Origin of the sequence: Methylobacterium symbioticum (assembly GCF_902141845.1) — a bacterium.
Taxonomy (GTDB): domain Bacteria; phylum Pseudomonadota; class Alphaproteobacteria; order Rhizobiales; family Beijerinckiaceae; genus Methylobacterium; species Methylobacterium symbioticum.
Genome location: NZ_CABFPH010000034.1, coordinates 1 through 52,926, shown reverse-complemented (window position 1 = coordinate 52,926; position 52,926 = coordinate 1). Strand labels below are relative to the sequence as shown.

Below are 52,926 nucleotides of genomic sequence, written 5' to 3'. Positions count from 1 at the left end.
GCCCACGGGCCTCGCGGCGATCCGGCCGGCGCGCGCCGCCGAGCCGGGCGTCCTGCGCATCGGCTACCAGAAGAACGGCATCCTGGTCATCGCCAAGCAGCAGGGCGTGATCGAGACGCGGCTGAAGGCCCTCGGCCACACCGTGAAATGGGTGGAGTTCTCGCTCGGGCCGCCGCTCCTCGAAGCGCTCGGCCTGGGCGGGATCGATCTCGGCCAGACCGGCGACGCGCCGCCGGTCTTCGCCCAGGCCGCGGGCGCCGACCTCGTCTACGCCGCCGCCCAGGAAGGGGCCGGGACGGGCTCCGGCATCCTGCTGCCCAAGGGCTCGCCGATCCGGACCATCGCCGAGCTCAAGGGCAGGCGCGTCGCCTTCGCCAAGGGGACGAGCGCGCACAACCTCCTGGTGGCGACCCTGGAGAAGGCGGGGCTTGCCTACGGTGACATCGAGCCGGTCATCCTGGCCCCCGCCGACGCGGCCGCCGCCTTCGCCCGCGGCAGTTTCGACGCGTGGTCGATCTGGGACCCCTACCTCGCCATCGCCGAAGGTGGCGAGGGCGTGCGCGTCCTCAGTTCCGCCACCGACATCGCGCGCCCGAACACCTTCTTCCTGGCCAACCGCGGCTTCGCGGAGACGCGGCCCGAGGTGCTCACCGCCGCCCTCGACGTGCTCGATGGCGTCGCGCGCTGGGCCGAGGCCAATCGCGGCGAGGTGGCGGCGATCCTCTCGAAGGGCACCGGCGTACCGCTCGCTGCGACGCGCCGCGCGGTCGACCGCGCCAATTACCGGATCGGCCCGCTGACGCCGCAGGTGGTCGCCGAGCAGCAGAGCGTCGCCGACCGCTTCCACGCCCTCAAGCTCATCCCGAAGCCCATCCGCATCGCCGATGCGGTCTGGGTGGCCCCCGCACGCAACGGCTGACGATCGATGACGACCCGCTCGCCCTCCCGCGCCGCCGCACGCGCCGCCTCCGCCCCGACGATCCGCCGCACCCTGCTTGCGGCCGGCCTCGGCCTCGCGACCTGGCTCGGCGCCAAGCCCCTGCGGGCGGCGCCGAAGACACTGCGCATCGGCTACCAGAAATACGGCACCCTGGTGCTCCTGAAGGCCCGCGGAACCCTGGAGAAGGCGCTCGCCGGCCAGGGCGTCGCGGTGGCGTGGTCGGAATTTCCCTCCGGGCCGCCGCTGCTCGAGGCGCTCAATGCCGGGGCCATCGATTTCGGCTCGGCCGGCGAGGCGCCGCCGATCTTCGCCCAGGCCGCGAGCCCGGAGCTGCGCTATGTCGCGGCCGAGCCGCCGGCCCCCCGGGGCGAGGCCATCCTGGTGCCGAAGGACAGCCCGATCCGCACCGTGGCGGATCTGCGGGGCAAGACGATCGCGCTCAACAAGGGCTCGAACGTGCACGCCCTGCTGCTGCGGGCCCTGGAGAAGGCCGGCGTGCCCTACGAGGCCGTCAACACCGCCTTCCTCGCCCCCGCCGATGCCAACGCTGCCTTCGTGCGGGGCTCGGTCGATGCCTGGGCGATCTGGGACCCCTACCAGGCCGCTGCCGAGCGGGCGACGGGCGCGCGCACGCTCACCAGCGCCGAGGGCCTGGCCCCGAACCGGCAGTTCTATCTCGCGAGCCGCACGATCACCGAGACCGCGCCCGGCCTCGTCGTCGCGGTCCTCGACGCGATCGCCGGCGTCGATGCCTGGGCGAAGGACAATACGGCGGCGGTGGCGGCCGAGCTCGCGCCGTCCGTCGGCATCCCTGCCGCCGTCCTCGCGGTGGCGCTGGAGCGGCAATCCTACGGCGTCGCGCCCCTCGATGCGGAGGCGGTCGCCGAGCAGCAGCGCATCGCCGACAGCTTCCACGCCCTCAAGCTCATCCCGAAGCCGATCCGCGTCTCCGACGCGGTCTGGACGCCTCCCGCACGCAACGGCTGAACCCCGATGGCACATCCCTTCCTCGATCAGGCGAGCCGGCGCCTCACCCCCTGGCTGCTGCCGGTGGCGCTGCTCGCCGGCTGGCAGGCCGCAGTCACGGCCGGGCTCGTCTCCAACCGCTTCATGCCCGCGCCCCTCGACGTGGCGCGGGCCGGCATCGCCGCGGCGAGCACGGGTGAGCTCTGGACCAATCTCGGGGTGAGCGCGCTGCGGGCGCTGGCCGGCTTCGCCATCGGCGGCGGCATCGGCTTCACGCTCGGCCTCGCCAACGGGCTCTCGCGGGTCTCCGAACGGCTCACCGACACCAGCGTGCAGATGATCCGCAACATCCCGCACCTCTCGCTGATCCCGCTGGTGATCCTGTGGTTCGGCATCGGAGAGGAGGCGAAGCTCTTCCTCGTGGCGCTCGGCGTGTTCTTCCCGATCTACGCCAACACCCTGCACGGTATCCGCTCGGTCGATCCCGGCCTCGTCGAGATGGGGCGCGTCTACGGCATGTCGCGCTTCGAGCTGTTCCGCCGCGTCGTGCTGCCGGGCGCCTTGCCCTCGATCTTCGTCGGGCTGCGCTACGGCCTCGGCATCATGTGGCTGACGCTCATCGTCGCCGAGACGATCTCGGCCTCCTCGGGCCTCGGCTACATGGCCATGCAGGCGCGCGAGTTCATGCTGGTCGACGTCGTGGTGCTGGCGATCCTGATCTACGCGCTGCTGGGCAAGCTCGCCGACGCCCTGACGCGCCAGCTCGAGCGCGTCACCCTCTCCTGGAACCCCGCCTACAGGACTGCGTGACGATGCTGCTCGACGCCCTCCGCCCCGAATATTTCGGCCTCGACCGCGCGCGGCACGCGGAGGCCGACGACCGCACCGAGACCGTGCCGGACCGCATCGGATCCGGTGCCAGCTCGAAAGACTCGCCGCGCGGCATCGCCGTCACCGTGCGCGACCTGCGCAAGGATTTCGACGGCCACAGCGTGATCGACGGCCTCGACCTGCACATCCCGGCGGGTCAGTTCACCGCGGTGGTCGGCCGCTCGGGCTGCGGCAAGAGCACCCTGCTCCGGCTCATCCTCGGCCTGGAGACGCCGTCCGGCGGGCGCATCGGGCTCGAGGCGCCGGCGGGGACGAGCCGACGGAGCGCCCCACCGAAGCGCATCATGTTCCAGGACCCGCGCCTGCTGCCCTGGGCGCGCGTGGTCGACAACGTCGCGGTCGGCCTGACCGGCCTCGGCTCCAAGGGAGAGCGGCGGGAGCGCGCCCTCGCCGCGCTCGCCGAGGTGGGCTTGGCCGATAAGGCCGGGCAATGGCCGGCGACCCTCTCGGGCGGCCAGCGCCAGCGCGTGGCGCTGGCCCGCGCCCTCGTCAGCGGCCCGGGGCTGCTCGCCCTCGACGAGCCGCTGGGCGCGCTCGATGCGCTGACCCGCATCGGCATGCAGGGGCTGATCGAACGGATCTGGCAGCAACAGGGCTTCACCGCGTTGCTCGTCACCCACGACGTGGCGGAGGCGGTGGCGCTGGCCGACCGCATCCTCGTGATCGATGCCGGCCGCATCGCCCTCGACCTGCGGGTCGACGTGCCCCGGCCGCGCCGCCGTGGCGACCCCGACCTGGCGGCCCTTGAGGGCCGCATCCTCGAACACCTGCTCGGCGAGCAGACCGCCTGAGCCGTCTTCGGAGTTTCGCGATGACCCAACAGACCGACGGGCGCACCGATGTCCTCTGGTTCCTGCCGACCCATGGCGACGGCCGCTATCTCGGCGCCGCGGAGGGCGCGCGCGCCGTCTCCCTCGACTATCTCCGCCAGATCGCGCAGGCCTCGGACGATCTCGGCTATTACGGCGTCCTGCTGCCGACCGGGCGCTCCTGCGAGGATTCCTGGATCGTCGCCTCGGCCCTGGCGCCGCTGACCCGGCGCCTGCGCTTCCTCGTCGCCGTGCGCCCGGGCCTGATGGAGCCCTCGGCCGCCGCCCGCATGGCCTCGACCCTCGACCGGATCTCCGGCGGGCGCCTCCTCATCAACGTGGTCACCGGGGGCGATCCCGTCGAGCTGCGCGGCGACGGCGTCTTCCTCGACCACGACGCGCGCTACGCCGTCACCGACGAGTTCCTGACGATCTGGCGCGGCCTGCTCGCCGGGGACACGGTGAGCTACGAGGGCTCCCATCTGCGCGCCGAGAACGGCCGCCTGATCTTCCCGCCGGTGCAGTCGCCCTACCCGCCGCTCTATTTCGGCGGCTCCTCGCCCGCGGGGATCGCGGTCGCGGCCGAGCATTGCGACGTCTACCTCACCTGGGGCGAGCCGCCGGCCGGCGTCGCCGAGAAGATCGCCCTCGCCCGGGAGGCGGCGGAGCGGAAGGGCAAGACCTTCTCCTACGGCATCCGCCTGCACGTCATCGTGCGCGAGACGGAATCGGAGGCCTGGGAGGCGGCCGAGCGCCTGATCTCGCGCCTCGACGACGCCACCATCGCCCAGGCCCAGGCGACCCTGAAGCGACAGGATTCGGTCGGCCAGAACCGGATGATGGCGCTGCATGGCGGGCGCCGCGACAAGCTCGTGGTCTCGCCGAACCTCTGGGCCGGCGTCGGCCTGGTGCGCGGCGGCGCCGGTACCGCCCTCGTCGGCTCGGCCGATCAGGTGGCCGACCGGATGAAGGAGTATATCGATCTCGGCATCGACCGTTTCATCCTCTCCGGCTACCCGCATCTGGAGGAGGCCTACCGCTTCGCCGAGCTCGTCTTCCCGAAGCTCCCCTTGCGCGCCACCACCGGCAACGGCGATGCCCCCGCCGCCCGCAACAACGGCCCCTTCGGCGAGGTCATCGCCAACGACATCGTGCCGACCCGGCGCGTCGGAGCGCACTGATACGGCCCTGCCGGCCGCACCTCACCGCTCCGGGGAGCGCCGGGCGGAGGGCGGGCGCGGATCGGCGTCGCGGCGCGGGCCGTCTCCGGGCGTGGCACGGTCGAGCGGCGGCGGCCCCGGCGGTAGCGGAATCTCCCGGAACTTCGGCCGGGCCCGCACCGCGAAGGTGCGGGCCGGCGCACGCTCCGGCGCATCGGCCACGGCCCCGCCGCCTCAGCTGGAGAACGAGCCGAAGCCCTCGAAACTGTCGATGGAGATCCGGCTCTCCGGCACGGCCTCGTCCCCGGACGGCGCCTGATCCGTGTCCGGCTCGGTCCGGGCCGCCTCGCCCGGTGCGGTCTCGATCGGGGCGACAGGCCAGATCGGACGATCCTCAAGGACGGGCTTCGGCATCGCATCCCTCCATCCAGGCATCGCAAACAGCGATGCTTGGTGTATGGCATGCCAAAACTTTTTCAAGAGGGCGAGGCGCCCTCCGCGTCCCGCGCCCTCAGGGGCGGGCGGCCAGAAAGGCGAGCACGCCCTCACGGTGCTCGCGCGCGCCGACCGCCGTGCTGTGGTCGCGGCCGGGGATCTCGAGGGCGCGGGCGTTCGGCATCAGGGCGGCGAGCTGCGGCCCGGATCCCGCCACGGTGTCGAGGGTGCCGACCGTGACGAGGACCGGCAACTCGATCTGCGCGATCTCGCCCCGCGACAGGGTCTGGCGCGAGCCGCGCATGCAGGCGGCGAGCGCGCGCAGGTCGCTGCGGGTCTGCTCGGCGAAGGTGCGGAAGGCGGCCGCCGTCGGGTTCGGTGCCGGCGTTCCGGCGGGCGCCTCCAGGGCCTCGGCGATGCCGGCCGGCAGGCCGCGGCCCTCGACGAGATGCATGCCGAGCCCGCCGATCAGTGCCGAGCGCAGGCGGTCGCGGTGGTCGAGGGCGAGATGGGCGGTGATGCGGCCGCCCATCGAGTAGCCCATCACGTCGGCCCGCGCGATGCCGAGATGGTCGAGCAGGCGCACCGCGTCGCCCGCCATGGCCTCCGAGCTGTAGAGGGCGGGATCGTAGAGCTTCTCGCTCTCGCCGTGGCCGCGGTTGTCGAGGGCGATCACCCGGTAGCCGGCCTGGGCCAGGGTGCGCACCCAGAGGGTGTTAACCCAGTTCACCGCGTGGTTCGAGGCGAAGCCGTGGATGAGCAGGATCGGATCGCCGGAGCCGCCCTGGGGCGGCACGTCGATATAGGCGATCCGCACGCCGTCCGAATCGAAGCTCTGCATCCTCACCCCGCCTGCTGGCTGCAGCTCACCGCTTAGAGCGCTCTCCGCCGGAGGGGAAGCCGGTCCGGCGCCGGAGCGTGCGTCGCGCCGCAGGTCGGCCCGAGCATTGCGGAGCATCGTCAAGCAAGGCCAAGCAACGTCGGCGCTTGCAGGAGGCGGGTCCGGCTGTCATCACGCGGCCCGCAATGACAGATGTTCCGCCCTACGGCACCTACGCCCCCGCCGGCCTCGTCGCGGCGATCACCCGGCGCACCGGCCGCATCCCGGCCGAATCCTGGCACGGGCGCCGTCTCGCCCTGTTCCTGCGCCGCCTCGGCATCTCGCTGCTCGCGGGCCGCCCGCTCGACGTGGAGCGCTACGGCGCGCGCATGCGGCTGCACCCCTACAACAACAACTGCGAGAAGAAGGTGCTCTTCACTCCGCAGTTCTTCGATCCGGTCGAGCGCGCGATCCTGAAGGAGCACCTCTCGCCCGGCTGCACCTTCATCGATATCGGCGCGAATATCGGCGCCTATTCCCTGTTCGTGGCCGCCTTCGCCGGCCCGTCCGCCCGCATCGTCGCGGTGGAGCCGCAGCCCGACGTGTTCGACCGCCTGAGCTACAACATCGCCCTCAACCCGTTCCATACGGTGAAGGCTGTGGCCTGTGCGGTGGCCGACAAGGCGGGCGAGCTGACCCTGTTCGTGGACCCGCGCAACCGCGGCGAATCGAGCCTGAAGATCGTGGGCACCAACGAGGGCGCGCAGATCCGGGTGCCGGCGGTGACCCTGCTCGACCTCGTGCGCAGCGAGGGTCTGGCCCGCATCGACGCGATCAAGCTCGACGTGGAGGGCGCCGAGGACCTGATCCTGGAGCCCTTCCTCCGCGAGGCGCCCGTGAGCCTGCGGCCCGGCCTCATCCTGGTCGAGAACGGGGTCGACCAGTGGCAGCTCGACCTGCCGAAGCTGCTCGAGAGCCACGGCTACCGCGAGCGCACCCGCACCCGGCTGAACCTCATCTTCGAGCGGGTCTGAACGCCCTCAGGCCGGCGTGACCACCGGGATCTCCTGCGCGATCCGCACGCCGCCGGGGCCGACCGCGCAGCGATAGGCATGCGTTTCGACGCCGCGGGTCCGGGCCTCGCGGAAGGCGGCGTCGAAGGCCGGATCGAGGTCGCGGGCGACGTCGAAGGCGTCCGCATCCATCTGCACCACCACGATCACCACGGCGCGCCCGCCCGCTGCCACCACCGCAGCGAGCTCGCGCATGTGGCGGGCGCTGCGGGCGGCGACGCAGTCGGGAAACTCGGCCAGGCGAGGCTGCCGCATCAGGTGGCAGTTCTTCACCTCCACATGGCAGGGCGGCAGGCCGGGGCCGGTGGCCACGAAGTCGACCCGGCTCGCCGCGCCGTAGCGCACCTCCGGCCGCAGCGCGTCGTAGCCGGAGAGCGGCGCCAGGGCGCCGTCGCGGAAGGCCTCGGCCACCAGCGCGTTCGGCCGCATCGTGTTGATGCCGACCCATTGCAGGCCGCCGGGCAGCGCGGCCTCGACCAGCTCCCAGGAATGGCGCAGCTTGCGCGCCGGGTTGTCCGAGACGGAGAGCAGCACGCGGGCGCCCGGCGCGGCGAGCCCGAGCATCGCGCCGGGATTGGCGCAGTGGGCCGTGACCTCGCTGCCGTCGGGCAGGGCGATGTCGGCGAGGAAGCGCTTGTAGCGCCGCAGCAGGCGGCCCTCGACGAGGTCGGTCGGGAATTCCATGCGCCCGCTTTACGCAGAGGCGGCCCCTGAGCGGAAGGCGTGGCGCCGGGCCGGTCCCGCGCTATCTGCGCTGGGATTCCTCCGGACAGGCCTCGCATGAGCACCGAAACGACCGACGTCACCGCCGCCATCCTCGTCATCGGCGACGAGATCCTGTCCGGGCGGACCAAGGACAAGAACATCGGCACCATCGCCGACTACCTCACCGCCATCGGCATCGGCCTGCGCGAGGTGCGCATCGTGCCGGACGTGGAGGCGGCGATCGTCGAGGCGGTGAACGCGCTCCGCGCCCGCTACACCTACCTGTTCACCACCGGCGGCATCGGCCCGACCCACGACGACATCACGGCCGATTGCGTGGCCAAGGCCTTCGGCGTCGGCATCGACGTGGATCCGCGCGCCAAGGCCATGCTGCTGGAGCGGCACAAGCCCGAGGACCTCAACGCGGCGCGGCTGCGCATGGCCCGCATCCCGGACGGGGCGGCGCTCATCCCCAACCCGATCTCGAAGGCTCCTGGCTTCCACCTCGGCAACGTCTTCGTCATGGCGGGCGTGCCCGCGATCATGCAGGCGATGCTCGACCAGATCGGTCCCGGCCTTGCCCGCGGCGCGCCCGTCCTGTCCGAGACGATCCTCGCCCGGAACCTGCCGGAGGGCACCTATGCCACGCCGCTCGCGGAGATCGCGAAGCGCCATCCGGACCTCTCGATCGGCTCCTACCCGTCGATGACGCAATCGGGATTCGAGAACCGGATCGTGGTGCGCGGCCAGGATCCGGCGGCGCTCGCCCGGGGGCGGGCCGAGATCGAGGCGCTGGTCGCCGAGCTGTCGGCCTGAGGCGCTGGCCATGGCGGAGCCGCAGGACAGGGCGCAGGAGCGCGAGGAGCTCGAGGAGATCGTCCGCTCGATCGGGCGGCCGGACGCCTTCGTGCTGCACGAGGTCATCCGCCGCACCGGCAACGAGGAGTTGCGCCGGCACGGGGGCGCGCTGTTCCTCTCCGCCTTCGCGGCGGGGCTCAGCATCGCCCTGTCGCTGATCGTGCCGGGTGTCCTCAAGCGCTACCTGCCGGCCGCGGACTGGGCCGAGGTGCTGGTCCGGATGGGCTACGCGGTGGGCTTCCTCGTCGTGGTGCTGGGGCGCCAGCAATTGTTCACCGAGAACACCATCACGCCGGTCCTGCCGCTCCTGCACGACCGCACCCTGAAGGCCGCCTGGCGCCTCGCCCGGCTCTGGGCGATCGTGCTCGCCGGGAACATCCTGGCGACCGCGGCCATCGCCGCGGTGATCGCCCATTCCGGCGCCTTCCCGCCGGAGATCCAGCGCGCCTTCGCCGAGATCAGCCACCAGACCATCGCCTTCGGCTTCTGGGCGACGGTGGTGAAGGCGGTCTTCGCGGGCTGGATCATCGCCCTGATGGTCTGGATCCTGCCGGCGACGGGCGCGGCGGCGACCTTCGTCATCCTGCTGATGACCTGGCTGGTGGCGCTGCTCGGCCTCGCCCATGTGGTGGCCGGCTCGGTCGAGGCCTTCTACCTCGTGCTGACCGGAGAGGCCTCGCTCCACGACTACCTCTGGCGTTTCTTCCTGCCGACCCTCCTCGGCAACGTCTTCGGCGGGGTCGCGCTGGTGGCCGCACTCAATTTCGGTCAGGTCGCGCCCGAGGTTGAGGAGAAGAAGGACGCGGACGGCACGGGCTGAATCCGCGCTGGGGCCGAGCCTCCGCCGATCACGCATCGAGGCCGTGCGGGTCGCATTCATGCCGCACCGGTCTCCCCTTCGGCGGCCTGCGCGCTAGACTGGTCCGTGGCGGGCACGCGGCCCGCCGGAGGCCGGGGAGGACTTGCCATGACCCTGCTGCGCCGCGAGGCCCTTGCCGTGATCGCCGCGGCTCTCAGCCTGCCGGCCCGTGCGGCGGAGACGCGCGCCACGAGCTTCGCCTTCGAGACGCCCGAGGGCGGCCCGATGCCGCTCGGACTCTATGCCGGCCGGCCGATCCTCGTCGTCAACACCGCTACCGCCTGCGGCTATGCCGGCCAGCTCGCCGGGCTGCAGACCCTGTGGACGCGCTTCCAGGACCGGGGCCTCGCCGTGATCGGCGTGCCCTCGCCGGATTTCGGCAACCAGGAGCCCCTCGACGGCCCGGCCATCGCCGAGGCGGCGCGGCGGAATCACGGCGTCACCTTCCCGCTCACCGCCAAGACCCATGTGCGGATGCCGCGCGCCCACCCGTTCTACGCCTGGGCGGCGGAGCGGAAGCCGGGCGAGACCCCGCGCTGGAACTTCCACAAGTACCTCGTCGCGCGCGACGGCAGCCTCGCCGCCGCCTTCGCCACCCAGGTCGAGCCGAACGATCCGCGGATGATCGCGGCGATCGCCGCCGAGCTCGACCGGCCGGCCTGAGAGCTCATTCGAGCGGATCGAGCAGGGTCTCACGCCGCCAAATCCCTCTCGACCTCAGGATGAGGGGGGTGGGTGGGACGGGCCGGATCTCCGCATGACGATCGCTCGATCCCGCTCTGAGGCTAACCTTTCCCGTCGAGGCCCGCGAACCACGCCGCGTAGCGCGTGTTGCGGGCCAGGCGACGCGTCTCGTCCGGCGTGCCGTCGTCCCACCAGACCGGCCCGCGCTCGCCGAGCGCCTCCTTGGCCGCCTGGACCGCCTCCCGCGCCGCGGCGAGCGCCGTGGAGGCGCCCGGCTGCGCCTCGCGTTCCGCCTTCAGGGCTGCCCGGACGGCGCGCCGGCCCGTCATCAGCGCCGAGACCGCCGCCGCCCGCTCTGCCGGCCCGAGAGAGGGGTCGGCCCGCCGCCAGAGCCGCCCGCGCACCACGATGTAGCGCCCGTCCGGCGTGGTCGGCGGCGCCTTGACAAGCCGCTCACGCATCCGTGAGCCGGGCGCGCGCGAGAGGGAGTATTAAGCATTGGTGTCCAACTATGCGTGCCCGAGTCCGCCGCGGCCCGAGAACCTGCATGCATATCGTCATCGTCGATTCCAGCCGCGTCGTCCTCAAGATCGTCTCCGGCCTCCTCGAACCGCGTGGGCACGTGGTTCACAGCTTCACTGATTCCGCCGAGGCCCTGGCCTTCCTCTCGAACCAGCCCGAAGTTCGGGTGCTGATCACCAGCCTGCAGGTGCGCCCCCTGAGCGGCCTGGAGCTGTGCTGGTCGGCCCGCCTGCTGGCCGAGGAGCGGCGGCCCCTCTACGTCATCACCATGTCCTCGGCCCGCAACGAGCGGAACCTCGCCGAGGCGCTGGATAGCGGCGCCGACGACTTCATCGACAAGCCGCCGGGTGCCGAGGAGTTGCACGCCCGCCTGCGTGCCGCCGAGCGCCTGACCACGCTCCAGGAGAACCTGATCCGGCTCGCCGAGACGGATCCCCTGAGCGGCATCCTCAACCGCCGCGCCTTCTTCGCGCAGGCGAATACCGGGGCCGACCGGGCGGGCAATCACGGCCGCCTCTCGATGGTGCTGGCCGACATCGACCACTTCAAGCGGATCAACGACGAGCACGGCCACGATGTCGGCGACCTCGCCATCCAGGCGGTGGCGAAGCTGATCGCCACGGAAGGCAAGGCCGGCCGGCTCGGCGGCGAGGAATTCGCGCTGCTCCTGCCGGAGACGGGGCTGGAGGCGGCCGAGGCGGTGGCGCGCCGTCTGTGCCTGCGCGTGCGCGACCTGCGCATCCGCGGCGCCCGCGGGCCCGTCACCCTCACCTGCAGCTTCGGCGTGAGCACCTGGGTCGAGGGCGATTCGGTCGAGGCGCTGATGAAGCGCGCCGACATCGCGCTCTACGAGGCCAAGACCGGCGGCCGCGACCGCGTGGTCTCGGCGGCCACCGACCTGATCCTCGCCCGCACGGCCTGAGGCCGGCCACCGGCGGCTCGGCGCCGCCGGCGCACGACCGCATCGTTCCAAAGCCCACCCCGGCCCGGTATCGACCGCACGGGAGAGGGCTGCAGCGCGCCTGCACGGTCCCGTGCCAGGCCTTGCAGGGGGCGGGCCAAGATCGGCACAGATGTGAAGAAATAAACTGAATCAGTTTGTGCCGTCCTGGCACAGATCTGGTCGGTCGATCCCGTGTCTACCTTGGCGCAGGGTCTGCATAAACCATAATCGAGCCAGATCGGGCCTGGAACAAACTTTGGAACCTCATACCCGCAGCCGGTGAAGACGTTTCAAACCGGGAACAGAGGGTGCGGGGTCATGAGTGATGCGGTTGGCGTGCTGATCCTGGATGAGCCCCAGGAACTGTGTCCGACCTTCCGAGCGACCCTGGAGCATCTGCCGGCGCTTCAGACGGTGACGGAGGCCGATCTCAACGCGGGTTGGGCGGGTCCGGCGGTCGCCGTGGTGTTCTTGGACGAGAGCCGGCTCGGCGACGGCCTCGCGCGCATCGTGGCTCTCCGCGACCGTCAGCCGGAGCTGCGTATCCTCGCGGCCTTCCAGGCGCTGACGAGCAAGGATCTCCGGGCGGTGCTCACGGCCGGTATCGACGCGGTGATGGCGCGCTCCGCCGCCCCGCGCGAGATCTGCGCGGCGGTGCTGGCGCTGGCGGACGGCGCGGCCTGCCTCGTGGCGGACCGGGAGGAGGCGCCGGAATCCGGCGAGGCCCTCGGCCTGACCCCACGCGAGGCCGAGGTGCTGCGCTTCCTCAGCGCCGGCTTCAGCAACAAGGAGGTGGCCCGCCGCCTCGCCCTGAGCGTCCGCACGGTGGAGACGCACCGGCTCAACCTGCGTCGCAAGACCCAGACGGGCCGGCTCAAGGACCTCGTCACCCTGGCCCGCCAGCTCGGCCTCGCGCCGGTGGTCGAGGGCGAGCGCGGCCGCAACTCGCGCCACTGACGGGGAATCGGCGCGGGTCCCGCCTCGGCGGGACCGCCGAGGGCCATCGTCAGGGCGCGGCGTGCAGCGCCGCCTGCGCCGGCCGGCGCGCGGCAGGCTTCGCGGATCTCCGGCCCTTCGCCACTTGCACTCTCGCCTCACGCTCTTTTGCCGTCTTGCGGGCCGGCTTCGCCGTCACCGCCACATCGCCCCCCTCCAGCCGCTTTCGCAGCAGCGTCAGCACCGCCGCCTCCTCCGGCCGGAGCGCCGCGAGCCCGCGCAGCTCGTCGTCCACCGCCTCCTTGACCTGCAGCAGAAGGCTGCCCTCGAGATAGCAGTCGAGCACCTGCGGGTGGATGTAGCACTTGCGGCAGATGGTCGGCGTATTGCCGAGCCGCGCCGCCACGCTCTCGATCGCGGCGCGCACGTTGGTCTTGGCCTTGGCTTGGTTGTCGAAGGCCTCGAATTCCTGCAGCGCCAGCGCGGCGAGCACCGTGCCGGCCCAGGTGCGGAAATCCTTGGCCGTGAAATCCTCGCCCGCGATCTCGCGCAGATACGCGTTCACGTCCGAGGAGGTCACGTCGCGTCGCTCGCCGGCCGCGTCGAGATACTGGAACAGCTCCTGGCCCGGCAGGTCCTGGCAGGCCTTGACGATGCGGGCCACGCGCCGGTCCTCCAACGCGATGTCCCAGGTCTTGCCGCTCTTGCCCTTGAAACGGAACGTCATCGCCGCGCCCTCCACCTTGACGTGCGGGTCGCGCAGGGTGGTGAGGCCGTAGCTCTTGTTGGTGCGGGCATAGTCGTCGTTGCCGACGCGGATCAGCGTGGTCTCAAGGAGATGCACCACGGTGGCGAGCACCTTCTCCCGCGGCAGGCCGCGCAGCGCCATGTCGGCGTCGACCCGCGCGCGGATGCCGGGCAGCGCGTCGGCGAAGGCCATGATCCGGCTGAACTTGGTCGATTCCCGCGCCTCGCGGAAATCGGGATGGTAGCGGTACTGCTTGCGCCCCTTGGCGTCGCGGCCGGTGGCCTGGATGTGGCCGTTCTTCCTCGGGCAGATCCAGACATCGGTATAGGCCGGCGGGATCGCGAGCTTGCGGATGCGCGCGAGCGTGGCCGCGTCGCGCACCGGCTCGCCCTTGGCATCCAGGTAGCGGAAGCCCTTGCCGCTCTTCCGGCGGGTCAGGCCGGGGCGGCCGTCATCCATGTAGACGAGCCCGGCCTCGGCCGCGGCCTCGCGCGGATCGACGACGCTGCTCTCGGCCGATTCGGGCATGGCACGCACCTTCCTGATCCACTCGCCTCGTCACCGCCGGACAACCGCGGGCCGCGCATCGGCGTTCCGGGCGGCTCCGATCCGTCGCAGAGTCCCCGCGCGTGCCGGATCCGCCCGTGCTACAGCCGCCGCATGGACGCCCCGCTGCCCGCACCGATGGCCCGCCTCGTCTACGTGGTGACCGAGGACTGGTTCTTCGCCTCGCATTTCCTGCCCTTCGCCCGCGCGGCGGTCGCGATGGGGCTGTCGGTCACGGTGGTCACCCGCGTGCGCGACCACCGCGCCGCGATCGAGGCGACGGGCGCGCGGGTGGTGCCGCTGGAGGCGGAGCGCTCCAGCCTCAACCCGATGGCGGCGGGCTACGCGGCGGGCCAGCTCGCGGCGATCCTGAAGGCGCTCAAGGCCGACATCGTCCACTGCATCGCACTGCGCGGCATCCTCGTCGGCGGCACCGCGGCCACGATGGCGGGCGTGCCGGCCCGGGTCTACGCGCTCACCGGCCTCGGCCTGATCGGCGCCCGCCAGGACGCGGCCGGACGCATGGCGCGCACGGCCTTGCGCCACCTGATCCGCGGGGCGCTGGCCTCGCGCCGGACGCGCTTCCTCCTGGAGAACCCGGACGACGCGCGGGCGCTCGGCCTCGACCCCGCCGACACCGCGGTCACCATCGTCGGCGGCGCTGGCGTCGACCCGGAGGCGTTCCGGCCGGCCCGTCTGCCGCCGCTGCCGCCGCTGCGCGTCGCCCTCGTCGCGCGCATGCTCTGGTCGAAGGGCGTCGACGTTGCCGTCGAGGCCGTGCGCCTCGCCCATGCCCGCGGCGTGCCGGTGGAACTCTCGCTCTACGGTGCGCCCGATCCCTCCAACCGCCGGGCGATCCCCGAGGAGACCCTGCGCGGCTGGTCCCGCGACGGCGTCGCCTGGCACGGGCCGACGCGGGACGTGGCCGGAATTTACGCGGCCCATCACGTCGCCTGCCTGCCCTCGCGCGGCGGCGAGGGGCTGCCGCGCACCCTGCTCGAAGGCGCGGCCTGCGGCCGGGCCCTCCTCACCACCGACGTGCCGGGCTGCCGCACCCTGGTGCGCGACGGCATCGAGGGGCTGGTCGTACCCCCCGACGACGCGGAGGCGCTGGCCCGGGCCCTGGCCCGGCTCGCCGTCGATCCGGCCCTCGTCGCGAGCCTGGGGGAGGGCGCGCGCGCGCGGATCCTGTCCGGTGGCTTCACCGAGGCGGCGGTCGCCGCGGCGGTGTGCGGCCTCTACCGCGAGCTCATGCCGGCATGATCCGGGTCAGCCCAGAGAATGCGGAGGGCTTCATCCGCGCCAACACCCGGCTGCTGCCGGTGCCGCACGCGCCCGAGATCGCCCTGCACGTCGCCGACGAGGCGACCGAGCTGTGGCAGCGCACCGAGGAAGAACTCGAGGCGATCGGCCTGCCGCCGCCCTTCTGGGCCTTCGCCTGGGCCGGGGGGCAGGCGCTCGCCCGCTACCTCCTCGACAATCCGGACCTCTGCGCGGGGAGGCGGGTGCTCGATTTCGCGTCCGGCTCGGGGCTCGCCGCCATCGCCGCCGCCAAGGTCGGCGCGGCCGAGGTGGTGGCGAGCGACCTCGACCCCTTCGCGATTCCCGCGATCCGCCTCAACGCCGCCGCCAACGGCGTCGCCGACCGCATCCGCCCGGCCCAGGAGGACCTGATCGGGCGGGAGGTCGCGGTGGATCTCGTGCTCGCCGCCGACATCTTCTACGAGCGCGACCTCGGCGCCCGGGTCGCGGACTGGCTCGGCGACCTGCAGGCCCGGGGCACCACGATCCTGATCGGCGATCCCGACCGCACCTACCTGCCGCGCGACCGGCTGACGCAGGTCGCGAGCTATCGCGTGCCTGTGACCCGTGCCCTGGAGGATGCCGAGATCAAGGCGAGCCATGTCTGGCGCTTCCACGATCCCGAGGACGCCGTCCCGGATCGGCGCGCGGGATGACCCCGCTCGACACCCGGACGTCCGGTGGGCCAAGCCTTGCAGGGCCAGAGCTGGAACCCCGCCCCGGACCAGACCGGAGATCGAACCAGGTGTCCTTGCCCCGTATCGTCGCCTTCTCGGCCAGCGCCGGCCGGCCCTCGCGCACCCGCGCCCTGGTGGAGGCGGTGGCGGAGGAACTCGGCCGCCTGCGCCCGGTGGATCTGACGGTCTACGACCTGCTCGATGCCGGGCCGGACCTCTGCGTCGCCGCCCGCGAGGAGCTGCCCCCATCCGCGCGCGCCCTCATCGAGGCGATCGAAGGGGCGGACGGGCTGATCGTCGGCACGCCGGTCTATCAGGGCTCCTATGCCGGCCTGTTCAAGCACGTCTTCGATTTCGTGCAGCCGGAGGCGATGCTCGCCAAGCCGGTGGCGCTCACCGCCACCGGCGGGGGGCTGCGGCACGCGCTGGTGGTGGAGCACGCGCTGCGCCCGCTCTTCGGCTTCTTCGCCGCCCATGTGGCGCCGACGGCGGTCTATGCCTGCAGCGCCGAGATGGACGGGCTCGTCATCGCCGATGCGGGCGTGGCCGCCCGGGTGCGCGCGGCGGCAGCGGAACTGTCCGACCTCATCGGGATCAGCCGCGCGGCACCCGCACCGCGATGATGCGGGAGCCGGTGGCGTCCGCGGCCGGCGCGTCCATCCGGGTCCAGTGTCCGCTCTCGCCGCGCGACAGGACGCGCGCACCGCTCCGGCGCCGGGGCGGCGGGCTCGGCGTGTCGATCACGGTCAGCGTCGGCTGGCCGACCGGGGCGCGGGTGATGCCCGCCACCGTGGGGATGCCGTAGGTGCCATAGCTCCAGGCGGGCGGCACGATCTCGCTCGGCCGTGGGAAACGGGTGAGCGGCGCGCCGATATAGGCCCCGCGCACCGCCTCGTCGGCAAAGCCATAGCCGCCAGAGGGGCCGGAACCTCCGTAGGCGTAGCTCGGCGCGTAGACCGTGCCGTAGGACGGGACGCGGCCATACTCGCCGGCTTCCGCCTGGCCGAGGTCGGCGCCGAGACCGGCGCTGAGGGCGAGGAGAGCCAGGGCGGGCCGCAGGGTGCGCGCGAACATCGGTCCGTCCTCCGGATGCGTCACAGGGATCTGGCCGGGAACCGGCCCGGACACGATGTCGTTCCGCGCCGCGCGGATTGGCCAGCCGGGCAGACTGCGTAACCGGGCCGCTGCCGGTCGAGAGGGCGCCTCGCATCGGTGGATCCCGCCCATGAAAAAGCCCCGGACGGGCCGGGGCTCCAGACGGGCCGCGGACGACCTCAGCGGCAGGTGGTGATGCGGCGCACGACCCAGCCTTCGCCCTCGATCCAGAGGCGTTTGCGGGAACGGCTGCAATTGGCCTCCTCCTCGGGCTCGGCCGCCACGGGCCGCACGGTCGAGGTCGCCTCGGCCACCTTGGCGACGGCGCGGTCGGAGGCCGGCGCGGCGGAGGCGGCGCCGAGACCGACAGCCAGGAGGGGCGCGGCGAGCGCCGTCGCAGCGAGGATCTTCAACATGGCGATCAGGCCCGTTCGGGGGGAGGCGGCGGGTTCGGCGAGAGGGTGGGGCGCCGGTCCGCGTTCAATGTCGTGCTCGCCCCATCAATGCACGGCTCGGCCGTTCGGTTGCACCGAATCGCCACACTTGCGCCATAGAAATCGCTCGGCTGTCCCCAGATGCGCATGAGCGGCGCGTGCGCTCGCGCACCTGTGCTCCGCCCTATTTCAGCGAGGCCGCGATCGCCTGCTGGATGCCGAGCACGTTGGCGCCGCGGCCGAGCGTGCGCTCGATCGGGTCGGGCCGGCCCGAGACCCAGATCTTCAGTTCCGAATCGAGATCGAAGGTGCCGGCCGTCTCCACAGCGAAGCTGGTGATCGCCCGGTAGGGGACGGTCAGATAGGAGACCTTGCGGCCGGTCAGCCCCTGGCGGTCGACCAGGATCAGGCGGCGGTCGGTGAAGACGAAGAGGTCGCGGATCACCCGGAAGGCGACGCGCACCGCCTCGCCCTCCACGAGGATGCCGGCCATCTGCTCGTCCACCTCGCGGGGACCGAGATCGCTGCCGTGGCCGAGCAGGCCGTCGAGGAATCCCATCACTGACCTCCCGCGGAAAGCTTGAGGGCATGTGGGGCTTGCGGCAGGCCGCCGCAATCGGCAGGTGAGGGACGATCCTTCGAGCACAGGGCCCGCCGGACCGACCATGACCGCCCCGAAGCTGCGCCTCGGCGTCAATATCGACCACGTCGCCACCGTGCGGAACGCCCGCGGCGAGGCCTATCCCGACCCGGTGCGCGCCGCGCTGATCGCCGTGGAGGCCGGTGCCGACGGCATCACCGCCCATCTGCGCGAGGACCGGCGCCATATCCGCGACGGCGACATGCGGGCGCTCAAGGAGCGGCTCTCCGTACCCCTCAACTTCGAGATGGCGGCCACCGACGAGATGGTCGGCCTCGCGGTCGCGCTGCGGCCCCACGCCGCCTGCCTCGTGCCCGAGAAGCGCGAGGAGCGCACCACGGAGGGCGGGCTCGACATCGTCGGCGGGCGCGGGCACCTCGCCCCCCGCATCGCCCGCCTCGCCGAGGCCGGCATCCGCGTCTCGCTCTTCGTCGAGCCGGAGCCGGAGGTGATGGAGGCCGCAGCGGCGCTGAACGCCCCGGTGGTGGAGCTGCACACCGGCAGCTATTGCGAGGCGGTGGTGGCGGGCGATCGGCCCCGGATCGCCCACGAACTCGCCCGCATCGTCCGCGCCGCCGGGCACGGGGCCGGCCTCGGCCTGGAGATCCATGCCGGCCACGGCCTGACGCTGGAGAGCGTCGGCCCTGTGGCGGCTTTGCCCGAGATCCGCGAACTCAATATCGGCCACGCGCTGATCGCCGAGGCGATCTTCGTCGGCCTGCCCCAGGCGGTGCGCGACATGCGCGCGGCGATGGATCGGGCGCGGACGCCATGATCGTCGGCATCGGCTCCGACCTCTGCGACATCCGCCGCATCGAGAAATCGCTGGCACGCTTCGGCGAGCGCTTCACGCACCGGGTCTTCACGGAGGGCGAGCGCCTGAAATCCGACCGGCGCGCCGCCCGCGCGCCCTCCTACGCCCGGCGCTTCGCCGCCAAGGAGGCCTGCGCCAAGGCGCTCGGCACCGGGATGAGCCGGGGCGTGTTCTGGCGCGACATGGAGGTGGTGAACCTCCCCGGCGGCAAGCCGACCCTGCGGCTCACGGGCGGCGCGCTCGCGCATCTGCAGAGCCTGATCCCGGCGGGGCACGCGGCGCGCATCCACGTCTCGCTGACCGACGATCCGCCGTTGGCGCAAGCCTTCGTGATCATCGAGGCGGTGTCCTCCGGCACGTCCTGAGACAGTCTTGACGGCGGCCCGCGTTGCGGGGAGACGGCGCTTGCTCTAGACCCCGGCCTCCAGCGGACACGATTGCGGCGCATTCCTGATGCCAAGCCTGTCTTCCAGGCCGGCATTCCACGGGCGATGAGCCGACGTGGCGGGCCCTTGTCCGGCCCCGGCCCGGCAGGGATGCGGCGACGGAATCGAGCTTATGGAACAGGCGCGCGTGAACCAGGACGGCAAGCACGAGATCAAGAGCGCGGAGGGCGGTGCCTGGGCGAGCACCCGCGAGACGCTGAAGGTCGGCATCCAGGCGCTCCTCATTGCCCTGGTGGTGCGCACGCTGCTGTTCCAGCCGTTCAACATCCCCTCGGGTTCGCTGGTGCCGACGCTGCTGATCGGTGACTATCTGTTCGTGTCGAAATACTCCTACGGCTATTCAAAGTACTCGCTGCCCTTGAGCGAATACATTCCCGGCAAGGCGGAGGGGCGCGTCTGGGCGGCGGAGCCGAAGCGCGGCGACATCGCCGTGTTCAAGCTGCCGAAGGACAATGCGACGGATTACATCAAGCGCGTGATCGGCCTGCCCGGCGACAAGATCCAGATGATCGACGGCGTGCTCAACATCAACGGCAAGCCGGTCAAGCGCGAGCGCATCGCCGATTACGAGACCATCGACCCCTACGGCCAGGCCACCAAGGTGCCGCAGTACAACGAGACGCTGCCCAACGGCGTCGTGCACCGGGTGATCGAGCGCGACGGCGACAATGGCTTCTGGGACAAGACCGAACTCTACACCGTGCCGGCCGGCCACTTCTTCATGATGGGCGATAACCGCGACAACTCGACCGATTCGCGCGACCTCGCCAATGTCGGCTACGTGCCGTTCGAGAACTTCGTCGGCCGGGCCGAGATGATCTTCTTCTCGATCGACGAGGGCACGCCCGCCTGGCAGGTCTGGAACTGGCCGGCCAAGGTCCGCTGGGGCCGCCTGTTCAGCACGATCCATTGAGGGACGTGACGCCGTGAGCGACGCCGCGGGTCCCCAGGCTGCCGCGCGGCGCGGCCGCCGCACGAAGCCCCCGCTGGGCCTGCTCGAGGCCCGGATCGGGCACAGCTTCCAGGACCGCACGCTGCTGGAGCGGGCGCTCACGCATGTGAGCAAGGCGGGCGGGCGCGCGGGCAGCTACCAGCGCCTCGAATTCCTCGGCGACCGGGTGCTCGGCCTCGCCGTGGCCGACATCCTCTACGAATCGCTGCCCGGCGCCGACGAGGGGGAGCTTTCCCGCCGTCTCGCGGGGCTGGTGCGGCGCGAGACCTGCGCCGCCGTGGCCGGCGCCTGGGAGGTCGGGCCCCACCTGCTCCTCGGCACCGGCGAGGTCAGCGGCGGCGCGCGGCGCAACCAGACCATCCTGGCCGATGTCTGCGAGGCGATCCTCGGCGCGGTCTATCTCGATGCCGGCTTCGCCAAGGCGCGCGCGGTGGTCGAGGCGGCCTTCCGCCCGGCCGAGATCACCGGTGCCCCGCGCGGCCGGGACGCGAAATCCGCCTTGCAGGAATGGGCGATGGCGCGCAGCCTGTCGCTGCCGGCCTACGCGGTGCTCGACCGGTCGGGGCCCGACCACGCCCCGTGCTACCGCATCGCCGTGGAGGTGGAGGGGCTGGAGCCGGGTATCGGCATCGGCCCCTCGAAGCGGGTCGCCGAGCAGGAGGCCGCGCGCGCCCTGATGGCGCGCGAGGGCATCGCCGAGGGCGCCGACCCCGACGGAACGACGGATGATTGACGAGCAGGACGACCACATCCCCGCGGAGAGCACCGTCCCGGCCGCGCCCGCGACGACGCCCTCGACGCTGCCCGGCACGCCCGAGGGTGCGCGCGCGGGCTTCGTCGCGCTGATCGGCGCGCCGAATGCCGGCAAGTCGACGCTGCTCAACTACCTCGTCGGCACCAAGGTCTCCATCGTCTCGCGCAAGGTGCAGACCACGCGGGCGCTGATCCGCGGCATCGTGATCGAGGACACGGCGCAGGTGGTGCTCGTCGACACCCCCGGCATCTTCGCGCCCAAGCGCCGGCTCGACCGGGCGATGGTCCACTCCGCCTGGAGCGGCGCGGCCGATGCCGATGCGGTCTGCCTGCTGGTGGATGCGCGCAAGGGCGTGGACGAGGAGGTCGAGGCGGTGATCGCCCGCCTCACGGATGTGCGCCGGCCGCGCATCCTGATCCTCAACAAGATCGACCTGATCCCGCGCGAGCGCCTGCTGGAACTCGCCGCCCGCCTCAACGGCCTCCTGCCCTTCGACCAGACCTTCATGGTCTCGGCGCTGAAGGGCGACGGGGTCGAGACCCTGCGCCGACACCTCGCCGCCCTGATGCCGGAGGGGCCCTGGCTCTATCCCGAGGATCAGGTCTCGGACGCACCGCTGCGCATGCTCGCCGCCGAGATCACCCGCGAGAAGATCTACGACCGGCTGCACGAGGAACTGCCCTACCGCTCCACCGTCGAGACCGACCAGTGGCAGGTCCGGCCGGACGGCTCGGTGCGCATCGAGCAGACCATCTTCGTGGAGCGCGAGAGCCAACGCTCGATCGTGCTGGGCAAGGGCGGCCAGACCATCAAGGCGATCGGCCAGGCCGCCCGCATCGAGATCGCCGAGGCGGCCGATGCCAAGGTCCACCTCTTCCTCCACGTGAAGGTGCGTGAGAACTGGGCCGACGACCCCGCCCGCTACCGCGAGATGGGGCTGGAATTTCCCCGGGGCTGACGGCCGGGGCGCGGGACGCGCCCTATCTCCCTCCTCCCGCCTCAGCCGCTTCCCATGCCCGCCCCCATCACCGCCATCCTCTACGGCCAGCCTCCGGCCGAACTCATCGACATGCCGGCAGACGCCGTCCAGGTCTCGCCCCTGATCCCGGGCTCCGCGCGCCTGGAGGACGCGGTGCCGGAGAGCCTCGACGCGGCCATCCTGCTCGCGCCGCCCGGCACCCTTGAGCGGCGCTACGCGCTCGCGCTCGCGCTGCAGGCCCTGCGCCCGGGCGGCCGCCTCGTGGCGCTCGCGCCGAAGGATCGCGGCGGCAGCCGCCTCGCCAAGGAACTCGCCGGCTTCGGCTGCGCCCCGGCCGACGAGGCGCGGCGCCACCACCGCATCTGCAGCGTGGCCCGGCCGGAGCACCTCGCCGGGATCGCCCCGGCGCTCGCGGACGGCGCCCCGCGCCATGTCGACAACCTCGCGCTCTGCACGCAGCCCGGCATCTTCTCCTGGGACCGGCTCGATCCGGGCAGCGCGCTGCTCCTCTCGGTGCTGCCGCCCCTGGCCGGCCGCGGCGCCGATCTCGGCTGCGGCCTCGGCATCCTGGCCCGCGCCGTGCTGGCCACGCCTTCGGTGACCGGCCTCACCCTGATCGACATCGACCGGCGCGCCGTGGAGATGGCCCGGCGCAACGTCGCGGATGCCCGGGCCACCATCGCCTGGGCCGATCTCCGCGCGCCGCATCCGGACCTCGCCCGGCTCGATTTCGTGGTGATGAACCCGCCCTTCCACGATGGCGGCGCCGAAGACCGGGCGCTCGGCCAGGGCTTCGTCGCCCGCGCCGCGGAGGCCCTGCGCCCGGGCGGCACGCTCTGGCTCACCGCCAACGCCCATCTGCCCTACGAGCGCGTGCTCGCCGAGCGCTTCTCCGCGGTGACGCAGCGGGCGGCGGAGGGCGGCTACAAGGTCTACGAGGCCCGTCGATGAAGGCGACGCGCCTCGACAAGCTGCTCGCCAATCTCGGCTACGGCTCGCGCCGCGAGATCCAGGCGCTCGCCCGCGCGGGCGCGATCCGCCTCGACGGCGCGGAGATCGCGGATGCCGGCGCGCGCATCCCGCTCGCGCCCGACCTGCCCGAACGGCTGAGCGTGGACGGGGAGGGCCTCGACCCGCTGCCCGGCCTCTGCCTGATGCTGCACAAGCCGCTCGGCGTCACCTGCTCGCACAAGGAGGCGGGCCCCCTGGTCTACGGCCTGTTCCCCGAGCGCTGGCGCCGCCGCGACCCGCCGCTCTCGACGGTCGGCCGCCTCGACAAGGAGACCTCGGGCCTCCTCCTCGTCACCGACGACGGCGCGCTGCTGCACCGGATCATCGCCCCGAAGGCGCGTGTCGCCAAGCGCTATCAGGTCGCGCTGGATCGGCCGCTGAGGGGCGACGAGGGCGACATCCTGGCTTCCGGAACCCTGATGCTGGAGGGCGAGGACAGCCCGCTCCTGCCGGTCGCCTTCGAGGGCCACGATGCGACGCATTGCGCCGTGACGCTCACCGAGGGGCGCTACCATCAGGTCCGGCGCATGTTCGCGGCGCTCGGCAACCACGTCGCGGCGCTCCACCGCGACCGGGTCGGCGGGCTCGACCTGCCGGCCGGTCTGGAGCCGGGCGGCTACCGCATCCTGGACGCGGCCGGGATCGCGGCCCTGTTCGCGGGCTGACCTCGCTACCAGCTCAGGCCGAGGACCGACTTCGTCGCGCTCGCCTCGGCCCGCCGGAGCGCGTCGATCAGATCCGTCATCGCCTCGATCGCGAGACGCCGCTGCGTCTCGATATCGGCCCAGGGCGCGCGGTCGATCGAGGCGGCGAGGAGATCCGAGGCCGCCCGGGCCGATTCCAGCGTCCGCGCGATCGCCGGGTCGGGATCGACCCAGTCGAGCAGGCAGTTGCTCATGGCGGCCGAGGCCTCGCGCAGCCAGTCGGTCGAGCCCACTCCGGCGCGCAGGATCGCGTCGTGCCAGGGCTCGAGCAGGAAGGCGAGCCAGGGATGCAGGCCGGCCAGGGCCGGGTTGCCGCCCCCCTCCGGGATGATCCAGTCGGTCGTCTCGATCGTCCGGATGACGGGATCGCGCGACCAGTCGTTCTTGCGGGCTGCAACCATGGCGCTCCCTCTTCGGCTTCCGGCGAGCGAAGGCTATTGCAGATGGCGGCTGCTCTGACGATCACAAACATTAATGAAAGCCGGCAACGAACCTGATTTCCGGTAACAAAGATCCTGATGTGTGGAGGGATGAAAATCGCAGCCGCGACTGAATCCTGAATTATTCTGATCCGCAGTCCGGTCCACACGCTCGAGGCAAGGGTCGGGCCGGAGTTCATCTGCGCCGCAGATCCGCCGAGCCGGTTGCGTCGGGCCGCCCGCTCTGCTATGGCGCCGCCCATTCCACACGCGGGGCTGGCCTCATGACTGAATGAGGCGTTTCCGGTGGCTGGCCGAACGGGCCGGTCGCTTCCTCCGCGGCGGTACAACCGGAGAGATACGAATCATGGCCGTCGATTTCAGCATGCGTCAGCTCCTCGAGGCTGGCGCCCATTTCGGTCACCAGTCGCACCGCTGGAACCCGAAGATGCAGCCCTACATCTTCGGCACCCGCAACAACATCCACATCATCGACCTCGCCCAGACCGTGCCGGCGATGCACCACGCCCTGCAGGCGGTGAGCGACACGGTGGCCCGCGGCGGCCGCGTGCTGTTCGTCGGCACCAAGCGGCAGGCGGCGGACGCCATCGCCGAGGCGGCCAAGCGCTCGGCCCAGTACTACGTCAACTCCCGCTGGCTCGGCGGCATGCTGACCAACTGGAAGACCATCTCGGGCTCGATCTCGCGCCTGCGCAAGGTCACGGAGACGCTGGAGACCGGCGCCCAGGGCCTGACCAAGAAGGAGCGCCTGATGCTGTCCCGCGAGAAGGACAAGCTCGAGAAGGCGCTCGGCGGCATCAAGGACATGGGCGGCGTGCCCGACCTCCTGTTCGTGATCGACACCAACAAGGAGCAGCTGGCGATCAAGGAGGCGAACCGCCTCGGCATCCCGGTCGCGGCCATCGTCGACACCAACTGCAACCCTGACGGCATCGCCCACATCGTGCCGGCCAACGACGACGCGGGCCGCGCCATCGCGCTGTACTGCGACCTCGTCGCCCGCGCCGCGATCGACGGCATCTCCCGCGCCCAGGGCTCGTCGGGCGTCGACCTCGGCGCCTCCGAGGAGCCGATGGCCGAGGAGCTGCCGGCCAACGACGACCTCGCCGTCTCCTCCGACGCCCTCGATCCGGCGGATGTGGCGATGCTGGCCGAGTCGACCGAGCATTTCGAGCTGCTCGCCGCCCCGCGCGGCGCGCCGGATGACCTGACCAAGCTCAACGGCGCCGGCCCGCAGATCGTGCAGAAGCTGAACGACGCCGGCATCTACCATTACTGGCAGATCGCCGCGATGACCGCCGACGACGTCGCCAAGGTCGATTCCGACCTGAAGCTCAACGGCCGCATCGCCCGCGACGGTTGGGTCGACCAGGCCCGCGGCTTCGTCGAGGCCGCCGCCGCCGCCTGATCGGTCCCCGGCCGCGGCGATGTTCCCTCGTCGCCGCACCGCGATCTGAAGAACCACGCCGGGCCCGGCGCTCCCGCAGAGCGTCGGGCCCCTCTTATCTGAGACCCCTCTGAAAGGACCGGCCATGGCCAACATCACCGCCGCGATGGTGAAGGAGCTCCGCGAGAAGACCGGCGCGGGCATGATGGACTGCAAGGGCGCGCTGAACGAGACCCAGGGCGATCTCGAGGCCGCCGTCGACTGGCTGCGCAAGAAGGGCCTTGCCAAGGCCGCCAAGAAGGCCGGCCGCGTCGCCGCCGAGGGCCTCGTCGCCGTCGAATCCGCCGGCCGTCACGCCGCGGTGGTCGAGGTGAACTCCGAGACCGACTTCGTCGCCCGCAACGACGCCTTCCAGGCCTTCGCGCGCGAGGCGGCCAAGATCGCCCTCAACACCGATGGCAGCCTCGAGGGCCTGCAGGCCGCGCACTTCCCGGGTGCCTCCGAGACGGTCGGCGACAAGCTGCAGAGCCTGATCGCCACCATCGGCGAGAACATGACCCTGCGCCGCGTCGCCAAGCTCGAAGTGGGCAAGGGCGTGATCGCCTCCTACGTCCACAACCAGATCTCGGACGGCCTCGGCAAGATCGGCGTGCTCGTCGCGCTCGAGTCCGAGGGTGACGTGGAGGCGCTCTCGGCGCTGGGCCGCCAGATCGCCATGCACGTGGCCGCGACCAACCCGGTGGCGCTGGACGCCTCGGGCGTCGACGCCGCCACCGTCGAGCGCGAGTCGAACATCCTGCGCGAGAAGAACGCCGGCAAGCCGGACCACGTGCTCGCCAAGATCATCGAGAGCGGCCTGAAGAGCTACTACAAGGAGGTCACCCTCCTGGAGCAGCCCTTCGTGCATGACGGCTCGAAGACGATCTCGCAGGTGCTGAAGGAGGCCGCGGGCAAGGTCGGCGCGCCGGTCACCCTCACGGCTTTCGTGCGCTACGCCCTCGGCGAGGGCATCGAGAAGGAAGAGGGGCCGGACTTCGCGACCGAGGTCGCCCAGCAGGCCGGCCGCGCCTGATCCGTTCTCGGACAGGCCGCGTGACGTGAGAGACGAGCCCCGGCCGCAAGGCCGGGGCTTTTCTCATGTCTGGCCTCAGCGCCCGTCCACCGGATCCGCGTCGATGCGCATCCGCAGGATCGCGTAGGGCGGCTTCTGCAGGTCCCGGCCGCCGTTGAATTCCGGCCGCCGGTTCACCTGCGCCGCCGAGACGTAGAGCCAGCGGTCGGGCGTGATCCAGAAGGTGTCGGCCCAGACCAGGCGCGGGTCGGCGGCGAGCACGCTGATGCGCCCATCCGGTTCGCGCCGGCCGACGGCATTGTGCTCCTGCAGGCTCAGATAGATCCGGTCCTGCGAATCGGTGGTGAGGCCCCCGGTCATGCCCTTCTCGCCGAGATCCTGCACCGTGGCGGCCACGGCCGCGTCGCTCGCCTTCGGATCGAGCAGGCCAGCCGTCTCCACGGCGTAGAGCCTGCGGCCCATCAGCGGCGCATAGTAGAGGCGCGTGCCGTCCGGGCTGAGCGCGATGCCGTTGGCGCCGCCCTTCGGGTGCTGGGGCGGACCGTCGCCCTTGGTCTGCATCACCGGGCGGTCCTCGACGAACTTGACGATGCCCTTCTGCGACTTGGTGCTGGCATGGCCGTCGAGGCGACGCATCACCAGCCCGCTCTGCAGATCGACGGCGAGGATGGCGCCCTCCTCGCCCTGGCCCTGATCGGTGATGTAGGCGACCGGCCGCCCGTCGCGACTGCCGACGCGGAGGTCGTTCAGCGAGGAGGTCGGGGTGATGCCGGAATCGAGCGGCACCACCCGCAGGACGCGGTTCTGCCCGAGATCGACCTGAACCAGCTTCGCGCCGCCCGGCACCGGCGCACCCTTGCCCTCGGGCAGGCCGGCATCGAGGAGCCAGAGGGTGTCGTCGCGGTCGAACACGCCGTTCGGCACGTGGAACAGGCTGGCCTGGGGGCGGCCCGGATCCGGCCGGTTCGCCTGCGCATCCGGATAGGGTGTCACGGTGCCGTCCGGCATCACCTCGCCCACCGTGATCGGCACTTGCGCCGTGAAGCGGGGCATCATCACGAAGACGCGCCCGCTGCGGGAAATGGCGAGCCCCGTCGGCGTGGAGGGCGCGTCGGCGGCCAGCGCCAGTTCGAGGCCGCCGACCGGCCGGCTCGCACTCACCTCCGAATGCGCCCCCGAATTCGCCTCCGGGGCGGCCAGGGCAGGGCCGCCCGCGAGAAGGAGCGCGCCGGTCAGGAGAGTGCGTCGGTCGGTCATGCTTCGCTCGGTTTGGCTTGCGCGGATTCGGCTCGGCCCATCAGGCACGCAGGGGAATCGCGTGGATCGCGTGGGAGGCGGCGATGAAGAGGCGCCCCGGCGCGAGGGCGAGGTTGCCTGCCACCGTCGGTGTGGCGATGCGCCCGAGCGGGGTGCCGTCCGGGGCGTAGATCCGCACGCCGTCGATGCAGGCGGCGAAGACGCGGCCCGCGGCATCGACCTTGAGGCCGTCCGGCACGCCGGCCTCGATCGCGGCGAAGACGCGCGGCCGGCCGAGCCGCCCGCCCTCCACGGAGAAGGCGTGGATCGCCCGGCCGCCCTCGGGATTGAGAGAGGCCCCCGCCTCGCTGACGTAGAGGATGCGCCCGTCCGGCGAGAAGGCGAGACCGTTCGGCTGGTCGAGGGCATCCGTCATCGCCTCGACGCGGCCCGGCTCGGGGATGCGGTAGACGCGGCGCGCGCCCTGCTCGGGCACCGTCTGGATACCCTCCTCCGGCTCGGTGATGCCGAAGACCGGATCGGTGAACCAGATCGCCCCGTCCGGCCCGGCGACAGCGTCGTTGGGCGAATTCAGCCGCTTGCCCGCGAAGCGGTCGGCCAGCACCGTCAGGGAGCCGTCGGTCTCCCGGCGCACCACGCGGCGGGTGCGGTGCTCGCAGGTGACGAGGCGTCCCTGCGGGTCGAGGGTGTTGCCGTTGGCGTTGTCCGAGGGCGCACGGAAGCTGCGCACCCCGTCCTCCCCGAGCACCAGGATCCGGTTCGCCTTCACGTCGCTGAAGATCAGGCCTCCGAGCGCGGGCGCCCAGCACGGCCCCTCACACCAGCGCCCGTCCGTGTAGAGCGTGGCGAGCCGCGCCTGCGGATCGACGACCGCCTCGAGACGGGGATCGTCCGCGCGGATGATTGCGGCGGAGGCGGGCGGGGTGGCGGCGAGGGCGAGCGCGGCCCCGAGCAGGGCGCGTCGGTTCAGCTCTGGCATGCGGCTCCTGCGGGGTAATCCGCCGGGCCAACGCGTGGGGGGCGCCCCCGATCCCGAACGGGATGCGCCGATTCACCCAGAGTGCGGAAACATGTCCGGTCCCCGTAGCCGCCTGGGGCCGCGTACCTTAAGCAGCGCACGTCCGGGATCCTGCACCCGGATGCGAGATGCAATTCCTAGAGACGGTGCCGATGGCTCCCCGATCGTCCGACGCCGGGCCGCCCGCGCGGCCCGCTTCCTGAGCGCCGGCATGGCGACGGGTTCGCATCCCGGTCGGCCGCCCGGCCGCATGCGGATCGTCGCCCTGGCGGTCCAGAAGGGCGGCACCGGCAAGACGACGCTCGCCGCCTCCCTGGCCGTGGCGGCGGCCGAGGCCGGCGAGCGGGTCTGCGCCCTCGATCTCGATCCGCAGGGCTCGCTCGCGGGCTGGGGCGCGCTGCGGGGCGGCCTCGATCCCCTGGTCGACCGGATCCAGCCCTGGGAGACGGGCCAGCTCGCCGAGATCCTGGAGCAGCACGCCGCGCAGGGGCGCACACTCGCGCTCCTCGACACGGCGGGCACGGCGGCCGGCGGGCTCGGCCTCGCATTCAAGCTCGCCGACCTCGTGCTGATTCCGATCCGGCCCTCCCGGCTCGACCTGATGGCGGCGCAGCCGACCATCCTGTCCATGGCCCGCCAGGGCCTGCGCGAGCGCGTCGCCCTGGTGCTGAACCAGTGTCCGCCGCCGCCCTCGCCGCGCACCGGCCTCTACGCCCAGCAATTGCGCGCGCTGGGCGTGCTCGCCGAGCCGGCCCTGGTCCAGCGCGTCGACCATCAGGACGCCCTGGCCCTCGGCCGTGGCGTCACCGAGCAGGCGCCGGGCGGGCCCGCCGCGGAGGAGTTGCGGGCGCTCTGGGCCTGGGTGACGCGGCGGATCGGACGGGGCTGAGGGCGTTCAGCCGCGCCCGGCCTCGCCGAAGGCGGCCAGGATCCGCGCCCAGGAGCGCGTGCCCTTGTGGAAGCTGCGCAGGTCGTACTTCTCGTTCGGCGAGTGGATGCGGTCGTCGTCGAGGCCGAAGCCGATCAGCAGCGTGTTGCGGTCGAGGATGCGCTTGAAGTCGCCGACGATCGGGATCGAGCCGCCCGCGCCGACCGTCACGGCCTCCGCCCCCCATTCCTCGGCGAGCGCCCGCTTGGCGAGGGCCAGTTCCGGCATGTCGAAGGGCAGGCTCACCGCGCGCGAGCCCTTGTAGGTGATCACCTCGACGGTGCAGTCGGCGGGCACGCGCGCGCGCACGAAGGCTTCGAAGGATTGCGCCAGGGCCTGCGGGTCCTGGTCGTCCACGAGGCGGAACGAGATCTTGGCCGAGGCCGTGCTCGCGATCACCGTCTTGGTGCCCTCGCCGGTATAGCCGCCGATGATGCCGTTGACGTCGCAGGCGGGCCGCGACTGGATCAGCTCGATCGGCATGCGCCCGCGCTCACCGGCCGGCTCCTTGAGGCCGATCGGCCCGAGGAACTTCTCCGGCGTCAGGCCGAGGCCGCGCCACTGCTCCAGAACCTCGGGCGGGCGCTCATGCACGCCCTCGTAGAAGCCGGGGATCGTCACGCGCCCGTCCGCGTCGTGCAGGTCGGCGACGATCTTGGACAGGACGTGGATCGGGTTGCGCGCCGCGCCGCCGAAGAAGCCCGAATGCAGGTCGCGGTCGGCGCAGGTGACCTTGACCTCGAAATAGCACAGGCCGCGCAGGGAGGTGGTGATGGCCGGGGTCTGCGCGTCCCACATCGAGGTGTCGCAGACGAGGACCACGTCGCAGCCGAGCTTGTCCCGGTTCGCGGCGACCCATTCGGGCAGGCCCTGCGAGCCGTTCTCCTCGGCGCCCTCGACCAGGATGGTGACGCCGCAGGGCAGTTCCCCGCTCATGGCGATATGGGCGCGGCAGGCCTCGACGAAGGTCATCACCTGGCCCTTGTCGTCGGAGGCGCCGCGCCCGACGATGCGCCTCTGTCCGTCCGGACCGTCCGCGATGCGCGGCTCGAACGGCGGCGTCTCCCACAGCTCCAGCGGATCGACCGGCTGCACGTCGTAATGGCCGTAGAACAGCACGTGCGGCGTGCCGGGCTTCGGCCTGTGCGCCAGCACCACCGGATAGAGGCTCGTCTCGTGCACGCCGGTCTCGAAGCCCAGAGCCGTCAGGTCCTTGGCGAGCCAGCCGGCGGCCTCGCGGCAGGCGCCGGCATAGGCCGGGTCGGTCGAGATCGATTCGATCCTGAGGAACGCGAACAGGCGCTCCAGGGCGCCGTCGAGGTCTCGGTCGATATCGTTCAGGATCGCGTCGAGCGCGGCCATCGCACAGGTCTCCGGGGACAGGTCCGCCGACAGGGTTAGCCGATGCGCGGGCCGAACGGAACGGTGCCGGGCCGGTCGCGGACCTGCTCCGGGGGAACGGCATCACCTTGGAACGGTTGTGAGGTGAGACCGGGCGCGCCGCTGAGGCAGCGGGATCGCGTCCCATTCTCGCGGGCCGCGACGCGGCCCGAGCGCATTTCCGGGAAGGTCCCATGCTCATCGAAAGCGGTTCGCCCGTCGCGGCGGATACCAGGGTCGGCATCAGCCTGACGATCAACGGCCAGCGGCGCGACCTGCAGGTGGCGCCCTGGACCACGCTGCTCGACCTTCTGCGCGAGCATCTCGACCTCACCGGCACCAAGAAGGGCTGCGACCACGGCCAGTGCGGCGCCTGCACGGTGCTGGTGAACGGCACCCGCGTGAATTCCTGCCTCGCCCTCGCTGTGATGAAGGACGGGGCCGAGATCACCACCGTCGAGGGGCTGGCCGCCCTCTCGGGCGAGGGCCGCAACAGCCTGCACCCGATCCAGGAGGCCTTCATCGAGCACGACGCCTTCCAGTGCGGCTACTGCACGCCGGGCCAGCTCTGCTCCTCGGTCGGCCTGATGAATGAGGGCCACGCGAAGTCCCGCGACGAGATCCGCGAGGCGATGAGCGGCAACATCTGCCGCTGCGGCGCCTACACCAACATCGTGGACGCGATCGAGGACGTGATGGGCCAGGGAGGCGGCCGATGAACCGGTTCGACTATGTCCGGGCCGGCACCGTCGCCGAGGCGGTCCAGGCCTTCGCCGGCGCCGAAGGCTCGCGCTTCATCGCGGGCGGCACCAATCTGATCGACCTGATGAAATACGACGTGGAGCGCCCGGGGCGCCTCGTCGACATCACCCGGCTGCCGCTCGACCGGATCGAGGAGCGCGACGGGGGCTTGCGCCTCGGCGCGCTCGCGACGAACGCGCAGGTCGCCTACGACGCACGGGTGCAGAGCCGCTACCCGTTGCTGGCGAACGCGATCCTGGCCGGGGCCTCGGCGCAGCTCCGCAACGCCGCCTCGACCGGCGGCAACCTCCTGCAGCGCACCCGCTGCTACTACTTCTACGACACGGCCACGCCCTGCAACAAGCGCGAGCCCGGCTCCGGCTGCTCGGCGATCGGCGGCGTCGCCCGGATCCACGCGATCTTCGGCACCAGCGCGCATTGCATCGCCACCCATCCCTCCGACATGTGCGTGGCGCTGGCCGCGCTGGAGGCCGTGGTGCAGGTGAGCGGCCCCGAGGGCGAGCGCAGCATCCCCTTCGCCGAGTTCCACCGCCTGCCGGGCGACAGCCCGCAGACGGACACCACCCTCAAGCCCGGCGAGATCGTCGTGGCGGTGGATCTGCCCGCGCGCGAGTTCGGGCCGCACTTCACCTACCTCAAGCTGCGCGACCGGCTCTCCTACGCCTTCGCGCTGGTCTCCGTCGCGGCGGCCCTCGAACTGGACGGCGACCGGGTGAAGACCGCCCGTCTCGCCCTCGGCGGCGTCGCGCACAAGCCCTGGCGCAACCGGGAGGCCGAGGAACTGCTGCAGGGCAAGCCCGCGACCCGCGAATCCTTCCAGGCGGCTGCCGATCGCGTCGTCGCCGAGGCGAAGACCCAGGGCGGACCCCAGGGCAACGCCTTCAAGGTGGAGCTGGCGCGGCGCGCCATCGTGCGCGGCCTGGAACAGGCCGCCGCGGGCACGCCCCAGTCCATCTCCGACAAGCGCATCCAGTGAGAGCCCGATGACCCAGACCTTCTCCTCCACGGGGCATGACCGGTTCGTCGGCACCCCGCGCAGCCGTGTGGACGGACCGGCCAAGGTGACCGGCCTCGCCAAATATGCCGGCGAGTTCACGGCCCCCGACCTGCTCCACGGCTATGTCGTCTCCGGCGCCATCGCCCGGGGCCGGATCACGGCGATCGACACCGCCGCGGCCGAGGCGGTGCCCGGCGTCGTCAAGGTGCTGACCCACGAGAACCGCCCGCGCACCGCCTGGCTCGACTACAATTACCAGGACGCCGTGGCGCCGCCCGGCTCGCCCTTCCGCGCACTCTACGACGACAAGATCCACTATAGCGGCCAGCCGGTCGCCCTGGTGATCGCCGAGGATTTCGACACGGCCCGCCACGCCGCGACCCTGGTGCGGGTCGACTACGCGCCGGAGACGCCCGAGACCGACCTCGCCGCGGCTGCCGGCAGCGCCTACGACCCGCCCATGAAGCGCAACGGCATCAAGCCGCCGCCGAAGCCCTGGGGCGATCCGGATGCGGTCTTCGACACCTCGGCCGTGAAGGTCCGGGAGCAATACACGCTCGCCACCGAGCATCATAACCCGATGGAGCCGCACGCCTCGACGGTGATCGTCGAAGCCGACGGCAGCTACACGGTCTACGACAAGATCCAGGGCGTCTCGAACAGCCACGGCTACATCACCAGCGTGTTCGGCCTGTCCAAGGACAAGGTTCGGGTGATGAACCCGTATCTCGGCGGCGGCTTCGGCTCGGGCCTGCGGCCGCAATACCAGCTCTTCCTGGCGATGCTCGCCGCGCGCGACCTCGGGCGTTCGGTGCGCGTGGTGCTGACCCGTGACCAGATGTGGAGCTTCAGCTTCCGGCCGGAATCGCTCCAGACCGTGAGCCTCGGCGCGGACCGGGACGGCACCCTCCAGGCGCTCAGCCACGACGCCGTGCAGCAGACCTCGCGCTTCGAGGACTACCAGGAGGTCGTCGTCAACTGGTCGGGCGTGCTCTACAAGTGCGGGAACGTCGCCCTGACCTACAAGCTCGCCAAGCTCGACACCTTCACCCCGGCCGACATGCGCGCGCCCGGTGCCGTGACCGGCGTCTACGCCATCGAGACGGCGATGGACGAGCTCGCCTACGCCGCGGGGATCGACCCGATCGCGCTCCGGCTGAAGAACTACACCGAGAAGGACCAGACCGCCGAGGATAAGCCCTTCGGCTCGAAGGCGCTGAAGGCCTGTTTCGCGGAAGGCGCCGAGCGCTTCGGCTGGGCCAAGCGCAACCCGGAGCCGCGCTCCATGCGCGAGGGGCGCGAGCTCGTCGGCTGGGGCGTGGCCACCGGCGTCTGGGAATCGATGATGCAGCAATCGAGCGCCCACGCCATCCTCGGTGCGGATGGCCGGCTCGAGGTCGGCAACTCGACGGGCGACCTCGGCACCGGCACCTACACGATCCTCACCCAGATCGCCGCCGACACGCTCGGCCTGCCGATGGAGGACGTGACGACGAAGCTCGGCGACACGAAGCTGCCCGAGGCCCCGGTGGCCGGCGGCTCGTGGACGGCGGCCTCGTCCGGCACGGCGGTGATGAAGGCCTGCCGGGATGTCGCCGAACAGGTCTTCAAGCTCGCCCGCACGATGGAGGATTCGCCCCTCGCCAATGTCGATTTCGAGCGCGTCGCCTTCGCGAAGGGCCGCATCGCGGTGGCGGGCGATCCCGGCCGCAGCGTCGCCCTGGTCGACGTGCTGCGCGCGGCCGGCGTCGACAGGGTCGAGGCCACGGCCGAGGCCGGGCCCGACAAGGACTTCAACGCCAAGTACGAGGCCTATACCCATTCCGCGATCTTCGCCGAGGTGAAGATCGACGAGGAGCTCGGTCAGGTACGGCTCACCCGCATCGTCTCGGCGATCGCGGCCGGCAAGGTGCTGAATCCGAAGACCGCGCGCAGCCAGATCCTCGGCGGCGTGGTCATGGGCATCGGCTCGGCGCTGGAGGAGGAGTCCATGATGGACACCCGGATCGGCCGGTTCATGAACCACAATCTCGGCGAGTACCACGTGCCGGTGAATGCCGACATCCACGACATCGAGGTGATCTTCGTGGAGGAGGAGGACCGGGCGAACCCGCTCGGCGTGAAGGGGCTCGGCGAGATCGGCGTGGTCGGCACCGCGGCGGCCATCGCCAACGCGGTCTTCCACGCCACCGGCAAGCGCATCCGCCACCTGCCGATCACGGTGGACAAGATCATCGCGTGAGGCTGATCGGGGCTTCTTGTTGAACAGACCGGTCCGCCGCGGATCCCCGTGCCCCGCGCGCGGGGAGGGGCTCAGCCGGCCCTGTCCTCGGCTGAGCGAGGCGGCCGCCGAGGGTGAGGGTGCGGTTCAGCCGGAGCCTCCTCCGGAATCACCTCCGCACCGCCGCGGCGGCTTCGCCTCCGCTCCCCGCAGGCACCCGTGAGAGCGACCGGATTCGCTCTCACGGCTCGACCTTGCGCAGCACGAAGGTGGTTCCGGTCTCGGGGTCGCGGCGCCAGGCGCCCTCGCTGGTCGGCACGAGGCCGACCGTGTGACCGCGCCGGGCCTTCAGGGTCAGGCGCCCGGCCGCGAAGCTCCAGCTCACCGGATCGAACACCTGGATGCCGCCGTCGCGGCAGCCGGGCAGGATGCGCACGCTCGACGGGGCGGCGAGGTCGAGACGGCAGGTGTCGCGGTCGCGGTAGCGGTCGAGGGCGTAGAGCCCGGCCTCCGCCTGCGGGCCGGCCGGCAGCGCCGCGTTCTGCGGAGCCGGATCGGCTGCGGCCGGGTCGGCGGCTGCTGACGAGCGGGGTGGGGTGGCGGCGGAGGGAGCCGCCGCGGGATCGGCCGGGCGCATCGCCGCGATGTCGAGGGGCACGAAGCTGTAGACCTCGCCGCTCTCGGCCCGGGCGACGAGGCTGCCGCCGTCCGGCCGGCGCGTGAAGGTGAGGAGCGGGCGCAGGTTGCGGTCCACGAGGCGCAGGCCGCTCTCGGTCCAGAGCCAGCCCGCCATTCCCGCCGTCACCGGCAGGGCGCGGCGACAGCCGGCCGGGAAGGCCAGGCGGCGGCCCGCCGGGCCGCTGTCGAGGGCGAGCGTCATCACGCAGCGGAAGTTCGTCCCGTCGCGGGAGAGGTCCCAGGTGCCGGGCACGCCGGTGAACCGCTCGGGCAGCCGACCCGCTGCGGGTGCGTCCGGCGCCGCGGCTTGCGGGGTGGATTCGGGAAGGGTGCCGGGCAGGGCGCCCGGCAGGGTCTCCGGGTTCGCCCCCGGCAAGGTGCCCGGCAGGACGGGCGGCAGCTCCGGCGGACGGCTCGGCAGGGCTTCCTGCGCGGCTGCCGGGGCGGCGAGGGCCACGGCGAGGGCCGCAACGAGGACGGCAGGACGCATCCGCTTCATGCCCGGCCCGTCCACGGGGTCTCGGCCACGGGGGTCAGGGGCCCGCGCCCGGCGAACCAGGAGACCAGGTTCTCGACCACGAGCCGGGCCATCTCGGCGCGGGTGTGATGGGAGGCCGAGCCGACATGCGGCAGCAGCACGGTGTTGTCGAGGACCGCCAGCGCCTCCGGCACGTGCGGCTCGTCGGCGAAGACGTCGAGCCCCGCCGCCTGGATCGTGCCGGCGGCGAGAGCTGCGGCGAGGGCGGCCTCGTCCACGAGGCTGCCGCGGGCGACGTTGACGAGCACGCCCTCGGGCCCGAGGGCGTCCAGCACCTCGGCGCCGATCAGCTTCGCTGTGTCCGCGCCGCCGGGCGCCACCACGATCAGCACGTCCGAGGCTTCCGCCAGCCCGATGAGCGTCGGGTGATAGGCATAGGGCGCGTCCCCCTGCGGCCGGCGCCCGTGATAGGCGATGGCGACGCCGAAGCCTTCGAGGCGCTGCGCGATGGCGCGGCCGATCCGCCCGAGCCCCAGGATGCCGACCCGGCGCCCGCGCAGGGACGGGGAGAGGGGGAAGGGCGCCTTCGGCCAGTGCCCGGCCCGGAGGTAGCGGTCGGCCTGCGGGATCCGGCGGAGCGTGGCGAGGAGCAGGCCGACGGCGAGGTCGGCGACCTCGTCGGTGAGCACGTCCGGCGTGTTGGTGACGACGATGCCCCGCTGCGCGGCGGCGCGGGCATCGACCGTGTCGTAGCCGACGCCGAAATTCGCGACGATCTCGAGCCGCGGCAGCCGGTCCATCAGGGCGCCGTCCACACGGGTCTGGGCACCCACCGCGAGGCCGCGGATGCGCGGGCCGACCTCCGCGAGGAGGGCCTCCGGATCCGGCGCCGTGTCGAGCCGGTGCAGGCGGAAGTCGCGGGCGAGCGCCTCCATCACGGCATTGTGCATCGGCCGGATCAGCAGGATCTCGGCGGGGCTCTCGGACGTCACGCGGGCTGCCTCCTTGGAACGCCGGTCGGCGGCACGGATCCCCGATCCTGTGTCGCCTGCTCCCCCGCGATGCAAGCCGGGCCCGGTCCGCCCGCGATACAGGCCGGGCTGCCATCTCGCCGCGGCAGGGCGCCCCCACTTCCGAAACGGGCCGGAGATGCCTACTAAGAACGGTTCGAACACCCGGGGCCCCGAGCGCCCGGGCGGAGACTCATCAGCGAACCGGAACCATGGCCAGCCCGCGCACGCTCTACGACAAGATCTGGGACGACCACGTCGTCGATGTCCAGCCGGACGGCACCAGCCTCCTCTACATCGACCGGCACCTCGTGCACGAGGTGACGAGCCCCCAGGCCTTCGAGGGCCTTCGCGTGGCCGGCCGCACGGTGCGCCACCCCGAGAAGACGCTGGCGGTGGTCGACCACAACGTCCAGACCTCGGACCGCAGCAAGGGCATCGACGATCCGGAGAGCCGCACGCAGCTCGAGGCGCTCGCCGAGAACGTGCGCGACTTCGGCATCGAGTTCTACGATGCCCTCGACCGGCGCCAGGGCATCGTCCACATCATCGGGCCGGAGCAGGGCTTCACCCTGCCGGGCCAGACCATCGTCTGCGGCGATTCCCACACCTCGACGCACGGCGCCTTCGGGGCGCTCGCCCACGGCATCGGCACCTCGGAGGTCGAGCACGTGCTCGCCACCCAGACGCTGGTGCAGAAGAAGGCGAAGAACATGCGCGTCACCGTGGACGGCACCCTGCCGCACGGCGTGACCGCCAAGGACATCATCCTGGCCATCATCGGCGAGATCGGCACCGCGGGCGGCACCGGCCACGTCATCGAGTATGCCGGCGAGGCGATCCGCGCCCTCTCGATGGAGGGGCGGATGACGATCTGCAACATGTCGATCGAGGGCGGCGCCCGCGCCGGCATGGTCGCGCCGGACGAGACCACCTACACCTATGTCCGGGGCCGGCCGAAGGCGCCGCAGGGCGCGGCCTTCGACCGGGCCCGCGCCTATTGGGAGAGCCTCGTCACCGATGCGGGCGCGCATTTCGACCGCGAGGTGCGGCTCGATGCGGCCAACCTGCCTCCGCTGGTGAGCTGGGGCACGAGCCCCGAGGACGTGATCTCGATCCGGGGCGTCGTGCCGGATCCGGCCGCGATCGCCGACGAGAACAAGCGGCAGTCGAAGGAGAAGGCGCTCGCCTATATGGGCCTGACGCCGGGCACCAAGATCACCGACATCACCCTCGACCGGGTCTTCATCGGCTCCTGCACCAACGGGCGCATCGAGGACCTGCGCGAGGTCGCCCGCGTCGTCGGCGACCGCAAGGTCCACCAGAACGTCTCGGCGATGATCGTGCCGGGCTCCGGCCTAGTGAAGGCGCAGGCCGAGGCCGAGGGGCTCGACAAGATCCTCAAGGCGGCGGGCTTCGACTGGCGCGAGCCGGGCTGCTCCATGTGCCTCGGCATGAATCCGGACCGGTTGAGCCCGGGCGAGCGCTGCGCCTCCACCTCGAACCGCAACTTCGAGGGCCGCCAGGGCGCGCGCGGACGCACCCACCTCGTCTCCCCGGCCATGGCCGCGGCGGCGGCGGTGACCGGCCGCTTCGTCGACATCCGCGAGTGGCCCCAGGGCTGACGGGGCCCGCCCCCACCTGCGAGAAAGCCCGCTCCGGTCCGACCGGGGCGGGCTTTTCATTTCCTGCGATCGCGGGTTGGGCGCATCCCGCCGGGAGCCTCCCGCCTCGGGGGATGACCGAGCACGCCGCACTCCCTCTCCCGTTCGGGAGAGGGTTGGGGTGAGGGGTGAGAACGCTTAGGAGAAGTCGCCCCGATGCAGCGGCCCCGGCTCCGCTCCTTCCGGCCCGTTCTCGGCCCTCACCCTGTCCCTCTCCCGAACGGGAGAGGGGACCCGCGCCCGCTCGGCAGACGTTGCGAGAGTGGGAAAATCCCAGATGCGGTCGTTCAATGCCCCGCCCCGGCGGGCGCCCCGCCTTGCGGGCGGCGGATCAGCGGCGTGGCGCAGGCCATGGCCAGGAACAGGCCGGTGAGGATGAGGAACACGTCCTCGAAGCTCATCACCAGGCCCTGAACGCGCACCGTGTTGGTCATGGCCTTCAGCGCCATGCCGGCGGCGTCGCCGCCGAGCACCTCGAACTGGCGGCGCATCGCGTCGAGGCGCTCGAGCGCGGCATTGTTCGACCAGGTGAAGCGCTCGTGCAGCCGGGCGAGGTGGAGGTCCCAGCGGTCGTTCAGCAGCGTGTTGATCAGCGCCAGGCCGACCGCGCCGCCGAGATTGCGCGTCAGGTTGTAGAGGCCCGACGCGTTCTTCATCCGCTCCGGCGGCAGGGTGCCGAGCGCGATGTTGTTGATCGGGATCATGCACAGCATCAGCGAGCAGCCGCGCAGGACCTGCGGCCAGAGCAGCTCCCAGAAGTCCCAGTCCTTGGTCAGCCCCGTCACGATCCAGGTGCCGGCGGCGAAGCCCGCGAAGCCCAGCGCCATCAGCACGCGCGGGTCGGCCTTGGCGAGGAAGCGCCCGGCGATCGGAGCGGTGGCGAACATGCACAGCCCTGAGACGAACATCGTCTCGCCGATCTGGAGCGCCGAGTAGCCGCGCACCCGCGCGAGATAGACCGGGTAGAGGTAGGTCAGGCCGTAGAGGCCGATGCCGAGCACGAAGCTGAAGATGCAGCCCGCCGCGAAGTTGCGGTTCGAGAAGGCGCGCAGGTCCACGATCGGCTCAGCCGCCGTGAAGGCCCGCCAGAAGAACAGCAGCGCCGACACGCCACAGACGATGGCGCAGGCGAAGACCGCCTCGTCCTGCAGCCAGTCGTGGTTCGGGCCCTCCTCGAGCACGTATTCGAGGCAGCCGAGGAAGCCCGCCATGAAGACGAGTCCGGCCCAGTCGAACCCCTTCAGGAGGTCGAGGTTCGGCCGGTCGAAATCGACCAGGATCCAGGTCGAGACCGTGACGAAGATGCCCGGCACGATGTTGATCAGGAACAGCCAGTGCCAGGAGAACAGGTCGGTGAGGTAGCCGCCGACCGTCGGGCCGATGGTCGGCGCGAGCGTCGCCACGAGGCCGATCATCGGCGAGACGATGGAGCGCTTCGAGGGCGGGAAGATCGTGAAGGCCGAGGCGAACACGGTCGGGATCATGCCGCCGCCGATGAACCCTTGCGCCGCCCGCCAGACGATCATCTCGCCGATGGACGAGGAGGTGGCGCACATCAGGCTCATCAGGGTGAAGCCGCCGGCCGAGATGGCGAACATCCAGCGGGTCGAGAGCACCCGCGAGAGCGTGCCCGAGAGCGGGATCGAGATCACCTCGGCGATGAGGTAGCTCGTCTGCACCCAGGGGATCTCGTCGCCCGAGGCCGAGAGGCCGGCCTGGATCTCGTTGAGCGAGGCGGAGACGATCTGGATGTCCAGGATCGCCATGAACATCCCGAAGACCATGCACAGGAAGGCCACCATGCGGCGGCGGTCCAGGGGCGGCTCGGCGGGGGCGGCGAGGGTTGCGCTGGCGGCCATGGGGCGCCTCGGGGATGGGATGAACGACGCGGTTCGGCCGGCTCTCAGCGCTGCGCGGCGAGCGTCTGGACGGGGGCGTCGGCGCCCTCGCGGGTATCGACCTTCACGACCACCGACAGGCCGGGGCGGAGCAGGCCCTCGCGGGCGATCGTCTCGGGGACGTGGACGCGCACGGGCAGACGCTGCACGATCTTGGTGAAGTTGCCGGTGGCGTTGTCGGGCGGCAGCAGGCTGAAGACCGAGCCCGAGGCCGGCGACAGGGATTCCACCGTGCCGACGATGTCGCGGTCCGGATAGGCGTCCACGTGGATATGGACCTCCTGGCCGGGGCGCATGCGGGCGAGCTGCGTCTCCTTGAAGTTCGCATCGACCCGCACGCTCTGGAGCGGCACCAGGGCCGCGATCCGCGAGCCGGGCGAGACGTAGGCGCCGGCCTCCACCGCCTTGTTGCCGACGACGCCGTCGAAGGGCGCGCGGACCACCGTGAAGTCGAGGTCGCGCCGGGCCCGGTCGGCGGCGGTGCGCAGCTCCGCGGCAAGGTTCTCCGCCTCGCGCTTCTGCGCCTCCAGCACCGCGACATTGGCCTTGGCGGCGAGAAGCGCCGCCTCGGCCGACTTCACCGAAGCCTCGGTGCGGTCGCGGTCGGCCTTGGCTTGGTCGATGCGGGATTTCGCGACGTAGTCCGCCTGCATCTGCGTGGCGCGGGCGTAGTCGGCCGCCGCGCGCACGGCGTCCGCCCGGGCCGCATCCACCTGCGCCACGGCCTGCGCCACCTGCGCCTGTGCGGCCTCGGCCTGCCGGCCGATGCGGCTGATCGTGCTCACCTGGGTGGCGAGCTTGTCCTCGGCCGCCTTCAGGGCGAGGCGGTAGTCGCCGTCGTCGAGCCGGGCGATCACCGCGCCCTTCGTCACGGCCTGCCCGTTCACCACCGGCACGGCGTCGAGATAGCCGGAGACCTTGGCGGCCAGCACCGAGATGTCCGCCTGCACGTAGGCGTCGTCGGTGCTGACGAAGAAGCGCCCCACGCTCCACCATTGCCAGCCGGCATAGCCGCCCCCGCCGGCGAGGGCGCCGAGCAGCAGGAGAAGGACGGCACGGCGGAGGGGCCGTCGGCGCTTCGGGGCCGGAACGGCGGGCGGTGAGGCCGGCTCGACCGCAGCGGGCAGGCGCGGCGCGGACGGACCCTCGGCGCGCGTCTCCCCGCCCGCATCCTCGACGGTCTCGACCGCGCCGTCCCGGCGTCCGGCATCCTCGCGAAGCGACATGGACCTCGTCCCTGGATCTCTTCCCTGCCGTGGTTGACCGAACGGTTCGGTCAACAGGCGGGTCGTGTTGACGGCCCTGGGGTCGAAGCGGTACATAGCATTGACCGAACGGTTCGGTCAATCAAGGCGATCGTGATGGCAGGGACGGCAGCGCTGGAGCGCGGGCAGGCGGGGGAGGGCGACAAGCGCCGCCAGATCCTGGAGGGCGCGCGTCAGGTCTTCATGGCCTCGGGCTTCGACGGGGCCAGCATGGGCGAGGTCGCCAAGGCGGCCGGCGTCTCCAAGGGCACGCTCTACGTTTATTTCGACAGCAAGGAAGCGTTGTTCGAGGCGCTGACCATCGAGGCCAAGAGCGGGCTCGCCGAGGCCCTGTTCAGCCTCGACGAGGCCGATCCCGACGTGCCCGCGGTGCTGACGCGCCTCGGTCTCAGCTACCTCGCCATGCTGTCCCGGCCCGAGCACGTCTCGATCATCCGCATGGTGATCGGCGCCTGCGAGAAGTTTCCCCGTTTCGGACAGGCCTTCTACGAGGCCGGCCCCGCCTGCGGCACCGGTCGGCTCAAGGCCTATCTCGACGCGCAGGTCTCGGCCGGGCGGCTGCGCGCCGCCGATACCGAGCTCGCCGCCCGCCACTTCCTGCATCTCTGCCAGGCGGGCATGCTGACCCGCCTGTTGTTCAACGCAGGCGAGGCGCCCGGCGAGGCCGAGATCCGGCACCGGGTCACCGAGGCGGTGCGGGTGTTCTTCGCCGGCTACGGGACGACGGCCCGATAGATTTCAGCTCCGCAGGCCGGGCGCCTCCTGGCCGGTGCGGGCGACGTATTCGGTATAGCCGCCGCCATAGGCGTGGACGCCGTCGGGCGTCAGCTCCAGGGTGCGGTTGGAGAGCGCGGCCAGGAAGTGGCGGTCGTGGCTCACGAACAGCATGGTGCCCTCGAAGGCGGAGAGCGCCGTGATCAGCATCTCCTTGGTCGCCATGTCGAGGTGGTTGGTCGGCTCGTCGAGCACCAAGAAGTTCGGCGGATCGTAGAGCATCCGCGCCATCACGAGGCGGGCCTTCTCGCCGCCGGAGAGCACGCGGCAGCGCTTCTCCACGTCGTCGCCCGAGAAGCCGAAGCAGCCGGCGAGCGCCCGCAGCGAGCCTTGGCCGGCCTGCGGGAAGGTCTCCTCCAGCATCTCGAAGATGGTCTGGTCGCCGTCGAGCACATCCATGGCGTGCTGGGCGAAGTAGCCGAGCTTCACGTTCGCGCCGACCGCGACGCTGCCGGAATCGGGCTCGGCCGTGCCGGTGACGAGCTTGAGGAGCGTCGACTTGCCGGCCCCGTTGATGCCCATCACGCACCAGCGCTCACGCCGCCGCACCGCGAAGTCGAGACCCTCGTAGATGATCCGGCTGCCGTAGCGCTTGTGCACGCCCTTCAGCGTCGCGACCTCCTCGCCGGAGCGGGGCGCGGGCTGGAACTCGAAGGCGACCGACTGGCGGCGGCGCGGCGGTTCCACGCGCTCGATCTTGTCGAGCTTCTTCACCCGGCTCTGCACCTGCGCGGCGTGGGAGGCGCGCGCCTTGAAGCGCTCGATGAAGGCGATCTCCTTGGCGAGCATCGCCTGCTGGCGCTCGAACTGCGCCTGCTGCTGCGCCTCGTTCTGCGCGCGCTGCTGCTCGTAGAAGGCGTAGTCGCCCGAGAAGGTGGTGAGCTGGCCGGCATCGATCTCGACGATCTTCGAGACGATGCGGTTCATGAACTCGCGGTCGTGCGAGGTCATCAGGAGGGCGCCGTCGTAGCCCTTGAGGAAGCTCTCCAGCCAGATCAGGCTCTCGATGTCGAGGTGGTTGCTCGGCTCGTCGAGCAGCATCACGTCGGGGCGCATCAGCAGAATGCGGGCGAGCGCGACGCGCATCTTCCAGCCGCCGGAGAGGCGGCCGACATCGCCGTCCATCATCTCCTGGCTGAAGCCCAGACCGGCCAGCACCTCGTAGGCGCGGGCCTCCAGGCCGTAGCCGCCGAGCTCCTCGAATCGGCCCTGCACGTCGCCGTAGCGCTCGACCAGGGCCTCCATCTCGTCCATCCGGTCGGGATCGGCCAGCGCCAGCTCCAGCGCCTTCAGCTCGGCCGCGACCGCGCTGACGGGGCCCGCCCCGTCCATCACCTCGGCCACCACGCTGCGGCCGGACATCTCGCCCACATCCTGGCTGAAATAGCCGATGGTGATGCCGCGATCCTGCGCGACCTGGCCCTCGTCGGGCTGCTCCTCGCCGGTGATCATCCGGAACAGGGTGGTCTTGCCGGCCCCGTTCGGCCCGACGAGCCCGGCCTTCTCGCCCCGCTGGAGCGCGGCCGAGGCCTCGATGAAGACGAGCTGCCGCCCGTTCTGCTTGGTGATCTTGTCGAGGCGGATCATGGGAGTTCCGGTTGGTCGTTCCGGTCGTGCGCATCCCCTCTCCCCGCGAGCGGGGAGAGGGCATTGCCGACCTCGTCGTCGGCAATGTGAGCCGGTAGGCGAAGGTGAGGGGGCGGTTCCGACAGAGCCGTGCCCGGAGCCGCCCCCTCACCGCCGCTTCGGCTGACGCCTTCGCTTCCTGCCTGCACGACGAGGTGCAGGCAGGCCTCTCCCCGCATGCGGGGAGAGGGCAGCGTCGCGCGTCAGCCCGCGGCGCGCAGGCGCGGGAGGGCGGCCTCGGACCAGGCCCGTACCTCGGCATCGATGGCGAGCGCCTCGTCCACGTCGGCCGGCGCGGCGCGGTGGATCCCCGCGAAATGCGAGCCGGCGCTCTCCACGAGGTCGGCGATGCCGTAGAAGGCGATCTCGCCGCGGATGAAGGCCGCCACCGCGATCTCGTTGGCCGCGTTCATCACGGTCGGCGCGGCGCCGCCATCCTTCAGCGCCGCGCGGGCGATGCGCAGGCAGGGGAAGCGCGCCTCGTCGGCCGGCTCGAAGGTGAGGCTGCCGGCTGCGGCGAGGTCGAGGGGGCGGCCGCGGGCGATGGTCAGGCGCTCGCCGAGCCCCAGGCAATGGGCGATCGGCACGCGCATGTCGGGCATGGCGAGGCCGGCGGTGACCGCGCCGTCGCGCCAGTAGACGAGGCCGTGCACGATCGATTGCGGGTGCACGATCACGTCGAGCCGCTCCGGCTCCAGGCCGAACAGGTGGTGCGCCTCGATCAGCTCCAGCCCCTTGTTCATCAGGGAGGCCGAATCGATGTTGATCTTCATGCCCATCGACCAGGTCGGGTGGGCGGCGGCCTCGGTCGCGGAGGCCGCGGCGATGCGCTCGCGGGTCCAGGTGCGGAACGGGCCGCCCGAGGCGGTGATCGTCATCTTGGCGACATCCGAGACCGGGCCGTTGCCGAGCGCCTGGGCCAGCGCGTTGTGCTCGGAATCGACGGGCAGGAGCTTGGCGTTGTAGCGCGCGGCGTCGCGCATGAAGGCGTCGCCCGCGCAGACGAGGCTCTCCTTGTTGGCGAGCGCCACGGTGCGGCCGAGGCGGAGCGCCGCATGCGTCGGCTTCAGGCCGGCGGCCCCGCTCACCGCCGCCACGACGATGTCGGCCTCCCGCGCCACCGCCTCCAGGACGGCCGATTCGCCGGCCCCGTTCGGGATGCCGGAGCCCGACAGCGCCTCGGCCAGCGCCGGGCCGGCGGATTCGTCGGCCAGTGCCGCGAACTCGGCGCCGATCTCGCGGGCGAGCTTGGCCAAGCCTTGCGCATCGCGCCCGCCCACCAGCGCCCCGACCCGGAAGCGGCCGGCATGCTGGGTGAGGAGGTCGGTGGTCGAGCGGCCGATCGAGCCGGTCGCGCCGAGGACGGTGACGGTGAGGGTCACGGGCTGAAACTCCTTCAGGCGGCGAGCCGGTGCGCGACCAGGTACAGGCCGGCGAGCAGGGCCACCGCGAAAAATCCGTCGAGGCGGTCCATCACGCCGCCATGGCCGGGAATCGACCGGCCGGAATCCTTGACCCCGTAATGCCGCTTCAGGGCGGATTCGAGGAGGTCGCCCGCCTGGCTGAGCACGGAGGCGGCGGCGCTGACGAGGGCGACGAGGGCGAGGCTCGTCTGCGCGAGCGGGCTCCAGCCTTGGGCGCGGGCGAGCACCACCAGCGCCGTGCCGGCCAGCACCGCCCCGGCGAGACCGCCGAGCGCTCCGGACCAGGTCTTCTTCGGCGAGACGGCCGGCATCAGCTTCGGGCCGCCGAAGGTGCGGCCGGTGAAGTAGGCGACGACATCCGTCGACCAGACCACGGCGAACATCCAGGCGGGGCCGAGGATGCCGATCTCCGGCGTGTCGCGGAGCGCCGGCGGCACCAGGGCGATGACGGCGCCGCCGAGGAGCGCCCCGAGCGCGCGCAGGCGGCCGGGACCGGTCCGCGCGAGCGCGAGACAGAGAAGGCTGCCGAGGGCGAGGATCCCTAAGCCCCAGGCGAGGGGCAGCGCCTCCTCCAGGCAGACGACGAGGGCCGCCAGGGTGAGCGCGACGATCCCGAGCAGGGCGCGGCGGGGCCCGGTGCGGCTCATGCCGATCCACTCGGCCGCGCCGACGATGCCGGCCGCGAGCCAGATCCCCGCGAAGGGCCAGCCGCCCAGCACCAGTCCCGCCACCACGAGGGCGGCGAGCACGATCCCCGAGAGGACGCGCAGGCCGAGCTCCCGGCCGCCGAAGGCTTGTCGCGGTGGCGCCGCCTCGCCTGCCATCGCCTGAACGTCCCCGACGCGGTGCCCGCGTCAGACCTGCATGATCTCCTTCTCCTTGGAGGCGAGCACGCTGTCGATCTCGGCGATGAACTGGTCGGTGGCCTTCTGCACGTCGCCCGCCTGGCGCTTCTCGTCGTCCTCCGAGATGGCGCTGTCCTTCAGGAGCTTCTTGAGGTGGTCGAGCCCGTCGCGGCGCACGTGCCGCACGGCGACGCGCGACTCCTCCGCGTATTTGTGGGCGACCTTGACCATCTCCTTGCGGCGCTGCTCGTTCATCTCGGGGATGCGCAGCCGGATGGTCTGGCCCTCCGTCTGCGGGTTGAGGCCGAGATCGGATTCACGGATCGCCTTCTCGACGGCCGTGACCATGCTGCGGTCCCAGACGGAGATCGAGAGCAGGCGCGGCTCGGGCACGCTCACGGTGGCGACCTGGGCCATCGGCATCATCGCGCCGTAGGCGTCGACCTGGATCGGGTCGACCAGGCTCGGGCTGGCGCGGCCTGTGCGCAGGGAGCCCAGATCCTTGGAGAGCGAGGCCACCGCGCCCTGCATGCGGCGCTTGATGTCGTTGAGGTCGAAGTCCGGTGTGGCCATCTCGTCAAATCCCGACGCGTTCGCTGGCATTCAGGCCCGCGCCCCGAGGGCCCGGGCGGGTCGGCGCTTCAATGAACGAAAACCGGATCGCCCGCAAACGGATGCGCGGGCTTCAGGGCACCACATGCGTGCAGGGTGCGTCGCCGGTGAGGATCGCGGTGATCGAGCTCGGCGCGTGCACGGAGCCCACCACGATGGAGAGCCGGCTCTCGCGGGCCAGCGCGAAGGCGGCGGTGTCCATGACCTTGAGGTCGCGGGCGATGGCCTCGTCGTGGGTGATGCGGTCGTAGCGGGTCGCGGACGGGTCCGTCTTCGGGTCGGCGGTGTAGACGCCGTCGACCTGCGTCGCCTTCAGCACCGCGTCGCAGCGCAGCTCCGCCGCCCGCAGCACCGCCGCGGTGTCGGTGGTGAAGTAGGGGTTGCCGGTGCCGCCGGCGAGCACCACCACCTGGCCCTTGTCGAGGTGGTGGAGCGCCGGCTGCCGCGCGAAGGTCTCGCAGATCGTCGGCATCGAGACCGCCGACATGGTGCGCGCCTGCACGCCGGCGGCGTTGAGCGCCGTCTCCAGCGCCAGGGAGTTCATCACGGTGGCCATCATGCCGAGCGAATCGCCGGTGGCCCGGTCGATGAAGCCGGCCTGCGAGATGCGCGCGCCGCGGATCATGTTGCCGCCGCCGACCACCAGGGCCACCTCGATGCCGGCGGCGATGGTGCGGGCGATGTCCGCGGCGAGGCCGGCGAGCGTCGGCGGATGCAGCCAGTAGCCGTCCGGAGCGGCGAGCGCCTCTCCGGACAGCTTCACGAGGACGCGGCGAAACGGCGTATCCGGCATCGAGCCACCTCCTCGTGGCCGGACCCCGAATGCCGGCCGCCACGCAAACGGGGCGCTTCTACGTCAGCCCGGGCGGCCCCGTCGAGGGGCCGCGGCCTCAGATCCGGCGGCGGCGCGCGTCGAGGCTGAGGGCGCCCGGGCCGGCCGCGACGAGGTGGAGGAAGATGAAGCAGAACAGGATCGCCGCATCGCCCCCGTTCAGGGCCGGATAGAAGTTCTTGGGGGCGTGGAATAGGAAATAGGCGACGGCCATCTCGCCCGCGAGCAGGAAGGCGACCGGCCGCGTGAACAGGCCGAGCACGATCAGCGCGCCGCCGACCAGCTCGATCACGCCGCCGATGCCGAACAGCGACAGCAGGGGCGGGGCCGGGTTCGCGCGGGGCGGGAAGCCGAGAAGCTTCTGCGAGCCGTGCGCCAGGAAGAGCAGGCCGCTCATGATCCGCACCAGCGCCAGAGTATAGGGCGCGTAAGGGCCGAGACGCGCGAACAGGGCATCCATCGGGACGTTCTCCTTGAGGGAGAGGCGACTGCTCCCCGGGCCGGGGTCGACTGTCAAGCTGCGCCCCGTGACGGTGCGGCCGTTCCGGCGATGGCCCGGCGCTTCGTCGCGGCGCGATGATCGGTTAACGATCCTTCGCTAGAGACACTTCGATTGTAGCCCGTGCGCAGAGTCCGATCGCGTGGTCCGGTCGCCTGCGTTTCGGGGAGCGGCCGGGGCGAGTCCGGTCCCGGGGCGGCAGGCGCGGCGCGGAGGAAGCGGATTTGGACCAGCACGATCCGGATACGCACGCGGCATCCGAGCCGGCTCACGACGCGCCGAAGCCCTGGGAGATCGTGCTGCCCGAGGAGGGCGCCACCGAGGATCTCGGCCTGTTCCTCGCCGAGTTCCTGCTGCCGGGCGATGTCGTCGCCCTGTCCGGCGGGCTCGGCGGCGGCAAGACCACGCTGGCCCGCGCGGTCATCCGCGAACTCGCGGGCGATCCCGGCCTCGAGGTTCCGAGCCCGACCTTCACCCTGGTCCAGCCCTATACGGGCCGGGACGGGCGCAGCATCGTCCATGCCGACCTCTACCGCCTGCGCAGCGCGGACGAGCTGATCGAACTCGGCTTCGACGAGATCACCGAGAGCGCCATCACCCTGGTCGAGTGGCCCGAGCAGCTGCCCCCCCGCGACGGGCCGGTGCTGACCGTCGACCTGTCGCTGCGGCCCGAATTCGGCGAGGGCTCGCGCTTCGCCCGCATCGACGGGACCGGCGGCATGCGCGCCCGCATCGAGCGGGCGCGGGCGGTGCGCGGCCTGCTCGTGCGCGCCGGCTGGGATCTGGCCGAGCGCGCCCACATGCAGGGCGACGCCTCCTCGCGCGCCTACCAGCGCCTGACCAATCCGGACGGCACCAGCGCCGTCCTGATGATCTCGCCGCCGCGCGCGGACGGTCCGCCGGTGCGCGACGGCAAGCCCTACAGCGCCATCGTCAAGCTCGCCGAGAGCGTGCACGCCTTCGTTGCCATGGACCGGGCCCTGCGGGCGCTCGGCTTCTCGGCCCCGCGCATCTACGGCGAGGATCTCGACGAGGGCCTGCTCATCCTGGAGGATCTCGGCTCCGAGCCCGTGGTCGAGGGGGGCGCCCCGCGGCCCGAGCGCTACGCCGAGGCGACGCGGTTGTTGGCCAAGCTCCACGCCACCGACCTGCCCGCCGTGCTGCCGGTCGCCGCCGGCATCGAGCACCGCATCCCGACCTACGACCGCGAGGCCCTGCTCTTCGAGGCGGAGCTGATGCCGGAATGGTACGCGCCGGCCATCCGGGGCGTCGCGCTCTCGCCCGAGGCCCGGGCCGAGTTCCTCGACCTCTGGGCGCAGGCCCTTGAGGCCGCGATCCCCGCGCGCCCGACCTGGACCCTGCGCGACTACCACTCGCCGAACCTGATCTGGCTGCCGAACCGCGAGGGGCTGGAGCGCGTCGGCCTGATCGATTTCCAGGACGCGGTGCTCGGCCACCCGGCCTACGACGTCGCCTCGCTGCTGCAGGATGCCCGCGTCGATGCCAGCGCCGAGTTCGAACTGCGGCTGCTCGGCCTCTACGCCCGCGAGCGCCGTGCCCGCGAGCCGGGCTTCGATGTCGGCGCCTTCGCCACCGCCTACGCGCTCCTCGCCGCGCAGCGCGCCACCAAGATCCTCGGCATCTTCGCCCGCCTCGACCGGCGCGACGGCAAGCCGGGCTACCTCGCCCATCTGCCGCGCATCGAGGGCTATCTCGCGCGCAACCTCGAGCATCCGGCGCTCAGCCCCCTGCGCGCCTGGCACGAGCGCCACCTGCCGGGCCTCGTTTCCGCCGCGCCCCCGGCCTGAACCCGACGCAACCGACGCCCATCGCGACGCCCATCGACCGAGCCTGCCAGCATGAGCGAGCCCACCATCACCCGCGCCTTCGTCCTCGCGGCGGGCCTCGGCACGCGCATGCGGCCAGTGACGGATACGCGCCCGAAGCCCCTCGTCGCCGTCGCCGGCAAGGCGCTGCTCGACCACGCCCTCGACCGGGTGGCGGAGGCCGGCATCGGGACCGCGGTGGTCAACGTCCACTACCTCGCCGACCAGATCGAGGCGCATCTCGCCGCCCGGACCGGACGGCCCGCAACAGAGGTCTCGGACGAGCGCGACGCGCTGCTCGAGACCGGCGGCGGCGTGAAGAAGGCGCTTGGCCTCCTCGGCGAGGCTCCCTTCGTGGTGCTGAACTCGGATTCGTTCTGGCTCGAAGGCCCGACGCCCAATCTCGGCCGCCTGATCGCGGGCTGGGATCCGGAGGCCATGGACATCCTGCTTCTCGTCGCCCCCACCGCGACGAGCCTCGGCTACGAGGGCGCGGGCGATTTCGTGATGGATCCGGAGGGCCGCCTGGAGCGCCGCGGCGAGCGCGCGGTGGCGCCCTTCATCTACGCGGGCGTCGCGATCCTGAAGCCGGAGCTCTTCGCCGACACGCCGGAGGGCGCCTTCTCCCTCAACCTCCTGTTCGACCGGGCGATCACCCGCAACCGCCTCCACGGCCTGCGCCTCGACGGCCAGTGGCTCCATGTCGGCACCCCCGAGGCGATCCGGGCGGCGGAGGAGCGGGTGAGCGCGAGCACCCAGCAGCCGTGACCGGCGCGCCGCGTTGTGGAACGGACGGGGAACGTCTAGAATAGGGATCCGGCATCGAGAAGCCTGATCCGGGTGCGGTACGGGCACACGAGATCGCCAAGCTCCACCATGTCCGAATCCCACCTCTTCACCATCGGCCGCGGCGCCCCGTTCCTGCCGACGCTCGCCGACGCGCTGCTCGACGGGCGCCTCGTCGGCGATCTCGGCGCCGATCCGCTGGCGCTCGCGGGCGTCACCCTGTTCCTGCCGACGCGCCGGGCCGCCCGCGCGCTCGGCAGCGTGCTCGCCGAGCGCCTCGGACCGGCGGCGCTGCTGCCCCGCATGGTTCCGCTCGGCGAGGCGGACGAGGCCGAGCTCGACCTCGCCGCCGAGCCGCTGCTGCAGAACGGGCCGGACCCCCTCGGCGCGCCGATGCCGCCGCTGGAGCGGCGCCTGATCCTGGCGCGCCTCGTCCAGGCCTGGGCGGCGACCGTCGATCGCAAGCTGCTGCCGCTCGATGCCGAGGTGCCCTTCCTCGTGCCCTCCTCGCCTGCCGACGCGGTCGGGCTGGCGGCCGATCTCGAAGGGCTGATGGACGCGCTCACCGTCGAGGGCCTGCCCTGGTCCGAGATCGGCAGCGCCGTCGAGGCGGAATATTCCCGCTATTTCGGCCTCACCCTGGATTTCGTGCGCATCGCGGCCGAGAACTGGCCCGGCATCCTCACCGAGCGGGCCTTGAGCGACCCGGTCTCGCGCGCCCGCAGCCTGATCCTCGCCGAGGCGCGCCGCCTCGCCCGCGAGCGCCCCGCGGATCCGGTGGTGGTGGCAGGCTCGACCGGCTCGGTGCCGGCCACCGCCACGCTCATCGCCGCGGTGGCGGGGCTGCCGCGCGGCGCCGTGGTGCTGCCGGGCCTCGACCGCGATCTCGACGCGGCGGGCTGGGACGCCATCGAGACCGGCGACCTGTTCGAGCGCGAGATCGCGCATGGCCACCCGCAGGCCGTGCTGCACCGCCTGCTCGGGCCGGCCCATCTCAACCTGAAGCGCGAGGCGGTGACCGAACTCGGCGCCTCCGACGCGCCGACGGTCGCGCGCGCGCAGCTTCTCTCGCAGGCCCTGCGCCCGGCCGAGACCACCGATGCCTGGGCCCGGCTCGATCCGGCCGAGCGCGACCGCACCGCCGCCCTCGGGCTCGACGGTCTCGCCGTGGTGGAGGCGGCCGACGAGCGCGAGGAGGCCCTGGCCGCCGCGATCGCGCTCCGCGAGACCCTGGAACGGCCGGGCGCCACCGCGGCGCTCGTCACGCCGGACCGGGGGTTGGCCGCCCGCGTCGCCGCGGAACTCGCCCGCTGGGGCATCGTCGCCGAGGACAGCGCCGGCACCGCGCTGGCGCAGAGCTCCGCCGGTCGCCTCGCCCGGCTCGCGGCGGAACTCGCCGCCGACCTGATCCGGGCACAGGGCGACGCGATTCCGGCCCGGCTGATCGCGCTGCTCGCCCATCCCCTCGTCCGGCTCGGCCTGTCCCGCAGCGACGTGGTGCGCGGGGCCGCCGCCCTGGAGATCGGGGTGCTGCGCGGGCTCGC

The 52,926-nt window shown here is 71.9% G+C and carries 54 protein-coding genes; 32 read left to right on the top strand and 22 right to left on the bottom strand.

What is annotated here, in order from left to right:
* The first annotated feature begins 19 nt into the window (after positions 1–19).
* The 5 genes from MET9862_RS13530 to ssuD are packed head-to-tail and all read left to right on the top strand — an operon-like array spanning position 20 to position 4,787.
* On the top strand, positions 20–919 hold the full coding sequence (locus tag MET9862_RS13530; RefSeq protein ID WP_210248105.1) for an aliphatic sulfonate ABC transporter substrate-binding protein: 900 nt from the start codon (positions 20–22) through the stop codon (positions 917–919).
* 6 nt (positions 920–925) lie between these two features.
* Positions 926–1,927, top strand: coding sequence for a sulfonate ABC transporter substrate-binding protein (locus MET9862_RS13525; RefSeq protein ID WP_142583482.1), 1,002 nt, complete (start codon positions 926–928; stop codon positions 1,925–1,927).
* Positions 1,928–1,933: 6 nt separating this feature from the next.
* Entirely contained in the window at positions 1,934–2,716 is a 783-nt protein-coding gene (gene ssuC / locus MET9862_RS13520; protein WP_142583481.1) for an aliphatic sulfonate ABC transporter permease SsuC, read from the top strand.
* Between the two features lie 2 nt (positions 2,717–2,718).
* Positions 2,719–3,588 (top strand): ATP-binding cassette domain-containing protein, encoded by an 870-nt coding sequence (locus tag MET9862_RS13515; RefSeq protein ID WP_142583480.1) that lies wholly within the window; start codon positions 2,719–2,721, stop codon positions 3,586–3,588.
* A gap of 20 nt (positions 3,589–3,608) precedes the next feature.
* The gene (gene ssuD / locus MET9862_RS13510; protein WP_142583479.1) at positions 3,609–4,787 is read left to right on the top strand and encodes an FMNH2-dependent alkanesulfonate monooxygenase; all 1,179 of its coding nucleotides are present in this window, start codon (positions 3,609–3,611) and stop codon (positions 4,785–4,787) included.
* 213 nt (positions 4,788–5,000) lie between these two features.
* Here ssuD and MET9862_RS13505 read toward each other — a convergent pair whose 3' ends face one another.
* A complete protein-coding gene (locus MET9862_RS13505; protein WP_142583478.1) occupies positions 5,001–5,180 on the bottom strand; it encodes a hypothetical protein in 180 nt (59 codons plus the stop codon).
* A gap of 97 nt (positions 5,181–5,277) precedes the next feature.
* Positions 5,278–6,042: an alpha/beta fold hydrolase gene (locus MET9862_RS13500; RefSeq protein WP_142583477.1), complete on the bottom strand. Its 765-nt coding sequence runs from the start codon at positions 6,040–6,042 to the stop codon at positions 5,278–5,280.
* A gap of 185 nt (positions 6,043–6,227) precedes the next feature.
* Here MET9862_RS13500 and MET9862_RS13495 point away from each other — a divergent pair, with 185 nt between their 5' ends.
* Positions 6,228–7,055 (top strand): FkbM family methyltransferase, encoded by an 828-nt coding sequence (locus tag MET9862_RS13495; RefSeq protein ID WP_142583476.1) that lies wholly within the window; start codon positions 6,228–6,230, stop codon positions 7,053–7,055.
* 6 nt (positions 7,056–7,061) lie between these two features.
* On the opposite strand, the gene sfsA is transcribed toward MET9862_RS13495, so the two are convergent.
* Positions 7,062–7,778 carry a DNA/RNA nuclease SfsA gene (sfsA, locus tag MET9862_RS13490; protein WP_142583475.1) on the bottom strand — a complete coding sequence of 239 codons (717 nt, stop codon included), beginning with the start codon at positions 7,776–7,778 and terminating at the stop codon, positions 7,062–7,064.
* A gap of 96 nt (positions 7,779–7,874) precedes the next feature.
* On the opposite strand from sfsA, the gene MET9862_RS13485 reads away from it, so the two are divergent.
* From MET9862_RS13485 to MET9862_RS13475, 3 genes are all read left to right on the top strand, one after another.
* The gene (locus MET9862_RS13485; protein ID WP_142583474.1) at positions 7,875–8,615 is read left to right on the top strand and encodes a competence/damage-inducible protein A; all 741 of its coding nucleotides are present in this window, start codon (positions 7,875–7,877) and stop codon (positions 8,613–8,615) included.
* A gap of 10 nt (positions 8,616–8,625) precedes the next feature.
* Positions 8,626–9,477 carry a formate/nitrite transporter family protein gene (locus MET9862_RS13480; RefSeq protein WP_142583473.1) on the top strand — a complete coding sequence of 284 codons (852 nt, stop codon included), beginning with the start codon at positions 8,626–8,628 and terminating at the stop codon, positions 9,475–9,477.
* A 147-nt stretch (positions 9,478–9,624) separates the two neighbouring features.
* On the top strand, positions 9,625–10,179 hold the full coding sequence (locus MET9862_RS13475; protein WP_142583472.1) for a glutathione peroxidase: 555 nt from the start codon (positions 9,625–9,627) through the stop codon (positions 10,177–10,179).
* Between the two features lie 122 nt (positions 10,180–10,301).
* Here MET9862_RS13475 and MET9862_RS13470 read toward each other — a convergent pair whose 3' ends face one another.
* Positions 10,302–10,661, bottom strand: coding sequence for a hypothetical protein (locus tag MET9862_RS13470; protein ID WP_142583471.1), 360 nt, complete (start codon positions 10,659–10,661; stop codon positions 10,302–10,304).
* An 86-nt stretch (positions 10,662–10,747) separates the two neighbouring features.
* On the opposite strand from MET9862_RS13470, the gene MET9862_RS13465 reads away from it, so the two are divergent.
* A complete protein-coding gene (locus tag MET9862_RS13465) occupies positions 10,748–11,644 on the top strand; it encodes a diguanylate cyclase domain-containing protein (protein ID WP_142583470.1) in 897 nt (298 codons plus the stop codon).
* 339 nt (positions 11,645–11,983) lie between these two features.
* The gene (locus tag MET9862_RS13460) at positions 11,984–12,622 is read left to right on the top strand and encodes a LuxR C-terminal-related transcriptional regulator (protein ID WP_142583469.1); all 639 of its coding nucleotides are present in this window, start codon (positions 11,984–11,986) and stop codon (positions 12,620–12,622) included.
* 49 nt (positions 12,623–12,671) lie between these two features.
* On the opposite strand, the gene MET9862_RS13455 is transcribed toward MET9862_RS13460, so the two are convergent.
* Complete coding sequence (locus MET9862_RS13455; RefSeq protein WP_142583468.1) at positions 12,672–13,877, bottom strand: DNA topoisomerase IB; 1,206 nt, start codon at positions 13,875–13,877, stop codon at positions 12,672–12,674.
* Positions 13,878–14,009: 132 nt separating this feature from the next.
* Between MET9862_RS13455 and MET9862_RS13450 the strand changes: the two genes are divergently transcribed.
* The 3 genes from MET9862_RS13450 to MET9862_RS13440 all read left to right on the top strand — a co-directional run bounded on the left by MET9862_RS13450 (position 14,010) and on the right by MET9862_RS13440 (position 16,497).
* Positions 14,010–15,158 carry a glycosyltransferase family 4 protein gene (locus MET9862_RS13450; RefSeq protein ID WP_142583467.1) on the top strand — a complete coding sequence of 383 codons (1,149 nt, stop codon included), beginning with the start codon at positions 14,010–14,012 and terminating at the stop codon, positions 15,156–15,158.
* Positions 15,155–15,853: a class I SAM-dependent methyltransferase gene (locus MET9862_RS13445; RefSeq protein WP_142583466.1), complete on the top strand. Its 699-nt coding sequence runs from the start codon at positions 15,155–15,157 to the stop codon at positions 15,851–15,853. Before MET9862_RS13450 ends, MET9862_RS13445 begins: the two co-directional genes overlap by 4 nt.
* A gap of 89 nt (positions 15,854–15,942) precedes the next feature.
* A complete protein-coding gene (locus MET9862_RS13440) occupies positions 15,943–16,497 on the top strand; it encodes an NAD(P)H-dependent oxidoreductase (protein WP_438616614.1) in 555 nt (184 codons plus the stop codon).
* Here MET9862_RS13440 and MET9862_RS13435 read toward each other — a convergent pair.
* The 3 genes from MET9862_RS13435 to MET9862_RS13425 form a co-directional block, all read right to left on the bottom strand.
* On the bottom strand, positions 16,469–16,948 hold the full coding sequence (locus MET9862_RS13435) for a hypothetical protein (protein WP_142583465.1): 480 nt from the start codon (positions 16,946–16,948) through the stop codon (positions 16,469–16,471). The genes MET9862_RS13440 and MET9862_RS13435 overlap by 29 nt on opposite strands.
* A 200-nt stretch (positions 16,949–17,148) precedes the next feature.
* Positions 17,149–17,385: a hypothetical protein gene (locus MET9862_RS13430; protein WP_142583464.1), complete on the bottom strand. Its 237-nt coding sequence runs from the start codon at positions 17,383–17,385 to the stop codon at positions 17,149–17,151.
* A gap of 202 nt (positions 17,386–17,587) precedes the next feature.
* Complete coding sequence (locus tag MET9862_RS13425) at positions 17,588–17,962, bottom strand: PH domain-containing protein (RefSeq protein WP_142583463.1); 375 nt, start codon at positions 17,960–17,962, stop codon at positions 17,588–17,590.
* 106 nt (positions 17,963–18,068) lie between these two features.
* Here MET9862_RS13425 and MET9862_RS13420 point away from each other — a divergent pair, with 106 nt between their 5' ends.
* The 7 genes from MET9862_RS13420 (at position 18,069) to MET9862_RS13390 (ending at position 23,664) form a co-directional block, all read left to right on the top strand.
* Positions 18,069–18,818: a pyridoxine 5'-phosphate synthase gene (locus tag MET9862_RS13420; protein ID WP_142583462.1), complete on the top strand. Its 750-nt coding sequence runs from the start codon at positions 18,069–18,071 to the stop codon at positions 18,816–18,818.
* Positions 18,815–19,222 (top strand): holo-ACP synthase, encoded by a 408-nt coding sequence (gene acpS / locus MET9862_RS13415; protein WP_142583461.1) that lies wholly within the window; start codon positions 18,815–18,817, stop codon positions 19,220–19,222. Before MET9862_RS13420 ends, acpS begins: the two co-directional genes overlap by 4 nt.
* A 193-nt stretch (positions 19,223–19,415) precedes the next feature.
* The gene (gene lepB / locus MET9862_RS13410; protein WP_142583460.1) at positions 19,416–20,216 is read left to right on the top strand and encodes a signal peptidase I; all 801 of its coding nucleotides are present in this window, start codon (positions 19,416–19,418) and stop codon (positions 20,214–20,216) included.
* Positions 20,217–20,229: 13 nt separating this feature from the next.
* Positions 20,230–20,988, top strand: a complete 759-nt coding sequence (rnc, locus tag MET9862_RS13405) for a ribonuclease III (protein ID WP_244612707.1) — start codon at positions 20,230–20,232, stop codon at positions 20,986–20,988.
* Positions 20,981–21,967, top strand: coding sequence for a GTPase Era (gene era / locus MET9862_RS13400; protein ID WP_142583458.1), 987 nt, complete (start codon positions 20,981–20,983; stop codon positions 21,965–21,967). Before rnc ends, era begins: the two co-directional genes overlap by 8 nt.
* 54 nt (positions 21,968–22,021) lie before the next feature.
* Entirely contained in the window at positions 22,022–22,939 is a 918-nt protein-coding gene (locus MET9862_RS13395) for a class I SAM-dependent methyltransferase (protein WP_142583457.1), read from the top strand.
* Positions 22,936–23,664, top strand: a complete 729-nt coding sequence (locus MET9862_RS13390; RefSeq protein ID WP_142583456.1) for a pseudouridine synthase — start codon at positions 22,936–22,938, stop codon at positions 23,662–23,664. Before MET9862_RS13395 ends, MET9862_RS13390 begins: the two co-directional genes overlap by 4 nt.
* Before the next feature lie 5 nt (positions 23,665–23,669).
* Here the strand turns inward: MET9862_RS13390 and MET9862_RS13385 are convergent, their stop codons facing one another.
* Positions 23,670–24,104 (bottom strand): hypothetical protein, encoded by a 435-nt coding sequence (locus tag MET9862_RS13385; RefSeq protein WP_142583455.1) that lies wholly within the window; start codon positions 24,102–24,104, stop codon positions 23,670–23,672.
* 385 nt (positions 24,105–24,489) lie between these two features.
* On the opposite strand from MET9862_RS13385, the gene MET9862_RS13380 reads away from it, so the two are divergent.
* Both MET9862_RS13380 and tsf read left to right on the top strand, forming a co-directional pair.
* Positions 24,490–25,551 carry a 30S ribosomal protein S2 gene (locus tag MET9862_RS13380; RefSeq protein WP_142583454.1) on the top strand — a complete coding sequence of 354 codons (1,062 nt, stop codon included), beginning with the start codon at positions 24,490–24,492 and terminating at the stop codon, positions 25,549–25,551.
* Between the two features lie 124 nt (positions 25,552–25,675).
* Positions 25,676–26,602, top strand: a complete 927-nt coding sequence (gene tsf / locus MET9862_RS13375) for a translation elongation factor Ts (protein WP_142583453.1) — start codon at positions 25,676–25,678, stop codon at positions 26,600–26,602.
* A gap of 75 nt (positions 26,603–26,677) precedes the next feature.
* Here tsf and MET9862_RS13370 read toward each other — a convergent pair whose 3' ends face one another.
* Positions 26,678–27,859, bottom strand: coding sequence for an SMP-30/gluconolactonase/LRE family protein (locus tag MET9862_RS13370; RefSeq protein WP_142583452.1), 1,182 nt, complete (start codon positions 27,857–27,859; stop codon positions 26,678–26,680).
* A 40-nt stretch (positions 27,860–27,899) separates the two neighbouring features.
* Entirely contained in the window at positions 27,900–28,838 is a 939-nt protein-coding gene (locus tag MET9862_RS13365; RefSeq protein WP_142583451.1) for an SMP-30/gluconolactonase/LRE family protein, read from the bottom strand.
* Between the two features lie 250 nt (positions 28,839–29,088).
* Here MET9862_RS13365 and MET9862_RS13360 point away from each other — a divergent pair, with 250 nt between their 5' ends.
* A complete protein-coding gene (locus MET9862_RS13360) occupies positions 29,089–29,766 on the top strand; it encodes a nucleotide-binding protein (RefSeq protein WP_244612706.1) in 678 nt (225 codons plus the stop codon).
* A 6-nt stretch (positions 29,767–29,772) separates the two neighbouring features.
* Here MET9862_RS13360 and MET9862_RS13355 read toward each other — a convergent pair whose 3' ends face one another.
* Complete coding sequence (locus tag MET9862_RS13355; RefSeq protein WP_142583450.1) at positions 29,773–31,167, bottom strand: M20/M25/M40 family metallo-hydrolase; 1,395 nt, start codon at positions 31,165–31,167, stop codon at positions 29,773–29,775.
* Positions 31,168–31,379: 212 nt separating this feature from the next.
* Between MET9862_RS13355 and MET9862_RS13350 the strand changes: the two genes are divergently transcribed.
* The 3 genes from MET9862_RS13350 to MET9862_RS13340 are packed head-to-tail and all read left to right on the top strand — an operon-like array spanning position 31,380 to position 35,186.
* On the top strand, positions 31,380–31,904 hold the full coding sequence (locus tag MET9862_RS13350) for a (2Fe-2S)-binding protein (RefSeq protein WP_142583449.1): 525 nt from the start codon (positions 31,380–31,382) through the stop codon (positions 31,902–31,904).
* Positions 31,901–32,923 (top strand): FAD binding domain-containing protein, encoded by a 1,023-nt coding sequence (locus MET9862_RS13345; protein WP_142583448.1) that lies wholly within the window; start codon positions 31,901–31,903, stop codon positions 32,921–32,923. The genes MET9862_RS13350 and MET9862_RS13345 overlap by 4 nt, the downstream gene beginning before the upstream one ends.
* Before the next feature lie 7 nt (positions 32,924–32,930).
* Positions 32,931–35,186, top strand: a complete 2,256-nt coding sequence (locus MET9862_RS13340; RefSeq protein ID WP_142583447.1) for a xanthine dehydrogenase family protein molybdopterin-binding subunit — start codon at positions 32,931–32,933, stop codon at positions 35,184–35,186.
* Between the two features lie 220 nt (positions 35,187–35,406).
* Here MET9862_RS13340 and MET9862_RS13335 read toward each other — a convergent pair whose 3' ends face one another.
* Together MET9862_RS13335 and MET9862_RS13330 are read right to left on the bottom strand one after the other, a co-directional pair.
* On the bottom strand, positions 35,407–36,342 hold the full coding sequence (locus MET9862_RS13335; protein ID WP_244612705.1) for an AprI/Inh family metalloprotease inhibitor: 936 nt from the start codon (positions 36,340–36,342) through the stop codon (positions 35,407–35,409).
* Positions 36,339–37,313 carry a 2-hydroxyacid dehydrogenase gene (locus MET9862_RS13330; RefSeq protein ID WP_142583446.1) on the bottom strand — a complete coding sequence of 325 codons (975 nt, stop codon included), beginning with the start codon at positions 37,311–37,313 and terminating at the stop codon, positions 36,339–36,341. Before MET9862_RS13330 ends, MET9862_RS13335 begins: the two co-directional genes overlap by 4 nt.
* 230 nt (positions 37,314–37,543) lie before the next feature.
* On the opposite strand from MET9862_RS13330, the gene leuC reads away from it, so the two are divergent.
* Positions 37,544–38,956, top strand: coding sequence for a 3-isopropylmalate dehydratase large subunit (leuC, locus tag MET9862_RS13325; RefSeq protein ID WP_142583445.1), 1,413 nt, complete (start codon positions 37,544–37,546; stop codon positions 38,954–38,956).
* A gap of 326 nt (positions 38,957–39,282) precedes the next feature.
* On the opposite strand, the gene MET9862_RS13320 is transcribed toward leuC, so the two are convergent.
* Positions 39,283–40,854, bottom strand: coding sequence for a DHA2 family efflux MFS transporter permease subunit (locus MET9862_RS13320; RefSeq protein WP_142583444.1), 1,572 nt, complete (start codon positions 40,852–40,854; stop codon positions 39,283–39,285).
* Positions 40,855–40,898: 44 nt separating this feature from the next.
* Positions 40,899–42,119 carry an HlyD family secretion protein gene (locus MET9862_RS13315; RefSeq protein ID WP_142583443.1) on the bottom strand — a complete coding sequence of 407 codons (1,221 nt, stop codon included), beginning with the start codon at positions 42,117–42,119 and terminating at the stop codon, positions 40,899–40,901.
* A gap of 135 nt (positions 42,120–42,254) precedes the next feature.
* Between MET9862_RS13315 and MET9862_RS13310 the strand changes: the two genes are divergently transcribed.
* Positions 42,255–42,893, top strand: a complete 639-nt coding sequence (locus MET9862_RS13310; RefSeq protein ID WP_142583442.1) for a TetR/AcrR family transcriptional regulator — start codon at positions 42,255–42,257, stop codon at positions 42,891–42,893.
* Between the two features lie 3 nt (positions 42,894–42,896).
* Here MET9862_RS13310 and MET9862_RS13305 read toward each other — a convergent pair whose 3' ends face one another.
* The 6 genes from MET9862_RS13305 to MET9862_RS13275 form a co-directional block, all read right to left on the bottom strand.
* Positions 42,897–44,519 (bottom strand): ABC-F family ATP-binding cassette domain-containing protein, encoded by a 1,623-nt coding sequence (locus tag MET9862_RS13305; RefSeq protein WP_142583441.1) that lies wholly within the window; start codon positions 44,517–44,519, stop codon positions 42,897–42,899.
* A gap of 242 nt (positions 44,520–44,761) precedes the next feature.
* Positions 44,762–45,940 (bottom strand): 1-deoxy-D-xylulose-5-phosphate reductoisomerase, encoded by a 1,179-nt coding sequence (gene dxr / locus MET9862_RS13295; protein ID WP_142583439.1) that lies wholly within the window; start codon positions 45,938–45,940, stop codon positions 44,762–44,764.
* A 14-nt stretch (positions 45,941–45,954) separates the two neighbouring features.
* A complete protein-coding gene (locus MET9862_RS13290; RefSeq protein WP_142583438.1) occupies positions 45,955–46,806 on the bottom strand; it encodes a phosphatidate cytidylyltransferase in 852 nt (283 codons plus the stop codon).
* 30 nt (positions 46,807–46,836) lie between these two features.
* The gene (gene frr, locus MET9862_RS13285; RefSeq protein WP_142583437.1) at positions 46,837–47,400 is read right to left on the bottom strand and encodes a ribosome recycling factor; all 564 of its coding nucleotides are present in this window, start codon (positions 47,398–47,400) and stop codon (positions 46,837–46,839) included.
* 112 nt (positions 47,401–47,512) lie between these two features.
* Positions 47,513–48,232 (bottom strand): UMP kinase, encoded by a 720-nt coding sequence (pyrH, locus tag MET9862_RS13280; RefSeq protein ID WP_142583436.1) that lies wholly within the window; start codon positions 48,230–48,232, stop codon positions 47,513–47,515.
* Between the two features lie 97 nt (positions 48,233–48,329).
* Positions 48,330–48,731, bottom strand: a complete 402-nt coding sequence (locus MET9862_RS13275) for a DoxX family protein (RefSeq protein WP_142583435.1) — start codon at positions 48,729–48,731, stop codon at positions 48,330–48,332.
* Between the two features lie 263 nt (positions 48,732–48,994).
* Between MET9862_RS13275 and tsaE the strand changes: the two genes are divergently transcribed.
* The 3 genes from tsaE to MET9862_RS13260 all read left to right on the top strand — a co-directional run.
* Positions 48,995–50,578 carry a tRNA (adenosine(37)-N6)-threonylcarbamoyltransferase complex ATPase subunit type 1 TsaE gene (gene tsaE / locus MET9862_RS13270; protein WP_142583434.1) on the top strand — a complete coding sequence of 528 codons (1,584 nt, stop codon included), beginning with the start codon at positions 48,995–48,997 and terminating at the stop codon, positions 50,576–50,578.
* A gap of 51 nt (positions 50,579–50,629) precedes the next feature.
* Complete coding sequence (locus tag MET9862_RS13265; protein ID WP_142583433.1) at positions 50,630–51,364, top strand: nucleotidyltransferase family protein; 735 nt, start codon at positions 50,630–50,632, stop codon at positions 51,362–51,364.
* 108 nt (positions 51,365–51,472) lie between these two features.
* Positions 51,473–52,926, top strand: a 1,454-nt coding sequence (locus tag MET9862_RS13260) for a PD-(D/E)XK nuclease family protein (RefSeq protein ID WP_497756008.1), incomplete at its 3' end; no start/stop codon positions are given.

Coding starts and splice junctions, on each gene's coding strand:
- MET9862_RS13345 (WP_142583448.1), top strand. CDS start 31,901: ATGAACCGGTTCGACTATGTCCGGGCCGGCACCGTCGCCGAGGCGGTC.
- frr (WP_142583437.1), bottom strand. CDS start 47,400: ATGGCCACACCGGACTTCGACCTCAACGACATCAAGCGCCGCATGCAG.
- MET9862_RS13525 (WP_142583482.1), top strand. CDS start 926: ATGACGACCCGCTCGCCCTCCCGCGCCGCCGCACGCGCCGCCTCCGCC.
- MET9862_RS13265 (WP_142583433.1), top strand. CDS start 50,630: ATGAGCGAGCCCACCATCACCCGCGCCTTCGTCCTCGCGGCGGGCCTC.
- MET9862_RS13365 (WP_142583451.1), bottom strand. CDS start 28,838: ATGCCAGAGCTGAACCGACGCGCCCTGCTCGGGGCCGCGCTCGCCCTC.
- ssuD (WP_142583479.1), top strand. CDS start 3,609: ATGACCCAACAGACCGACGGGCGCACCGATGTCCTCTGGTTCCTGCCG.
- tsf (WP_142583453.1), top strand. CDS start 25,676: ATGGCCAACATCACCGCCGCGATGGTGAAGGAGCTCCGCGAGAAGACC.
- lepB (WP_142583460.1), top strand. CDS start 19,416: ATGGAACAGGCGCGCGTGAACCAGGACGGCAAGCACGAGATCAAGAGC.
- MET9862_RS13435 (WP_142583465.1), bottom strand. CDS start 16,948: ATGTTCGCGCGCACCCTGCGGCCCGCCCTGGCTCTCCTCGCCCTCAGC.
- MET9862_RS13430 (WP_142583464.1), bottom strand. CDS start 17,385: ATGTTGAAGATCCTCGCTGCGACGGCGCTCGCCGCGCCCCTCCTGGCT.
- MET9862_RS13275 (WP_142583435.1), bottom strand. CDS start 48,731: ATGGATGCCCTGTTCGCGCGTCTCGGCCCTTACGCGCCCTATACTCTG.
- MET9862_RS13485 (WP_142583474.1), top strand. CDS start 7,875: ATGAGCACCGAAACGACCGACGTCACCGCCGCCATCCTCGTCATCGGC.
- MET9862_RS13335 (WP_244612705.1), bottom strand. CDS start 36,342: ATGAAGCGGATGCGTCCTGCCGTCCTCGTTGCGGCCCTCGCCGTGGCC.
- MET9862_RS13360 (WP_244612706.1), top strand. CDS start 29,089: ATGGCGACGGGTTCGCATCCCGGTCGGCCGCCCGGCCGCATGCGGATC.
- MET9862_RS13290 (WP_142583438.1), bottom strand. CDS start 46,806: ATGGCAGGCGAGGCGGCGCCACCGCGACAAGCCTTCGGCGGCCGGGAG.
- MET9862_RS13315 (WP_142583443.1), bottom strand. CDS start 42,119: ATGTCGCTTCGCGAGGATGCCGGACGCCGGGACGGCGCGGTCGAGACC.
- MET9862_RS13340 (WP_142583447.1), top strand. CDS start 32,931: ATGACCCAGACCTTCTCCTCCACGGGGCATGACCGGTTCGTCGGCACC.
- ssuC (WP_142583481.1), top strand. CDS start 1,934: ATGGCACATCCCTTCCTCGATCAGGCGAGCCGGCGCCTCACCCCCTGG.
- MET9862_RS13355 (WP_142583450.1), bottom strand. CDS start 31,167: ATGGCCGCGCTCGACGCGATCCTGAACGATATCGACCGAGACCTCGAC.
- MET9862_RS13480 (WP_142583473.1), top strand. CDS start 8,626: ATGGCGGAGCCGCAGGACAGGGCGCAGGAGCGCGAGGAGCTCGAGGAG.
- MET9862_RS13465 (WP_142583470.1), top strand. CDS start 10,748: ATGCATATCGTCATCGTCGATTCCAGCCGCGTCGTCCTCAAGATCGTC.
- MET9862_RS13320 (WP_142583444.1), bottom strand. CDS start 40,854: ATGGCCGCCAGCGCAACCCTCGCCGCCCCCGCCGAGCCGCCCCTGGAC.
- MET9862_RS13475 (WP_142583472.1), top strand. CDS start 9,625: ATGACCCTGCTGCGCCGCGAGGCCCTTGCCGTGATCGCCGCGGCTCTC.
- MET9862_RS13445 (WP_142583466.1), top strand. CDS start 15,155: ATGATCCGGGTCAGCCCAGAGAATGCGGAGGGCTTCATCCGCGCCAAC.
- acpS (WP_142583461.1), top strand. CDS start 18,815: ATGATCGTCGGCATCGGCTCCGACCTCTGCGACATCCGCCGCATCGAG.
- MET9862_RS13350 (WP_142583449.1), top strand. CDS start 31,380: ATGCTCATCGAAAGCGGTTCGCCCGTCGCGGCGGATACCAGGGTCGGC.
- MET9862_RS13450 (WP_142583467.1), top strand. CDS start 14,010: ATGGACGCCCCGCTGCCCGCACCGATGGCCCGCCTCGTCTACGTGGTG.
- MET9862_RS13495 (WP_142583476.1), top strand. CDS start 6,228: ATGACAGATGTTCCGCCCTACGGCACCTACGCCCCCGCCGGCCTCGTC.
- MET9862_RS13500 (WP_142583477.1), bottom strand. CDS start 6,042: ATGCAGAGCTTCGATTCGGACGGCGTGCGGATCGCCTATATCGACGTG.
- MET9862_RS13385 (WP_142583455.1), bottom strand. CDS start 24,104: ATGGTTGCAGCCCGCAAGAACGACTGGTCGCGCGATCCCGTCATCCGG.
- MET9862_RS13390 (WP_142583456.1), top strand. CDS start 22,936: ATGAAGGCGACGCGCCTCGACAAGCTGCTCGCCAATCTCGGCTACGGC.
- MET9862_RS13380 (WP_142583454.1), top strand. CDS start 24,490: ATGGCCGTCGATTTCAGCATGCGTCAGCTCCTCGAGGCTGGCGCCCAT.
- era (WP_142583458.1), top strand. CDS start 20,981: ATGATTGACGAGCAGGACGACCACATCCCCGCGGAGAGCACCGTCCCG.
- MET9862_RS13460 (WP_142583469.1), top strand. CDS start 11,984: ATGAGTGATGCGGTTGGCGTGCTGATCCTGGATGAGCCCCAGGAACTG.
- MET9862_RS13310 (WP_142583442.1), top strand. CDS start 42,255: ATGGCAGGGACGGCAGCGCTGGAGCGCGGGCAGGCGGGGGAGGGCGAC.
- MET9862_RS13470 (WP_142583471.1), bottom strand. CDS start 10,661: ATGCGTGAGCGGCTTGTCAAGGCGCCGCCGACCACGCCGGACGGGCGC.
- MET9862_RS13420 (WP_142583462.1), top strand. CDS start 18,069: ATGACCGCCCCGAAGCTGCGCCTCGGCGTCAATATCGACCACGTCGCC.
- MET9862_RS13395 (WP_142583457.1), top strand. CDS start 22,022: ATGCCCGCCCCCATCACCGCCATCCTCTACGGCCAGCCTCCGGCCGAA.
- pyrH (WP_142583436.1), bottom strand. CDS start 48,232: ATGCCGGATACGCCGTTTCGCCGCGTCCTCGTGAAGCTGTCCGGAGAG.
- sfsA (WP_142583475.1), bottom strand. CDS start 7,778: ATGGAATTCCCGACCGACCTCGTCGAGGGCCGCCTGCTGCGGCGCTAC.
- leuC (WP_142583445.1), top strand. CDS start 37,544: ATGGCCAGCCCGCGCACGCTCTACGACAAGATCTGGGACGACCACGTC.
- MET9862_RS13515 (WP_142583480.1), top strand. CDS start 2,719: ATGCTGCTCGACGCCCTCCGCCCCGAATATTTCGGCCTCGACCGCGCG.
- MET9862_RS13305 (WP_142583441.1), bottom strand. CDS start 44,519: ATGATCCGCCTCGACAAGATCACCAAGCAGAACGGGCGGCAGCTCGTC.
- MET9862_RS13370 (WP_142583452.1), bottom strand. CDS start 27,859: ATGACCGACCGACGCACTCTCCTGACCGGCGCGCTCCTTCTCGCGGGC.
- MET9862_RS13425 (WP_142583463.1), bottom strand. CDS start 17,962: ATGGGATTCCTCGACGGCCTGCTCGGCCACGGCAGCGATCTCGGTCCC.
- MET9862_RS13505 (WP_142583478.1), bottom strand. CDS start 5,180: ATGCCGAAGCCCGTCCTTGAGGATCGTCCGATCTGGCCTGTCGCCCCG.
- MET9862_RS13455 (WP_142583468.1), bottom strand. CDS start 13,877: ATGCCCGAATCGGCCGAGAGCAGCGTCGTCGATCCGCGCGAGGCCGCG.